Source organism: Lentzea sp. NPDC051838, assembly GCF_040681245.1.
Taxonomy (GTDB): domain Bacteria; phylum Actinomycetota; class Actinomycetes; order Mycobacteriales; family Pseudonocardiaceae; genus Lentzea.
Map to the genome: position 1 here is coordinate 455,353 of NZ_JBFAYI010000003.1, position 57,415 is coordinate 512,767.

The following is a 57,415-nucleotide window of genomic DNA, read 5'->3' on the forward strand; positions in this document are numbered from 1 at the left end:
ACGAACGTCATGTCCGGCGTACGGCTCTCACGCCACTACACGCCGCGCATGGTCGAGCGCGGCTGGGGCCGGGTGATCTTCGTCAGCAGCGAGTCGTCCGTCTTCACGCCCACCGAGATGGTCCATTACGGCATGACGAAGACCGCCCAGCTCGCCATCGCGCGCGGCATGGCACAGGCTGTCGCCGGAACCGGTGTGACCGTGAACTCGGTCCTGCCCGGCCCGACCCTCACGCCCGGCGTCGAGGAGTTCATCCGCGACCGCGTCGGCGACGGCGGCGAGGCGGAGTTCGTCCGCACCGAGCGCCCGACGTTGCTGCTGGGCCGCCTGATCCGTCCCCACGAGGTCGCGAACCTCATCACCTACGTCGCGTCGGACCTCTCGTCCGCCACGACCGGAGCCGCGTTGCGCGTCGACGGCGGCACCGCGCCCACCCTGATTCCGTAAGGACCTGTCTTGAACAACGTGAAGCTCAACAACGGCGTTTCCATGCCCCAGCTCGGTTTCGGCGTCTGGCAGGTGCCGGACGCGCAGGCCACTCCCGCCGTCGCGGAGGCGCTGAAGGCCGGGTACCGCAGCATCGACACCGCCGCGATCTACGGCAACGAGCGCGGCACCGGTGAGGCTCTCCAGGGCTTCGACCGTGAGGAACTCTTCGTCACGACGAAGCTGTGGAACGCCGACCAGGGCTACGACTCGACGCTGCGCGCGTTCGACGAGTCGTTGCGCAAGCTCAAGCTCGACACCCTCGACCTGTACCTCATCCACTGGCCGACGCCCGCCCGCGAGCGGTACGTCGACACGTGGAAGGCGTTCGTGGAGCTGCAGAAGGAGGGTCGCGTCCGCGCGATCGGCGTCTCCAACTTCCAGCCCGCGCACCTTCAGCGCGTCATCGACGAGACCGGTGTCGTGCCGGCGGTCAACCAGGTCGAGCTGCACCCGTACCTGCAGCAGACCGAGCTGCGCGCGTTCCACGCCGAGCACGGCATCGTGACCGAGGCGTGGTCGCCGCTCGGCCAGGGCGGCGAGCTGCTCAGTGACCCCGTGGTCGCGGAGATCGCCGCGAAGCACGGCAAGTCGGTGGCCCAGGTCGTGCTGCGCTGGCACCTGCAGATCGGCAACGTCGTGATCCCGAAGTCCGTCACGCCGTCGCGGATCCGGGAGAACATCGCTGTGTTCGACTTCGAGTTGAGCGCTGACGAGATCACCGCTGTGTCCACTCTGGACCGTGGTGGCCGCATCGGCCCGAACCCGGACACCTTCAACGAAGCCTGAGAAATACGAAGCCCCGGTCCGCCTCTCTCGCGGTCCGGGGCTTCGCCGGCAACGGGCCTGCCTCTTAGGCCCGCATGACTGTGGCGATCGGAATCCGCGCCGCCCTGATCGCCGGGATGAGCCCACCCAGCACACCGGCGACGAGACCCGCGATCACACCGGCGACACCGGCCTCCCACGGGAAGGTGGTGCCCTGCAACGACGGGAAGCGGCCGCCGAACATCGCCAGCGCGACCTGCAGGCCCGCCGCGCCCGCGCCGATCGCCAGCGCGGCCGTCAGAAGCCCGGTCAGCAGTGTCTCCGCCAGCACGATGCCCGCCAGCAACATTCGCGACATGCCCACCGCGCGGCGCAGCGCGAACTCCTCGACGCGCTCGCCGACCGTGGCGAGACCGACGTTCAGGATGCCCGCGACACCGATCAGCAGCACCAGGAACGCCATCCCGAGGAAGATCAACCGCATGATCTTCAGCTGGGACTGCATGCGCTCCTTGGAGTTCACCGTCTGGAAGTGCAACTGGTTCTGGTCCATGCCGGCACCGACCAGCTTGGCCTTCATCAGCTGCTGCAGGTCGTCCGAACCCGGCTGCAGGTAGATCTCGAGCTGTGTGCCACCGCCGCGGAACCTGTTGGTGTCGTTGGTCGCCGCCGCCGAGGGCATCCACGTGCGGAGCTCGTCGAGACGCATGTAGATGCGCGGCTGCGAGTTGCCGTCCTGCACCACGCCGACGATCTGCGGCGTCACGTGGTGGGTGGCGCCCTCGATCATCATCTCGCCGGGGACGCGGTACTGCTTGAGGCCCTTGGCGGCTTCCTCGTTCAGCACGATGCGCGGCGCCATGGACGGCACGGAGGCGAAGTCGAGCCAGCTGCCGGACACCGGGCGGAACGGCTTGAACTGCCGGATGTCCCCGGTCAGCGCGACCATGCTGACCTCGATCGCCTGTCCGGCGGGTTTCTTCTCCTGCTCCTTCTGCTCGGTGCAGGTGCCGCTGGCGTCGCAGATCATCTGCGGGCCGTAGTAGTCGCCGCCCCGGCCGACGTACTCGAACGGCATGCCGCCCTCGTTGATCGGACGCACGCCCGGCTCACCGATGACCGCCTGCGAGCTGATCATCGCGACCCCGTCGGAGCGACCCTTCAACATGGCCTCGACGATTCCCGGCGCGCCCTTCTCGCCGGGGATGTAGCCCATGATCGTGCCGTCCTTGCCCGCCTGGAGCTCGACGTCGGTGAGCATCGCGCGTTCGGCGATCTCCGAACCCGCCTGCACGGCGACGACCGCGAGCACACCGAGGAACAGCGACACCATCGACAGGAACGTGCGCAGCTTGCGGGCGCGGATGCCCTGTCCGCCGATGACCAGGGCGGACCGCAGCTTGCCGGAGAACATCAGTTGAACCGCCCGTCGCGCAGCTCCAGCACGCGGCCCATCTTGCGCGCGTGGTCGTGGTCGTGCGTGACCAGCACGAGGCCGCAGCCCTGCCTGGTCGTGTTGAGCAGCACCTCGACGACGAGGTTGCCGGTCTCGGTGTCGAGCGCGCCCGTCGGCTCGTCCGCGAGGATCACGCGCGGCTGCCGGACCAGCGCGCGGGCGATCGCGACGCGCTGCTGCTCACCACCGGAAAGCCTGGAGGGCTTGGACTTCGCGAGGTGCGCGATGCCGACCTGCTCCAGCGCCTCCATCACCTGCTGCTTGCGCTTGCGCCGCGACGACCAGCCCTGGCCGTTCACCAGCGCCATCGCCACGTTCTGCGCCGCGGTGAGGTGCTTGAGCAGGAAGAAGCGCTGGAACACGAACCCGAACTCCGCGCTGCGCAACGCCGCCGCCTTGCGCTCGGGCAGCTTCGTGATGTCGTTGCCGTGCAAGAAGTACTGGCCCTCATCGGCACGGTCGAAAAGTCCGATCAACGACAGCAGCGTCGACTTGCCGGAACCGGAACGGCCGAGGATCGCGACGCTCTGTCCAGGATGGACGGTGAGGTCCACACCGGACAGGATCGTGCGCGGTTCTTCTTGGCCCTTCAGGACTTTCGTGATGCCGTTGAGCTGGAGCAGCGGCATCTGAATCGCTGGCTGGGTCATCACGGTCCCGTCGGCTTCTGCTGCGGGTCGCCGCCCTGCTGCTGGCCCTCCGGCAGGTTCGGGCCGGGCACCGCGAGCTCGTCGTCCGCCGTGACACCCGACTTGATCTCGACGACCTTGCCGTCGGTGAGGCCCAGCGTCACGTCCACCGTCCTGCGCGACCCGTCGGGCTGCAGCACGTCGACCTTGCCCTTGCCCTGCTGACCCGCCACCGCCTCGACCGGGACCACCAGTGCCTGCGCGGACTTCCCGGTGGTGACCTCGATCGACGCGGTCGCGCCGTTGATCATCTGCACGTCGCCGGGCGCGGTGCACACGATGCGCAGGCCCGTCGAGGAGCTCGGCTGCTGCGGCTGGTCGGGCTGCTTCGGCTGAGTCTGTCCAGTAGCAGGCGGGTTCTTGGTGTCCGGGGTGACCGGCGGCTTCTCCGGGATGGTGCCCTGCGGCAGCGCGGCGATCGTGCCGAGAACCGTGCACGGGAACGGGCCGGGGCCGTTCTTGATCTGCACCGTCACGTCGGTGAGAGCGCCACTGATCTTGTACGCCTGCGCGCCGTCGATGTCGCCCACGATCGCGTACCCGACGTGCTTGGCCGACGCGATCGGCATGCCCGCCGTCACCGTCGCCTTGTCGTCCACGAGCCTGCCGCCGAACGTCGCACCGGCAGGGATCTCGACGTAGTTCGCCGCCCCGTCCTTCCACACCGTCGCGACGCGCGTGGGCTTCGTCGGCGTGCCGTTGGGCGTCTGCAGGTCGAAGTAGCGCACCTGGCCCGCGACCGGCGCGGTGAGGCCGAACGTCGGGTTCATCTCGACCTTGCCGGAGATGCTCAGCTTGGTCGTGAGGTCCTGCTTGGTGGGCTTCACCTTGGTCATCGTCGTGCCGCGCGGCGCCAGCTCCGGATTGGTCTGGTCCGGACCTGACGGACTGCACGCCGCCACGGCTACCGTGACCAGCGCGCACAGCGGCGCGAGAACAATTTTGCGCACGAATGTCCCCCATGTCGTTTCGACCAACCTATCGGTAAGGACACCGCAAACCGCCGCGAGGTTGCATCGGACTTTCGGCCGATGCCCCTCGACGTTTAGGCCTAGGTCAAAACGTCAGTGGTGAGCTGGGGAGTTCAACGGCTCAACGTGGCAGCGTAGGTGGAAAGCGCTTCACGGTCCGGCTGCCCGGTCTTCGCGATCAGCGACGCCACGTGCTTTTCCACCGTGCGCGGCGAGATGTGCAGACGGGTGCCGATGGCCTTGTTGCCCATCCGGTCGGCGAGCAGCACGAACACCTCGAACTCGCGCACCGTCACGCCGTGCCCGCGCAACTGCTTCGGCACCTGCTCGGTTCCGGTCCGGCGTTGCTGCACCGACGCGCCCGACTGCCGCAGCAGCCCACGGCACGCCGACGCCACGGCCGGAATCCCCGCCTGGTGGAAGTACTCCTCGGCGGCGCGCAGCCACGTCACCGGATCACCCCACGTCTCGGCTTCCGGTGCGACCAGCCGCAGCCCCAGATGCCGTGCCATCGGGTACAGCGCCGCCGCTTCCTGCGCGCTGTCGAACGCTTGGCGCGCCTCGGCATGCCGTCCGTCGCGGCCGAGCAGGACGGCGTGCGCGAGATCGGCGAACTGGCGGTTCCAGCGCATGCCCGCGGCACTCGACTTCGCCAGCACGTGGTAGTCCGACCAGCCCAGGTGCCCGTCCAGCACCGCGAGCAGCACGCGCAGGCCGTGCGAGCCGGAGAGGTGGAACGGCGTGGGGCTCTGCGACTCCGCGGCCTCGGCCAGTTCGAGCTCCTGCATCGCCAACGAGTGGTTCTCTTCGAGCAGAGCGCAGAACGCGCGCGCAAGTCCGTAGCAGAGCGGAACTTCCTGGGCGCCGCTCTTCGCCACCACCTCGAACCTGCTGACCGCGTCGTCGGTTTCCTGCCGATGCCCTTGATGCGCGGCGAGCGTTGCCTTGACCATCAACAGATAGCGGTTCAGCGCGTGGAACCGGAGCCGCGCGGTCGCTTCCAGACAGGTCTCGACCTGCTCGGCCGCCGAGTCGTAGTCGCCGGCCAGCACGAGCTGCAACGCCATGATGGCCTTCACGCTGTACGCCAACGTGATCGCACCCGCCCGGCACGCCTCGGAGTGCGCGCGTTCCAACGTCTCGGTGCTGCCGGCCGCGAGCCAGTCGTTGCCCGCCAACCGAACCAGCGCGTAGATGTGCTGGATCGGCAGCTGGTGCGCGTCCGCGAGGGCCAGTGCGCGGTCGAAACACCTGTTGGCCTCGTCGAGGTCCTGCTCGCGCACGATGACCCCGAGCAGCTGCCACGCCTCGCACGCGACGGCGGGAAGCTCCGCGCGCGCGGCCGCCTGCACCGCCTGCCGCGCCAGGCTCGCCGCCGACTCGACGCGGTCGGCGGTCGGGCCGATCAACGCCAGATAGGCCGAGGTGACGTCCAGCTGCGCGGTCAGCTCGCCGGGCGCGTCCGGTCCGAGCAGCGTGCGGGCGACGCGCACCTGCTCCACCCCGTACGAGTACCGTCCGGTCTGGTGGGCGATGCGGGCGAGTCGCGTGTGGAGCTTCGCTTTTCCCGGCCCGTCCCTGAGTTCCGCCACGTCGGGCTCGAACTCGAAGGCGCGCTCGAACTCGCCGGTCTCCGCGAGCGCCGGCAGCAGTGTGTCCAGCACCGCGGCGCGCGCGTCGTCCGTGAGCAGCTTCTGGGCGCGATCCAGCAACGTGACCGCGGACCCCGCCGCGCCCGAGGCCAGTGCCCGCTTGCCCGCCTCCGCGAACAGCAGCCCTGCCTGCGCCGGTGATCCCGCGTCGAACCGGAGCTTCGCGACGAGCGGGCACCAGTCGCCGGTCAGTCCGGGGTGCAGGTCCTCGATCGCGTCGGCCGTGCGCCGCGAGAGGTCCGCGCGTTCGGTCGGCGACAGCTGCGCCAGCAACGCGTCCGCGGTCAGAGGATGGCGGAAGGCGTACCAGTCGGGAGCGGGCTCGTCGGGCGTCACGAGCTGAGCGGCCACACCGGCGTGCAGGTGGCTGAGCAGATGGCGGTCGTCCGTGCCGGTCACCCGTTGCACCACGGACAGCGGGAAGCGGTGGCCCAGCACCGCCGCGATCGACAGCACCTCTCGGCCTTGTGGCCCGAGGCGGTCGGTCCGGTGCGCGACGCTGCGGACGAACGCGGCCGGCACCGGCAGCTTCAGCTCGCCCAGCACCTGCCAGCCGTGAGCCCCGGCCACCAGCAGGCCGCTGCTCACCATGCCGTGCAGCAGTTCCTCGATGACGAAAGGGTTTCCGGCGCTGTCCGTCCACAAGCGATCCGACAGCAGGGCCGGCACCTCGTCGCTCTCCAGGCAGGCCGCCGTCATCCGCTCGACCTCCGCGCGGCTCAGTCTGCGCAGTTCGAGCTCGGTGGCCGCGCCTCGCTGCACGATCCGGTGGATCAGCTCCAGCGCGTTGCCCGGTTCGTTGCGGCTCGTGGCGAGCAGCAGAACCGGTTGGTCCTCCAGGTTGTCCGCCAGGTACTCGACGACGGCGAGCGTCTCGGCGTCGGCGTCGTGCAGGTCTTCGAGCACGAGCAGGCACGGTGTCCGGCGCGCGACGGACGCGAGCAGCCTCAGCACCGCTTCCGCCAGCACCACCACGGATTCCGTCGTGGACCGGTGGTCGTGCCACTCCGGGATCAACGTGCCCAGCACGGGCTTGTACGGGCCGAGCGCGGCGTCGTCGGGCGGCTCGCCGCGGAAGAGCGCGAGCAGCGCCTCGGCGATCGGCCGGAACGGGACCATCGGCCCGATCGTCGTGCCACGACCCTTGAGCACCCGGATGCCCTCGCCGTACGCCTGCCCCGCCGCGTACCGGGCCAGCCGCGACTTCCCGATCCCGGCCTCCCCCGTCAGGAAGAGGGCCTCGCCCCGGCCGGTTCGTGCGCGTGCGAGTGCCCCCGCGAGGGCCGTGACCTCTCGATCGCGGCCGACCACCTCGGGGGCTCGGGTCTGCATGGCAGGACCTTAACGGCAGGGTGACGTCGGATGTATCGACTGCTCAGGCGTATTCGCGCGGACAGCCCTGGTGATCAGGAAGACATCTTTCCGCGATCAACGTGAAGGGCCGGACCCCTCGCCCGGCCCCTCTCGTCGGCCGTTATCTCACTGCACGCTGACGGTCGGGTCCGACAGCGTGGGCGTGATGGACGCGAACGCACTCACCGCGAGCGTCAGCCCGGCCAGCGCACGGGCACGCGCGCCGGCCATGGACCTCGGGGCGAGCTCCATCTCCCCGATCGCGCTCTCGACCGGCTCGGGCAGGGCGGCCGGGCGGCGCAGGGACTCGTTCATCAGACGCTCTCCTCATCTGGTTGGTGTCACGGTTCGAGCAGCAGGACCGACGGCACGGGAAACCCTTGGCGCAGCAGGCCGTGACCGATGCCGGCCAGGCCCGTGAGCAACCCGGGCGACGGAACGCCTCCCGGGGTGGCGCAGCGGGCGCCGTGTTCGTCCAGTGCTCCCAGCAGCAGGGCCGTGCGACGGGCCGCGGCAGCCGGGTGGCAGGCCGAGAGGGCTTCGATCACGCCCAGTTCACCGTGGCAGAGACTCATGTCCCGCAACGGTTCCCTGGACGCCAGCACCGAACCCAGACGATCGTCCGAGCGGGCCAGGGCCGCACCGGACACGCCCGAGCACCATCCGGCGTCGGTCGGGTCGATCACGTCTGATTCAAAGCAGGACTCTGCCGCCACATTAAAAGACTCGTCGCAAACCTTTGCCGCGTAACGCTGAAGTGCCCATCCGATTCCCGCATGACCACGGGCGAACCCATTTGCCGGGCAAATCGCCCCAGGTAGAAGGGGTGCGTAATGGTCGGCCAGACGCAAAGCTGCCGGTGTGCCGACGGCGAGCATCGCGGCGAGAGACCCGGCGACACCGTCCACCACGCTGAACGCCGTGTCCTCCAACGGCATCAACGACACGGCTCGACCGAGCAGACCGGGATCGAGGCCGAGCAACGGGGTCAGGCGTGCCAGGGCGTAGCAAATCCCGCCCAGGCCGTGGAATCCGCCGCCCGCCGCACTCGCCAGCTCGGGCGTGCTCGCGAACATCTCCAGCAGATCCGGCAACGGGCGAACGGCGTCGCGCGCGAAGTCGACGTAGCGGGCGGCACCGGTCAAAGCGCCCAGCTCCGCCAGGAAAAGCGCGACTCCTGTGTAGCCGTTGGACAAACCAGCACCGAGCGGCTGCACCGCCCAGTGCCGGTCGTCGATCAGCTCCAGTCCCAGCCAGTTCACGCGATCCCGGCTTTTCACCGCGTGCGCGAGGATCTGGTCCGCGATCCCGCACGCCGCCACCAGCAGCCGTGCCGGATCCGGGTTCACCGCGGCGACCTGGCCGGGCAACGTCCCGCCGGAGTGGTGCGACACGGGACGCGGCCTCGACGCCAGCGCCGCCGTGATCACCCACTGCTGGTCGTGCCGGTCGACCTCGCTCATCGTCGTGATCTTGCGTTCGACGACGTCCAGCCCGGGCTCCGGCAGCATCCCCGGCAGCCGGAGCCCGGACGTGGTCCACAGATCGCGCGACCCCGGCCGGCACGTGAACAGCGGCACGTCACCACGCCACAGATCGGCCACCTCGAAGGGCACCAGCCGGTCGAGCAACGGGTCGTCGACGATCAGGATGCCGAACGCCAAGTCGCGGTCCATCGCGTCGATGAGGACGCTCGGGTGCGTGGACTCGTCCAGCAACGTGGCGTACTGACGTGTCGCACGTGGTACGAACCGCACCTCGTCGTCCGCGCACGCACGGATCAGGCGCAGCAGCTCTGATCGATGCGCCACGATCGCGTCGTAGCCCGCGCGGAAGCCCGCCAGGAGCGAGTCCTGGTAGTCGGCGGGCTCGGCCGGGGTGCCGTGCAGCAACGGCCGGTTGAACGCGCCTGACGACTCCTTGGGGCGCCGGACGAGCCGCATCCTGTCGGTTCCCGCGTCGGCCCAGTCGACGACGTCCAACGGAGACGGCACGCCGTGATCTCCACCGACCCCGGAGACGTCCGCGACACCGTTGTCGCCCAGCAGGACGTGGGGGAGCAGTGCGACGCGATGAACCGACCGCGCGAGTGCTTCGGCGGCCGGATCGTCGGACATCAGAGGCGTCGGGTGGAAAAGGGTTTCCACGTCCACCAGCACGGGCTGGTCACCGCACGCGATCAGGTTCTCGTAGTGCATGTCCGTGCCGTCGACCGCGTAGAGCAGCGCGAGCAACGCCCCGAGGCGCCGGTAGAACTCGGCGACCCCGGCGACGTCCGCGCACGGCTCGTGGCTCACGAACTCCAGCCAGCCGTAGCCGTCGCGGACGAGCAGCCGCGGGCTTCGGAAGGTGATTCCAGTCCGCGTGGAAAGCCACGAGAGTTGGGCGATGAAGTGCACGTGCAGCCCGACCGGGCGTGGCCGGTAGATCAGCTTCTGCCCGGACTCGAACGTCAGCACCGCTACCGTGCGCCCCTGCTGGTGCGGATCGCCCTTGCCCGTCTCGATGGACGTGAGCGCGCCGGGATCGAGGCCCTTGAAGATCGTTCTGACGATGTCCGCGCGGTCGCGGGTGAAGCGCGACGACAGCTCGTGGTGCGTCTTGACGGCCTGTTCACAGGCCTGCGCGAGCAACCGGGCGAGCACCGGGTAGCGCGCGAACAACGCCTCCAGATCGAGGGTGCGCGTGAACGACGTGAACCGCTCGGTGCTGGTGTCGCCAGTGAGTGTTCCGCGCGCGTTGTGCAGCTCCAGCACGAGTGTGCGCGCCGCGATGGTGACCAGCCGCCGGCCGAGCTGCTCGGCGAACGCGGCGTCGAACGGGGGAGCGACCTCCAGGCGTGCCGCGTCGATCAGCGGGCGCAGCGCGTGGGCGAAAGCCGCTGTCCAGCTCTCGCCTGTGGTGGTCTCGGCTGCGGAGGTCACCGGCAGAACCTCGCACGCGTGTGAGCGGAGCACATAGGGGCCAGGCCCCCAGATTTGCGCCGAACGTGAATATGGGGGGTCCACCCCCATGTTTCGGAACTCCCGCGGCCTGAGACTCAGGCTCGAGGAGGGGAACGAGCATGAAGGAGTTCGCAGAACTACCGAGCACGCGCTGTATCACGCGGCCGCTTGATCGATCTGTGGTTCGTGATCAAAGAGAGGTGCGGGCATGAGGGACTTCGGTGAGCTGTTGCGCACCCACAGGATTCGGGTCGGCCTCACCCAGCAGCAGCTGGCCGACTTCGCGATGGTGAGCGTGCGGGCCATCCGCGACCTGGAGTGCGGCCGGACGAGGTCGCCGCGCGCCGAGACGGTGCGGCTGCTCGCGGAGGGGCTTCGGCTGGACGACGACAGCCGCGCGAACCTGCAGGAGGCAGGGGGACGGCCGTCCGGGCCGGTGTCGGTGCCACCGCCGGCGCCGTCGTCGGCGATCGTCGGGCGCGAGGCGGAGACGGCGGCGTTGCTCAGCCTCTTCGTCGACGGGCGGCGGCTGGTCACGATCACCGGGGTCAGCGGGGTGGGCAAGACGCGGCTCGCCCTGGAGGTGGCGGGAGAGCTGCACTTCCGGCTGGGCTGGTCGGTCGTGTGGCTGCCGTCGTCGCGCACCCCGGTGATCGACGACAACCAGGACACGGTCCTCGTCACGGACCACGTCCCGGACGCGTCGTTGCTGCGGAGTCATCCGAGGTTGCGGGTCGTCGTCACCGCCCTGGCACCCACGGGGATTCCCGGCGAGCACGTCTTCCCGTTGGCACCGTTGGACGTCGACGCGGCAGTGCGGCTGCTCGTCACGAACGTGCGGCGGGTGCGGCCGGGATTCCGTCAGGAGGACGCGAACCAGGCCGCGCTGACCGGGCTGGTTCGGGAGCTCGACGGGCTGCCGTCGGCGCTCGAGTTCGCGGCCGGGTGGTTCATGGTCTACTCGCCGGAACACCTGCTGGAACGCCTGCGGACCAACCCGCTCGACCCGACGTCGGCCCATCTGCGCGACTCGCTGCGGCTGTCTCTGTCCACATTGGATTCCGATGAGCGGGACGCGTTGGTGCGCATGGCCGAGGGTGACGGGGAGGATGAGCGTGTCGCGCGCGCCTTGAGCGTGCGCGGACTGATCCGCCGCGCCGGACCCCGATACGAGGTGCTCAACCTCGTGCGTGCGGCGGTGCTGGAACCGGTGTCAGGGCCACACCTGACTGGGGGTGTGGCCCTGACCTGGCAGTGCTGAACCAGAACTGAACTAGAACTGCGCGGTGAGGCAGGCGAGGCGGTCGCCCGCGGTGCCTGCCTTGCCGTGCTCGGTGCTGGAGTGCGTCGCGTGGACGATCACCGCGTTCGCCTCGCCCTTGCGGAACTCCCACTTCACCGTCGCCTTGCCGGTCGCCGCACCGGCCGCGTCGGTGGTGAAGTCGAGCCAGATCTCGTTCTTCGCGTTGGCGTACTTGGGGTCGACGCTCGGCGTGACCGGGTCCTTCTCGTTCTGGTAGTGCGGGCCCGAGTCGGCCGGCTTCGCGCCACACGGCTTGGTGTGCACGTGCGAGCCGTACTTCGTGTTCGGCAGCAGACCGGACACCTTCAGCTCGACCGTCGTCTGTCCGTTCTCGACGGACGAACCGGTGGAGAGCTTGGCGCCCAACGGAATGCGCTTCACGTCGTAGGTGATGCCCTTCGGCTGGTCACCCGACGCGGCCGGGCCCGCGACCTCGGTCTCCGCCACCGGCTTGATCTCAGGGGCCTGCGGTGCCGAGGAGGACGGGGCCTCGCTCGAACAAGCGGCCAGGCCGGCGGTGAGCAGTACGGCACCCACGAGGGCCGCCACGTTCGTGCGCATGATTCTCCTTGAGTCAACTGCGGTCCAGGTTCCCACCCCCTGCACGTTCACCATCGGGTGACCGGTTCAGATCAATTGAGACGAGGTCGCGGAAGGCATCTCGATACGCCACACAGAGGTGATATCCGCCGTGTGTCTCCACTTTGTCCGGTGAGCCGTCTGTCTCATTTGCCCGGCGATCAACGGAGTTGTCCTCCCAGCCGTGCACCGGGAAGCCCAGGTAGTCGGTGCGGCGCCACAGGTTTATCCAGTTCGGGCCCAGGAGGACGGAGAGGCCGCGATCGGGGGAAGTACCGGGTGCGCGGCGCCACGGGTCGCACGAGAACATCGCTCCCGCACGGACCTCCGGTGTGCCGAGCACGACAGGCCCGAGCAGTTCGGGGAAGATCCGCCCGAAGTACGGCCTGAGCTGCACGCCGTACGTCAGCAGCTGCACGCGCCGCAAATACCCCTCGGGCAACGCGTACAGGGCCGCAACGGCCAGCACAGCGCCCAAACTGTGCGCCGACAGCACCACGCGGTGTTCGTCGGACTCGTCGAGGAACTCGCGCGTCCGGTCCGCGATCTCCGGCACCGCCCGTTCCGCGTAGCAGGGCGGCGCGAACGGATGCGCCGTGCGCGGCAGGAAGCACATGAGATCCCACAACAGTCCGAGCGGGCGCCGGTTCGTCAGCATCCCCGCGCCGACGAACGACCCGATCAGCGCGACCCCGGCGAGCCCGGTGACCCAGTCGCCCTTGCCCAGCACCCACGTCACACCCCACCACTGAGACCACGACGGCGAGTCGAACGTCAGGTAGCAGGTCATGATCAGCGCGAGCACGCCGGAAACCGAGAGCACGCCGACCACGTTCTCCGCGCGGTGCGTGACCGCGACGACGTGCCGCACCCGCACGACGAGCACCTCGGCCTCGTTGTCCAGCACAGCGGGTTTGGTCAGCCGGGACAATAAGGTTCCGGCCTGCGCGAGCACGAGCAGCACCAGCGGGACCAGCCCGACCGCGAAGGCCGCGCTGAACCACGAGTAGAACGACGGCGCGTGCAGTCCCGTGCCGACCCAGCCGCGGAACGTCAGCACCAGCACCGTCGACAGCATCACCGACGCGGTCAGCGACAACCCCAGCAGCACACCGGGTCCGGCACCGCGCCAGGCCTGCCACTCGTCACCGTGCCGTGGCCGCGCCCGCCACGCGAGCACCCCGCCGACGACCGCAGCGCCGATCCACAAGAGCGAGAACCAGTACGTGGCAACCATGAACGCGACGAACAGCACGAGGAACACCAGCGGCCCCTTGGCGTCGGTGCGCCGCCACGACCACGCCGCCATCACCGATCCGAGCAGCGCGACGGTGACGATCGGCGGCCCCCACGACGTCAGCCAGAGCGGCCCGTCGAAGGACGGAGCGATCGAGTACAGCCCGAACCCGTGCGCCACCAGCACGACCACCGTCGAGATCATCAGCAGCCACGACCACAGGCCGCCCTTCTCGGTCGAGGGCACGTCCGGGCAGTCGGTCGACGTCACCACGACGCGGCCCATCACGACCGCCAGCAACCCGCCCGCGAGCACGGTGAGCACGAGGAAGAACGCGTGCCGCGTCAACTCCACGCTCGTCGCCAGCACCACCACGCAACACCCCGCCGCGATGTGCAGGCGGGTGAGCCGCCGGATCCGCGGGCTGCCCTCCCACATCGACGACCGGCTGAGCAGCACACCGGGCCGCCGCAGAGGTTCGCGGCGCATCGTCGTCATCTCGTACCTGCTGCGGGACAACGACGTCAGCGCCAGCAACCCCAGCAGCAGCAACACCGGCACGGCGGACGCGGCCAGAACCCTGACGTGCCGCGCGGGATCCCCGAGCAGATCCAGGAAGTCCGGCAGCCGCTTGCACGTCGCGCCGGGCAACGCGCACTGGATCGCGTAGACGTCGATCGCGACCTCGCACACCGACAGCACCAGCAGCACGGTGAGCCCGAGCCCGAACAGCCGTGTCGACGCGGCGCCGCGGCCGGCGTTCCACCACACCATGCGGTTCGTGGTGGGAATCGAGTCGTCGGGGAGTTTGCGGGACCAGTAGGCGACGTTCGCGAGCCCGAACGGGAGCAGCAACGCCCATCCGATGCGCCCCAACACGTTCGCGAGCACCGACGGCACCCCGCTGCCGGGGACCCCGGGACTGCTGCGCGCCATGCCGCCCCACGAGTACGCCTCGCGCCGCACCTCGTCGGACACCCGGCCGGCGTGGTCAGGGGGCAGCTCGGCGACCTTGTCCGGTTTCGGCCGCCAGAAGCTGCCGAACCTGTCGCCGCGGAACTGCTCGACCGCGTGGTCGGGGAGCGCCAGCGTCGCCGTCGGGGGCGTGTTGTTCACCCCGTGGATGCGCAGTTCGAGAACCCGAGGCGTCATCGCCGGCCTCCCTTTACTCCAGTTGTCGTCCTGAAAACTGCTCCAGTTAGCGGCCGAACGGGTGAAAAAGGTGTATCCAGGCGCCCTGGAAAGCCTCTACTTGGCAAGGAGGCCCCACCATGACCGCAACCGCTCACCCGAACGTCGCAAATTCCGTCGGACTGGCCGAGTTCCTCGCCACCGCGGGCACGCTGACCCTGGCGCAGCGCAAGCTCATCGTCGACCAGGCGCTGATCCTGCTGGACCAGAACTACGCGCACCTGCCGCTCAAAGTCGCGATGCACGCGGTGAATCCTGTGCAAAGACTCAGGGTCCTGAGAGCCAGACTCGAACGGCAGACCGACGCCACGGCCGAGCCCGAGTGGCAGTTCCACCGGGAGCTGTCGTCGACCTTCCACTCGGTGCGCGACCTGCACACGAACTACCTGCTGCCCGCGCCGTTCGCGGGCAAGATCGCCTTCCTGCCGTTCCAGCTGGAGCGCTGCTTCGCCGCGGACGGCACCGAGCAGTACCTCGTCGCCCGCACGGTCGCGAACTTCAACGGGCTCGCCCTCGGTGCGGAGGTCACGCACTGGAACGGCATGCCGATCGCCCGCGCGGTGGCGTTGAACGGCGCGATCTTCGCGGGCAGCAACACCGCCGCGAACCTCGCCCGCGGCCTCGAGTCGCTCACGTTGCGCCCCTTGGTGATCCAGCTCCCGCCGGACGAGGACTGGGTGGTCGTGACGTACCAGGGCGCCGCCGGCCCCGAGGAGATCCGCGTCGACTGGCAGGTGACGGACAACCTGCCGCCGATGACCGACGTCGACTCGCTCTCACCGGCCGCGGCCGCGCAGGGCGTCGACCTGGACTCCGACGAGAAGGCGCGCGCGAAGAAGCTGTTGCACGCGCCCAAGGTCATCGCCGCCGAGGCCACCGGCGAAGCGGTCGCGATGAGCGTGACCGACGTGCCGACGACGATGCCCGGTGTGTTCCGTGCGCGTCCGGTCGTGACGCCGTCCGGCACGTTCGGCCACCTGCGGATCTTCACGTTCAGCGTCGACGACCCGGAAGGGTTCCTCAAGGAGTTCGTGCGGCTCGCGGCTTTGTTGCCGCAGAACGGACTCATCGTCGACGTGCGGGACAACGGCGGCGGTCACATCTTCGCCTCCGAGTTCCTGCTGCAGACGATGACGCCGCACGCCATCTCCCCGGAACCCGTGCAGTTCCTCAGCACGCCGCTGAACCTGCGCATCTGCCGCCGGCACGCGGACGACCCGACCGGCCAGATCGACCTCGGCCCGTGGTTCCCGTCGCTCAGCACCTCGACCGAGACCGGCCAGGCGTTCTCCAACGCCGCCACCATCACCCCGGTCGACGGCGCGAACGCGGTGGGCCAGACCTACCACGGCCCGGTGCTGCTGATCACCGACGCGCGCTGCTACTCCGCGACCGACATCTTCGCCGCGGGCTGGGCCGACCACGAGCTGGGCCCGATCCTCGGCGTGGACGACAACACCGGTGCGGGCGGCGCGAACGTGTGGACGCACGGGTTGCTGATGACGCTGCTGAAGATCCCGGCGCCGGGCGACCCCGAGTCGCCGTACAAGGCGTTGCCCAACAAGGCGAACATGCGCGTGTCGATCCGGCGCACGCTGCGCGTCGGCAAGCTTTCCGGTACGCCCGTGGAGGATCTGGGTGTGCGGCCGACGGAGCAGCACAAGCTGACGCGCAAGGACCTGTTGGAGGGCAACGTCGATCTGCTCGCGCGGGCCGGCTCGTTGCTCGCCGCGTTGCCCGTGCGGCGGCTGGGAGTGGCGGTCGCGGGAACGACCGTCTCACTGGACACGGTGAACCTCGACCGGGTGGACATCTACGTCGACGGCCGCCCGGCCACCTCGCTGGACGTGACCGACGGCGCGCACACCGCGACGTTGACCACGACGGGCAGCGAGGTGCGCGTCGAAGGGTTCTCCGAAGGACGGCTGGTGGCCGCGCGCAAGGTCGCCAGTTGAACGGGCGGGCGCTTCCGGTGACTCCATGACCGGAAGCGCCCGCTCACTCACTTGGTGAAGGTGAAGGCCCGGTCCTCGGCCAGCTTCGCCAGCTGCTTCTCGGTGCCCTTCGTCCAGCTCTGGACCCAGACGACCTCACCGTTGGGACGCCAGTTGCGGGCCTCCACGATGCCGAACCGGTCGTCCTCGGCGAGGATCGTGAAGCCGCCCTTGCCGTCCCTGAAGGTGCTGGAGCACTTGGCGTGCTGCTCGCAGTACTCCTTCGGCGACCACTCGTGCATGCCCGGCGCGTTGACCTGCGTGTACGTGTTGACCTTCTGGCCCTTGTAGCTGAAGGTCACCGAGTTGCCCATGTACTGCATGTCGTCGAACACGCCCTCGGCCTCGCCACCCCAGTTGCCGGGCGCGACGTCCTTGGCGCCGTGGAAGGCACGCGGGAACGCCTTCTTCTGGTGCGCGGAGAAGCCGTCCGCCTGCTTCTGCAGCTCGGCCTTGGTCTTGTGGACCGGCGTGACGTCCTTGGGCGGCCACGGGTAGTCGGTCTGGGCAGCCGCTGCGGCGGTGCCCGCCAGACCGAGCAGTGCGAGGCCCGTCAGGGCAGCCGTCATCACGTTGCGCATGCGCATGTATCCCCCTGGTGATGTGTGCTTGCACTGTGGAAGACGCCGGCACACCGGGGAGAGTTGCAACGCTGAAGATCTTTTTTCTACAGCCACCCTCTGCGCATCGCCTGAACCCCCGCCTGGAACCGGGTCTGCGCGCCGCACCGGTCCATCAGCTGCCGCACCCGCCGCTGCACCGTCCGGGGTGCCAGACCCAGCTGCCGCGCGATCGACTCGTCCGTGAGCCCGGCCGCGAGCAGGCCCAGCAGGTTCGGGTCCACATCGGCCGCCGCCGCGTAGATGCCGCCGGGGCTGAACGGGATTCCCTTGTCCCAGTACAGCTCGAACGTCGACCGCAGCACGTCGAGCAACGCGGACGGGCGGATCAGCAGCACCTTGTCGACGACGTCGCCGTTCGCCACCGGCAGCACCGCCGCGTGCGTGTCGATCACCGCGAGCTTGAACGGCAGCGTCGGCGTGACGCGTGCCCGTTCGCCCGCCGCGACCAGCTCGATGATCTCGGTGACGCGACCCGGCAGGTCCACAGCGGACCGGTCGTAGACCACGCGCCACTGCACGTCCCGTTGCCGCGTCTCGTCCTCCAGCGCCACGTGCTCGCCCAGCGGCGTCACGTACGGCGGCTGGTCGAGCACGCAGACCTCGTCGCGGGCGCCGTTGAGCAGCGTGTTCCACAGCTCCCGCACCGCGCTGACGCCGGTCACGGTCTCGACGAACGCGTTGTCGGCCATGTCCTCGTCGCGGTTGCGCAGGTAGAGGTCCATCAGCGGGCCGACGTCCGCGCGGGCCCTGCGGTTCTGCTCCTCGCGGGCCGCGATCAGCGCCTCGACGGCGAGATCGGGCGCGACCGCCTGCCACACGTCGCCGGGAAGATGCCGGACGATGCCGAGCTGACGCATTTGCGCCAGGAGGTCCGGTGTGACGCCGATCTCGTCCGTCGTGCGGCTGCCGCCCGTTACCAGCAGCTCGTAAACGGCAGTCAGCTCCGGCGCTACGCCCAAGTGTCCGAACACGGCCATATTGTGCGCCATTCAGCGCAGTACCCCTGTCGTGAACACGTCAGTGTCGTTATTCGGACTCCACTAGACCTGTTTTCGCAGGTGTGACCCGACTTACGGTCCTCGTCACCTCCGCAGCCGGTTCAGATCCCTGACGCCCTCAACGGCACGCGAAGGCCCTGTTCGGAAGGACCGTCTCGTGAACGGATTGCGACGCACGAGCGTGTGCGCCGCGGCAGTCTCCGCCGCCGTGCTCAGCGTTATCTCACCAGCTAGCGCTGCTCCCACCCAGATCCAGTCTCAACCGGACTCGACCCAGGTGAACCGCCCCTTCGAGAAGCTGATCGTCGGCTACAAGCCGGGCACTCCCGAAGCCTCGTCCGACACCGCTGCCTCGGACGACGTGAAGAGCAAGGGCAAGTCGGTGCACCGCCGCATGGCGAGCGGCGCCGTCGTCGTCAACCTCGGTTCGAAGACCGCGAACGCCGACAACACCATCCAGGCGTTCAAGAACGACCCCGATGTCGCGTACGTCGAGCCGGACCTGCTGATGCAGCCGTTCGCCGACCCGAACGACACCGAGTACTCCCGGCAGTGGGACCTGTTCGAGGCCACCGCCGGCATGAACGTGCCCGGCGCGTGGTCGAGCTCGACCGGCTCGGGCGTGACCGTGGCCGTGATCGACACCGGTTACGTGGCGCACAGCGATCTGTCGGCCAAAGTCGTCGCGGGGTACGACTTTGTCTCGGATGCCGCTCGCGCTCGTGACGGTGGCGGCCGGGACTCGAACCCGGCCGACGAGGGCGACTGGATGAAGAAGGGCGACTGCGGCACCGACGCGTCCGGCAACCCGGTTCCCGCGGCCGACCAGGGCTCGTCCTGGCACGGCACGCACGTCGCCGGCACCATCGCGGCGTCGACGAACAACAACAAGGGCATCGCGGGCATCGCCTACGACGCCAAGATCCAGCCCCTGCGCGTGCTGGCGCAGTGCGGTGGCGCGACCTCCGACATCGCCGACGCGATCACCTGGGCCTCGGGCGGCAACGTGAGCGGCGTGCCGGCCAACGCGACGCCCGCCAAGGTCATCAACATGTCGCTGGGCGGTCAGTCGTCCTGCTCGACGACCTACCAGAACGCGATCAACGGCGCGATCAACCGCGGCACCACCGTCGTCGTGGCGGCCGGCAACTCGAACGCCAACGTCGCGAACTTCACCCCGGCCAACTGCAACGGCGTGATCACCGTCGCGGCCACCGGACGTGAAGGCAACAAGGCGTTCTACTCGAACTTCGGCACCCGCATCGACATCGCGGCACCCGGTGGCGAGACCCGTCGCGGTACCGACACCCCCGGCACCATCACCACGCCGGAGAACGGCATCTGGTCGACGCTGAACGCCGGCACCACCACCCCCGGTGCCGAGAACTACAAGCCGTACCAGGGCACGTCGATGGCCGCCCCGCACATCGCGGGTCTCGCGGCACTGCTGGTGGCGAAGAAGCCGTCGTTGACGCCGGCCCAGGTCAAGGACCTGATCAAGACGAACTCCCGTCCGCTCCCCGGCACCTGCTCCGGCGGTTGCGGCGCGGGCCTCGCCGACGCCACCAAGGCCGTCAACGCCATCGACACCACGCCGCCGCCCTCCGGTGGCCTGGAGAACACGACCGACGTCACCATCGTCGACCGGGGCACCGTCGAGTCCTCGATCAGCTCCTCGGTGACGGGCAACGCCTCCTCGGCCACCAAGGTCGGTGTGAACATCGTCCACACCTACCGCGGTGACCTGGTGATCGACCTGATCGCGCCGGACGGCACCGCCTACCGGTTGAAGAACTCGTCCTCTTCGGACAGTGCCGACAACGTGGTGGCGACCTACACGGTCAACGCCTCGTCCGAGGTCGCGGCGGGCACGTGGAAGCTGCGGGTCCAGGACGTGTACTCCGGTGACACCGGGTACATCGACTCCTGGAACCTGACCCTGCAATAGCTCCGCGGGTTCGCCGAGGGGCGGTGCCTTCCATCCTGAGGAAGGCACCGCCCTTTCACATGTGTTCGACGAGGTGCTCGCGGAACTGGCCCTGCGGAAGGCGGAGTTCCGGGCGCCGCAGGACTTCGTTTCTCGCTTGAAGGAAACGGGGATCTACCGGGCGTCGAGGTGCCTCGGGAGTGGACGTTCGTGCGCGGTGGCCGTGCGACGATCGACGAGCCGTTGTACCGCTGTCCGACCATTGCGTACGCGGCCCAGGTGCTGGCTGTCGTCGGTGCTGGGGTCGCGCGGGCCGCGCTGCGTTCGGCGCGGGCGTGGTTCTACGACCTGAGCCACGAGGTGTGGGAGACCGTGGTCGCAGGGGACGAGGCCACCGATCAGCAGAACGCTCACCTGAGGCGCAGCTGCTGTTGGGTGACGCGCTCGTTCCCCGGCAGCACGCGTTCCTGGCGCCCGCGATGTACGACGCGGCCGGTGCCGTGCTGATGGGGCTGCCACCGACCACGCCCGGTTTTCGGTGAGTCACATGCTGACGAGCTTGCAGTTGCGGTGGATGATCCGTTCGAGATAGCCCGCGACCTGCCGGATCGGTGGCAGGCCGAGCATGTGGCGTTGTGCTCGTTTGGTGGCGTTGCGGATCTCCGTGCTGTTCAGCGCTTTTTCGCACGCTTCGGCGACCGCTTCGGCCTCGAAGTCGTGCACTCGTACGCCGAGTCTGAGCTCGCTGATCCGGTGCGCGTTGTGCATCTGGTCGTGCAGCACGGGAAGCACCGCCGTGGGTGTGCCGGTGCGCATCGCCTCGCGGATCGAGTTGTAGCCGCCGTGCGACACCAGCAGGTCCGCGGCGTGCAGGAGCAACGCCTGCGGCAGCGACTCGACCAGGTGCACGTTGGGCGCTGCCAACGCTTCCAGTGGCAAGCCGCCCGTCATCACCACGGCCTCGCAGTCGACTTTCGCGAGGCCCGCGATGAGAGTTTCCAGGTGTGCCAAGGGGGAGTGGCGCAGCGCCTGGTCAGGGATCGCGTCGAAGTCGAAGAGCCGCAGGGCGGACTCGGTCGCGAACACCCCGCCGGACGTACTGGTGGAGGCGACGACCAGAGGCTTTCCCGGGTCGAGATCCGCCAGCCACTGAGGGATGCGCTCGCCCGCGCTGTGGTGCGCCGGCTGCTGGTAGGTGAAGGCGGGTGGCATCCGCTGGCGGGCGAAGGAGTAGCCCGGAGGGACGGCGTCCAACCGGCCGTACCGGTGCGCCGAGTCGAGGGATTCGTGCAGCGGCAGACGGAGTTCCGCTCGCCGTTCGTTGAGCGCGTTGAGCAGGGTGAGGCGGTCCATGTACTGGCCGACGCCGGTCGGTGCGGCCACGTGCGGGACGCCCAGCCGTTCCGCGACGAGCATTCCGGCGAACTCGATGCCGTCGCGCAGGACGAGATGCGGGCGGAAGTCGGCCGCCACGGGCAGGAGCGCCCGGACCGCGCCGCTGATGTGCGGACCCGCGGCGAACTCGACGATCATCTCGTCGGCGAACGGGTCGTAGTCCGGCGGGAGCGTGAGAACCTCGCCCTGCAACAGGTCCACGAGCTGGTCGCAGACCTCGGGCAGTGCGGCGACGGTCCTGACCGGCTCGTTCGCGAACCCGGCCAGCACGGATTCCGGGCCTGCCACCAGCACCTCGTGACGCTGCAGGGTGAGCGTCGTCACAAGGGGGAGGAGGGCCCGTGCGTGGGCAGCCGAGAACGCGACTGTGCACAGCACGCGCACGACAAACCTCCCCTGCGGCCTAGGGTCTCGTGTCCCAAGGTATGTACCGGGAACGGCGGGACGGAATGGCGACGTTCCATTCGCGGGTAACGTCGCGGACATGGCCACACTGGTGACGTTCCACGCGCATCCCGACGACGAGTGCATCGTCACGGGCGGCGTGATGCGCAAGGCGTTCGAGGAGGGACACCGGGTCGTGCTCGTCGTCGCGACCCGCGGCGAGGCCGGTGAGATCCCGGACTTCCTGGAGGAGGGCGAAGAGCTCTGGCAACGACGGGTCCTCGAGACCCACGCGGCGGCCGACCTGCTGGGCGTGGCGCGCGTGGAGTTCCTGGGATACCTGGACTCCGGGATGATGGGCGACGCGCTGAACACGCGTCCCGGCTCGTTCTGGACCGCGGACGTCGAGGAGGCGGCGCAGAAGCTCGCCGCTCTGCTGGCGGAGGAAGAAGCTTCCGCGTTGACCGTGTACGACAGCTTCGGCGGCTACGGCCACCCGGACCACATCCAGGTGCACCGGGTGGGCATGCGCGCGGCGGAGATCGCGGGAACGCCGGTGTACCAGGCGATGGTGAAGGAGTCGGAGTTCCGGGAAGCCATGCGGCGGGCCGGGATGGAGGTACCGTCCGAAATGGACGGTGCCGTGCCGGAGTCGGAGATCACAGCCGGCGTCGAGGTGTCGAAGTACCTGGGCGTGAAGCGGGCGGCGATGCGCGCGCACGCGTCGCAGATCCCCGAGGAGTCGTTCTTCCTGACGTTGGACGACGAGACGTTCGCCCTGCCGTTCGGCACCGAGTGGTTCATCCACGACGGTTCCGGACCCGCGACTCCTTTGGGCCTGTAGCAACGGAAAGCGGGGGCGATCCTGTTCGGACCGCCCCCGCTTTCGTTGCTTCAGCTAGTTCACGCGCTGCGGCGGCGGCGCAGGAACAGCAGGGTGCCGGCACCGGCGCCCACGAGACCCAGACCCGAGAGCAGCAGCCACATCGGGGACGCACCGGTCGCCGCGAGCGGCGGTTCCGGCGTGCTGCCACCCGGAGCCGGTGGCGTCACGGAAGACGAGGGCGCTTCCGTCGTGGTCTGCACCGGAGGCTTGGTGGGCTCGGAGGGCTTCGTCGACTCGCTCGGCGGCGTCGTGACGCACTTCTTGACCGTGTGCGTCTTCGAGTAGTCGTAGTTCTTGCCACCCGGCTTGGTGTCGCTCGCCTTCACCTCGATGGTGAAGGTGTGGTCGATGGTGCCATCAGCCTCGAACGTCTTCGGCTTCCACTTGCCATCGACCTTGACGCCGTAGTTCTCGCTGAACTTCTCGTCGACGAGGACCGTCTCGCCGTCCTTGATCAGCACGGTGTTCTTGTTGCCACCCGCGTACTGGGTGAGCAGCACGCTCAGCACAGCCTTGTCCTTGACGCAGTCCGCTGACGACACCGGGGTGTGCGCGCTGGCCGGAGCAGCCATCGCCAACGTGGCCAGTGCCGCGGTGGCCGTCACCGCGAGTGCGCCGAGAACTCTACTTGCCAACGGATTTCTCCTGCTCTGGTTGGTGCGAGGCGGATCGAGCACATTCAGATCCTTGATCACCCGACCGGGTGAACCGCGCCACGCTAGCAACACAGAGCGCTCAGAAGGTCACCGTATGACAACGGAGAGGTGTCACCACGGAAAGGTCCTCATGTTTTCTGTTAGGCCGACGAACCCCGCGACCAGTCGAAGCTGTTCGACACCGCGCACATCGGCGTTCAGCAGGCGGGGCGAGCAGATCATCACGGCGAGCGTCTGGGCACGGGAGAGTGCCACGTTCATTCTGTTACGTGACAAAAGAAAGTCCAGGCCACGCGGAAGGTCCACGGTGGACGACGACGTCATGGACATGATGACCGCGGGTGCCTCCTGACCCTGGAAGCGGTCCACAGTGCCCACTCGAGTTTCGTCGAATCCCGCATCGACAAGGCGTTTCCGGATGATCCTGACCTGCAGGTTGTAGGGCGCGACGACGAGCACGTCCGCACACGTAAGTTCGCGCGTCTGGCCATTGTCAGTCCACGTACGACCGACTATGCGCCGCACGGTGTCGACCACGGCGTCGGCCTCCTCGGTCGACGACGTGATGTTGTGACGGTGATCGACCTCGCGCAGGTAGATGCCCGGCTCGACGCCCTCAATGCTCCGGTTATGGGCAGTTTCGTGCGAATGGAGCAGTCCCGCGTACGAAAGCTCCGACACCGGCTTGCACACGGCCGGGTGCATCCGCCGCGTCTCGGCCAGAAAATAGCCCAAATGGTCAGGGATGACGTCCGCGTCGCCGAGCAGGTGGCCGAGCGCGGAGGCGTCACTGCCCGGCGGGTGCACGCCCTGAACGACCTGCGGCAGCTGCTGCGGATCTCCCAGCAGCACGAGGTTCTTCGCGGCGGTGGCCACGGCGACAGCATCGGCGAGCGCGAACTGCCCGGCCTCGTCGATGATCATCACGTCGAACGGCTGGGCCTTGATCACGGCGTTGGAGAACGTCCACGCGGTGCCGCCGACGAGGTGTCCTCCGGGGTGCTCCTCACGCCACCGGGCCAGCGCGCCGTTGTCCTTCGGCTGGTCCCACGGCAGTCCTTCTTCCGGCTTTCCCTTGGGGCGCTTGGCCATCGGGATGCTCGGGTCCGCACTGGACAGCACGTTCTCGACGGCTTTGTGCGACGTTGATGTCACCGCGACCGTTTTGCCTTGGTCGATCAGGTGCTTCACGAGCTTGGTCGCGAGGTACGTCTTGCCGGCGCCGGGCGGTCCCTGCACGGCGAGCGTGCCGCCGTCGAGCTGGTCGACGGCCTTGATCACGGCCTGCACGACGTCCGGGTGCTGCGGCAGCGGTCCTGGCGGCGTGCGCAGCATCAGGTCGATGCCGGGGTTGCGGGGGAGCAGCGGCAACAGATGCACGGCCTGCTCGGCGAGTTCCGCGACCGCCTCGTCCTTGGGTGACGCCGGAACCGGGCTGCCGGGCAGGACCGCGATCGGCAGTTCGGCGTGCTCCTGAGAGTTGCTTTCGGTGACGACGAGCTCGTACGGGTTGTCGTCCGACACCACCGCGTTGCGCGTGACGTTGCCGGGATACAGCAGCCTGACCTGCTCGTCCTTGCCGAACGGGTGCGGCCGCTCGGGGTCGATCCGCGCGTGCACCTGCCGCTTGTGCGTGCGAATCCGGCCGCTCGGCGGCACCCAGTCGTCGGCTTTCAACGTGATCGGCACCGCGCAGTTGGAGTCGGTCTCCAGGTCGGAGATCGGCGCGCTGGCCTGCCGGAAGAAGTCACCCCACGCGGGACTTGCCTCGCGCCGGTGATAACCGACGGTCGCCGCGAACAACGAGTGCCCCTCGGCGATCAACGGCTCGGTCAGCGCCGCCATCCTGCGCGCTCGTTCCGCGGCCTTCTCCAACGCGGCCTCGTCGCGCTCCTCTCTCACCGCGGTCTCGACACCGTTCTCGCGCTTGATCTTCTCCAGCAGATCCCGCACGCCCCGCGTCGGAATCTCGTCCTGCACCAATGGTTTCAGCGCCTGCAACGTGTACTCGCGCGTCGACATCCGGAGTGTTCGCCGAGTGAGCGCGCCGAGATCGACGCAGCGCCGCTCGAGTTCGTCCACTTCGGACTCTTTGGTCGCGGTGAGCGCTGCGCGTGCGTGCAGATCGTGCGGCGTGAAGTGATAAACCGTGCCCACCGGCGTGCGGTCGACGAACTCCGCGAACGTCCCTTCCCAGCCGGGCGTGCGGAACGTGTCGCCGTCGACCTCCAGGAAAACGTCGTCCTCCTGCGGCTCCGGCAGGTGCTGCAACGCTTCCGGCGCAACGACCTCGTAACTGGTGACGCCCGTCCGTTCCTGCTGCACCTGCAACCGCGCCTGCGCGGTCAACGCCGTGAAGCTGGCGGGGGAGAGGGTCGCGGGCCGCTCCTCGGTCGCTGCGAGCGCGTCGATGGTTTCAATGCCGGCCGAAACCAGCTTCCTGCGTTGATCGGCCCTGAGCCCGGCGACGAGCGACAGGTCACGAGCCTCCTCGCGCCCCGACGCGCAATGCCGGGCGAAGCGGCACCCGTTGCACGCGGCCCTGACATCGCCCCACGACCGCGTCGGCGCAGGTCCGGGCTTCGCGAGCCGCGTCTTGAGCCTCTCCAGCAACGGCACGAAGTCGGCGATCCGAAACGTCGCGCGCTTGCCGTCGACGAGCAGGTGCGCGCGCTCGGCCCCGATGGCCTGCGCCGCCGCGGTCAGGCTGAGGATGGCGAACGGCGTGGCTTCGTCGGCACAGGGCTCGTAACCGCCGGAAGTGAGCACCAAAGTCGGCACCGAGCAGTGGAAGACGCCGTCGAAGAAGACCGCGTGCTCGACGACCTCGGCCCCGGAGCGCATCTCGGCAGCTGTGAGGGCTGCCTGCGCCTCGACGTCGGTGGCGTCGCCGTCTCTTTCGCTTCGCCCCAGGTAGCTGCGGTGCTCGCACTCGAGCAGGTCGACGAGGTCGGACGGGCTGGCGAGCATGGACAGTGATGCTAGTGTCCGATCCCGCCGCCGCCTGACACCCGTGGAAGGCGTTTCATGCTCCCCCTGCTGATGGCGGCACTGCTCGTGGCTCCCCCTCCCGGCGTCGACTTCCAGAACGAAGGCACGCTGAACGGCTGGGACTACCACTACACCCAGAAGGACGGCGTCATCCGCGACGTCACGAACGTGAAGTACAAGGGGTCGACGGCCATCGAGGCCAAGCAGACCTACATCGGCGAGACCGGTGGCTACCACTCGGAGACCATCGACCGCGGCGCCCAGTCGGTCGACCAGGACCGGTACTACGGGCAGGCGATCATGCTTCCGGCGAACTGGCAGTACCACAACCAGAACGTCACCTTCCAGCAGTGGTCACCCGAAGATCCCGAGGGGCCGTGGCTGCTGATGTTCGTGCAGAACGACGAGATCCGGTTCGGCGGCTCCGGCGGCATCTCCGGGACAGCCGGCAAGATCAAGCGCGGCGAGTGGACCCGGATCGTGACCCGGTTCAAGCTGGCTCGTGACGTCGGCAAGTTCGAGGTGTGGATCAACGGCGTCCGCGTCGTCTCGCGCACGCAGACTGTGCTTCCCAAGACCTCCAAGACGATGCGGTGGTCGTCCGGCATCTACTGCACGGCGTGGCGCACCGGGAAGCCCGCGGGGCAGTCGACGCTGTCGATCTACCACGACCACCACCGCGTCGCGACGAGCTACGGGTTGGCGGAGCCTGCCAACTGGTAGTCGACCAGCTGCAGCAAGGCTTCCTGGTCGATGTCAGGCTTGCAGTACCGACCTGAACACGGCAGGAGCTGGTCGTACCCCGTTCCGCGGCTGTCGACCCTGTTGAGCACGGTTCCCGCCGGCAAGTACGGCGGGACCGTGCGGCTGAACGCGCCGACTCTGAAGGGACACGAGGGCGACCTGCTCGCCCTGTTCAGCGAGGTGATGCTAGGGCTGAACGACCGCAGCTGCCCGGACTGATCCCGTGGGCCGCCTTCCTGCACCCCAGGGCCGGTACGTTGTTCTGGCTGGCCGACCAGGGGGATCCGCCCGAGTGGCCCGTGGTTGCCTGGGGCGCGGACGGCAGCTGGGAGCAGTACGACGACGGGGCGGTCGCGTTCCTGGTCGCTCTGGTGCGAGGCACACTGCCGAGCAAGCTCCTCGCGCCCAGGAAGGTAGGCGTCGCACGAGAGCGTTCGCGAACTCGCAGAGCTGGCTGGTCCTCTGTGGAGACCGCATGGGACGGGGTGCAGGCGAAGCTGGGCTTCGACAGCTAGACGTTGGCCTCGACGAGCTGCAGCAAGGCCTCGTGCCGCATATTCGGGTAGTCGTGCGGCTTGAACGGCCGAGTCTGTGCCCGCACCAACGCCGCGGCGGCGGCAAGTTCGCCCGTGCGGACCTCGGTGTCGCGGTGCAGGAACGCGAAATGCGGTTCGCGGACCTCGTCGGGCCACAGCAACGTGTGCAGGACGAGCACGCCGTGCTGTGGCCTGATCGCGGCGAGGGTTTCCTTGCCGCGCAGGCCGAACTTCACGATGGCGGCGGTCTTGGTGCGTTCCAACGTCTCCCGCAGCAGCACGTACGAGCGGACCGAGAGCTCGTCCGGGTCCATGTAGTAGCTGCGGTGCAAGGCGATCGGGTCGAGGTCGCTGACCGGCGCGAACTGCTGGACGTCGATCACGCCGTCCTCGGGTGCCGGTAGTGAGCGCGGGTCGATCTGCACGATTCGGCCGTCGTCGAGTTCGTAGCCTCGGCCGATGTCGTCCGGGGTGAGCCGGAGCGAGCACTCGCCGCACACCTGCTGGTGCCGGACTCGGCCGCTGTCCTCGCGGTGCACCAGGTGCACCCTGCCGCGGTGTTCCGTGGATGCGGACACCAGCCGCACCGCCATGGTCGTCATGCCGAACCGAAGTGCTCCCCGCCACACAGTTCTCATGACAAATGGGTACGTCAAAGCCAGGCACAGTTCACTCAGGGCGTGACGAAAGGGCTCGTTCGGGTGCGCCCGACGGGTACCTCGGACACGTGCGTCGCCAGGCCTCGTTAGAGGAGGTGCGCCTGTGGGGGAATTACCAGGAAGACGGGGCGTAGTCCTTCAGGAAGCAGCCGTAGAGGTCCTCGCCCGCCTCGCCGCGCACGATCGGGTCGTACACGCGGGCGGCGCCGTCGACCAGGTCGAGCGGTGCGTGGAAGCCCTCGTCGGCCAGGCGCATCTTCAACGGGTGCGGGCGCTCGTCGGTGATCCAGCCCGTGTCGACGGCGGTCATCAGGATGCCGTCGGCCTGCAGCATCTCCTCGGCGCTGGTGCGCGTCAGCATGTTCAGCGCGGCCTTGGCCATGTTCGTGTGCGGGTGCCCGGAACCCTTGTAGGCGCGGGAGAACTGACCCTCCATTGCGGACACGTTCACCACGTACTTGCGCCTGGCAGCGCTCTTGGCCATCGAGGCGCGCAGCCGCGAGATGAGCAGGAACGGCGCGGTCGAGTTGCACAGCTGCACTTCCAGCAGCTCCACGGGATCGACCTCGTCGACGTTCTGGATCCACGAGTTCGTCGACGCCAGATCCGGCACGAGGCCGCCCGCGTCGATGTCCTTGGAGCCCGCCATCAACGCCAGCGTCGTCACCGAGTGCGCCTCGGGGACGGCCGTGCCGGGCAGGGCCAGCTGGCCGTGGCCGCCGAACGAGATCAGCTCCGGCCGGCGAGCGTCGCCGGTCAACGCCTCGTGCTCGGCGGAGGCGAGCGGCGCGTAGGCACCAGCCGACCGCCGCACGGTCTGCGCGGCGTTGTTGATGAGCACGTCCAGAGGGCCGTGCAGCGCCACCTCGTCGGCCAGCGCGAGGACCTGGGCCGGGTCGCGCAGGTCGATGCCCACGATCTTGAGCCGGTCGATCCAGTCGGCGGAGTCCGGCATCGAGGCGAACCGGCGGGCCGCGTCCTTGGGGAAGCGCGTGGTGATCGTGGTGTGCGCGCCGTCCCGCAGCAGCCGCAGCGCGATGTACATGCCGATCTTCGCGCGGCCACCGGTCAGCAGCGCGTTGCGGCCGGTCAGGTCGGTGCGGGCGTCGCGCTTGCTGTGGTTGAAGGCGGCGCAGTCAGGGCAGAGGTTGTGGTAGAAGGCGTCTACCTCGACGAACCGCTTGCGGCACGTGTAGCAGGACCGCGCGCGCAGCAGCGTGCCGGCGGTGGCGCCAGTGGCCGTCGACACCAGCGGCAGGCCCTGGGTCTCGTCGTCGATGCGGTCCGGCGAACCGGTGGCGGTCAGCGCGGTGACGGCCCGGTCGTTGGCCACGATGGCGGCCTTGCGCTCGGACTTACGGAACTTCTTCGCGGCCTTGAAGATCTTCGCGGTGGCCCGGCGGACGCGCACCGCGTCGGCGTGCTCGGCGGGCAGGTCCTCGACCTGGGCAAGCACGCGCAGGCAGACTTCCAGCTCTGCGGGGTCGATCGAGGTCATGAGCAGGCATTTTACGGGTTGAGGGGTGGTGGTCCGGTGACCGGGCCCGAACTGCTGGTGCTGTGGGACATCGACGGCACGCTGCTGGCCGGCCGCGGCTTCGGCAAGATGATGTACCGCGAGGCGTTCCGGACCGCGTTCGGCAGGGAGCTCAAAAGCCCTGTCGACCTCGGCGGACGCACCGAGCTGGACGTCATCGCCGAGATCCTCCACCGGCACGACATCGAGCACACGGAGGAGACGTCCCAGAAGCTCGCCGACGCCCTCGCCAACTCCTTCGAAAGCCGGCGAGCGGACTTCCCGGACCACAGCGACCTGCTGCCGGGTGCGCTCCAGGCTGTCCAGCACTTCGCGGACGACCCGCGGGTGCACCAGGGAGTGCTGACGGCGAACCTCAAGAGCGTCGCCAGGATCAAGCTGGAGGAGTTCGGGCTCGCACACCTCGTGGACTGGGACACGAGCGCGTTCGGCGATGACCACGTGGACCGCGCCGAGTTGGTCACGTTCGCGCGGAAGCGCGCGCAGCACATCAGTGAGTTCACATCTGACCGAGTGGTGTTGATCGGGGACACACCACACGACGTCCGGGCCGCGCAAGTGGCCGGTGTGCGGGTGGTGGCCGTCGCCACAGGACGCAACAGCAAGGAAGACCTGCGCAGAGCAGGGGCGACGACCGTCCTGGGTGACCTGACCGACACGGCCGCCCTCACCCGCGCCGTCACCGGGTGAGACGGGACTGAACGGCTCTGGTCTGGCATCGATCACGGCGTTATGGTGCGCGGCATGCCCACTGCAGGCGGCCCGACAGTCAAACGGCTGTCCCAGCCGGACGCCGACATCAAACCGAAAGCCCTCGGCCTGCCCCGAGGCCGGACGGTGATCTCGGTCTTCGGCTCCACACAAGACATCGAGACGGATCTCGCCGCGAAGTTGTTGCCGGTGCTCAGATCCGTCGTGGTCACCGCGGCGCGCCACGGCGCGGTGTTCGTCACCGAAGGCACGGACAGAGGCGTGGTCCACTTGCTGGGCATGGCTTTGCAGGCGTGCGAGCAGCGCTGGCCCGTGGTGGTCGGCGTCGCGCCCAGCAGCAAGGTGCACGACCTCACCGAAACCTCCACCAACGGCCAGGTCTCGCTGGAACCCAACCACAGCGTCGCCGTCATCGTCCCCGGTTCGGAGTGGACGGACGCCACACCGGTGCTGTTCAAGACCATCGAGGCGGTTCGGCACAAGAAGCCGGTGGTCGCTCTCGTCGTCGGAGGCGAGAACGACAAGGAGGTCGTCGACCACCTCAGCGCGGACAACGCGCTGCTGGTGCTCGCCGGCACGGGTGGCCTCGCGGACCGCATCGCGACCGGTGACCTGACCGGCGACCTCGCGGTGCTCGTGCGCAGCGGCAAGATCTTCATCGTCCACGTCGACGAGGGCGCGGGGAAGACCGTCACCGCGCTGGAACGGTTGCTGGGCAAGGAGAAGCCCGTCAAGCCGCCGAAGATCTGGCCCAAGGTCCGCTACAGGAACCAGGAACCGCGGCCTCTCGTCGACCCCGGTTTCGTCGTCGCGTACCCGATGCTCGCGGACGCCATCCACGACGCGAACAAGGTTGTCGCGCCGACGTTCCAGGAGCTCGACGCGGAAGCCGACGTCGAGCAGAACCGCTACCGGCTGATGGCGGTGCTGGCGATCGGAGGCGGGCTCACCACCACGGTGTTCGGCGCGCTGCAGACGTGGCTCAAGGACACGCCGTGGCCCGGAGTTCTGGTGGTCGCGGGCGGCGCGTTCGCGGCGGCCATCACGATCGTGGCGCGCAAGCGGGAGTCGCTCGACAAGTACCTCGCGGCTCGTTACCGCGCGGAACGGTTGCGGGCGCTGTACTTCGCGCACCTCGCGGCCCCCGCGCCGAGCACGGAGGAGGAACGCCAGGACAAGGTGGCGGACCTGGAAGCCGCGGTCAGCGACCGCAAGCACGAGGTGGTCAGGACATGACCGCGTCGACCGATGAGGAACGCCAGGACACAGGCGCGAAGCCGGAGAAGACGGGCGGTGGACGTCCGAGAGGTGCGGTCATGAGCGACAAGCAGCGCCAGGCCCAGTTCGTCGAGGCCTACCTCCGCCACCGGTTCCAGGACCGGTTGGACCACTTCGAACGCGGCCGGAAGCGGTACTCCGCGGCTCGCACGTGGACGGTCGCGATCGCCGCGGCGCTCTTCATCGCCGCGGCAGCCGCGGCAGCGGTGGGGATGGCGGACGGGCCGCGCAGAGCGTTGTGGGGCTTCGCGGCGACCACGCTCGCGGCTCTCGCGACGGCCGTTTCGCTCTACGAGGCCACGTTCGGCTTCCGGCGGCTCGCACGGGAAAACGCCACTACTTCTGTTGCGCTGCAACGGCTCGCGGTGGACGGTCCCACGCCGGACGATGTGGACGATGAAAGGCTCGTTGCATTTGTGACCGAAGTGGAGTCGGTGCTGCGGTACGGACGGTGAAGCCAATTCCTGGCAACAAACGATCAACTTTGCTGCCAGGAAAACGCTTTCGAAGGTTTGCGAAGCGGTTAACGCGCTGTGGGTGGCTGATTACGGAAAGCACTAGATCTGGTGTTTCGGTCACCCCCGAGTCATGATGACCACATCCCCCGATGCGGAAGCAGGCACGACATGACTTGGGCGCGTCCCGCGATCGCCGAGCCCGAAACCGGCACCTTCGCCGAGGCAAAGGCTCTGGAAAAGGAGCACAGCACGATTCAGAACAGCAAGGCGGCACGCACCGTGGCCTGTCACGCCACGGACGCGCTCGACTGCGCTGACCTGCTCGAAATGCTGGGCCTCAACGCTGCGGAGGGCAAGGTCCGGGCATAGCCCCTGGACTGGATCCACCACTCGGCCACCAGCAGGTTCACCACGAACGCGAGCCAGTTCGCCGTGGCGAAGATGACGAGCCCGTCCCCCTCGGGCATCAGTGAGCCGAGCAGCAGGCCCCACAACCGGCCGGTCACGGCGGCACCGGTCAAGGCGAAACCGCGGATCATCCAGATGCGGTGTTCGCCGAACTGGCGCCGCCGTGCCGTTCGAAGGCCGTACACCGCGCTGATGAACCACAGCACGGACAGCACTGTCAGCGGCGCCGATGCGGCCAGGCCGTTCAGTGACAACTGAGCGCACACAATGCCCAGCAGTGACGACGGCAGCACGCCGGCGAAGTAGACGCGCCCGAGCACTCGATGCACGCGCGGATGCCTGGCGCGCAGACGCGGCCAGAACTGCGAGACACCCGCCAGGATCGCGACCGTTCCGGTGAAGATGTGCGCGACCAGCAGGCCGTAGTGGACCGGACCGTGCAAGTCCGGCCGCGCCTGTGACATGTCCAGTGTTATGTACGCCGAAGCGGCGAAGATCGTTATCGCGACGACGACCACACCGGACACCGCCAACCAGGCGACGTAACCCCAGGAAGTTTTCATAAATGTAAGGCTGTCAACGACTTCACCCGAACGCGCTGGGGAAGGCACCCGAGCAAGCGGTGGGGTGCGCCCTACTGGGATGATGTGGCTCATGCGGACGGTGGAGATCTCCGAAGAGCCGATCAGGCTAGGGCAGTTCCTCAAGCTGGCGGCACTGGCCGAGGACGGCGCGCACGCCAAAGAGCTCATCGAGGACGGGGAAGTCCACGTCAACGGCGCTGTGGAGCTGCGACGTGGAGCACAGTTGCGCGAAGGGGACGTCGTGGTCGTCGAACGCGAAGAGGTGCGTGTTTCCGTTCGGCGGTAACACATTGCTCCATTCAGCGGTAAGTGCATGCATAAGCGCAGACGATCAGACTAGGGCCTGAAGGCCTGTTCTGAACGATTCCCGTGTGGCATACGTATCCTTAATGTCCCTTGTGGACACGCGGAATCGTCTTGCGGGCTCACGGTTTCAAGACGGTGAGACGCGCGTCACGTCCGATATTCGGGCACTGGAGAAACTTTTTTCCACAGCCTGTAACGCGGATGCCTGGCAGGGCGAATCACCGGTTGCGAGCTTCGGCCGCTGAGCCTGAAAGAAGCGTTGCCGAAGAACGAAGTTCCAGGGTCCTCGGGGTGACCTGCGCATGTGCACGTCCGGAATCGCCGCTGAGCCGGGGAGATCAGAACGATGAGTGAGCAGGTCCGCGCTGCCCGTGACGTCGATGGGCTGCGCTCCACGCTCAATCCGCTGTCCGAACACAGACAGACGCACCCACCTGTCGCCCGTTGGGAAAGCCGCTACCGCTATGCCGTGATCACCGCCGACGTGCTGACCATTGCCCTGGTCGTCGTCGCCGTCGGTGCCGTCATGAGCATGCGTCACGCCGCCTTCGGCCCGCTTTCCCTTGCCCTGCTGGACATACTCACAGTAGTTGTCGTCGTCGGTTCGCTCGCGATCAACCGCGTGTGGACGCCGACCGTGCTCGGTCAGGGGGCCGAGGAGTTCCGAAGACTGGGCCGGGGCTTGTTCGGTGCCGTCGTGGCGCTCGGTCTCGGAGCGCTCGCGGTCGACATCCCCGGCGCCCGACTGTGGGTCTTCGTCGTAGTTCCCGCGATCGCTCTGGTCGCGTTCCCCATGCGCTACGCCCTGCGCCGCCCGCTGCACCGCGGCCGCAAGGAAGGGCGCTTCCTGCTCTCCGTCCTCGCCGCCGGCAACCTGGACACGGTCGAGGACCTCATCCGCCGCACCAAGAGCGTCGCCCACCTCGGCTGGCGCGTGGACGCGATCTGCACGATCGACGGCCGCGGCCGCTCCGGCACGGACGTCGACGGCGTGCCCGTCGTCGGCCAGCTGCGCGAGCTCGCCGAGCACGTCCGGCGTGGCGGCTACCGCATCGTCGCGGTCACACCCGACGCCTACTGGACGCCCCGCCGGCTCCAGCAGCTCGCCTGGGCCCTCGAGGGTTCGGGCGCCGAAATGGTTGTTTCGCCCGGTCTGATGGAAGTCGCCGGCCCTCGCCTGCACATGAGCGCCGTCCTGGGCATGCCGCTGCTGCGCGTGAGCGAACCGGCACTGAGCGGATTCCGCCGTCTGGTCAAGGACGTCGTCGACCGCGTCGGCGCGTTCCTGCTGCTGATCCTGCTGGCACCGCTGATGTTCGCGGTCGCCGCGTTCGTGATGATCGACAGCCGCGGTCCCGTCTTCTACCGCCAGAAGCGGGTCGGCAAGGGCGGCCAGCCCTTCACGATCATCAAGTTCCGCACCATGGTCACGAACGCCGACGCGTTGCGCACCAGGCTCGCCGCGGCCAACGAGGGCCACGGGTTGCTCTTCAAGATGAAGAAGGACCCGCGCATCACCAAGGTCGGCACGTTCCTGCGCCGCTACTCGATCGACGAGCTGCCCCAGCTGTTCAACGTCCTCGCGGGCACGATGTCGCTCGTCGGACCCCGCCCGCCGCTGCCGGAGGAGACCGCGAAGTACTCCTCGGACGTGCGGCGCCGCCTGCTCGTCAAGCCGGGACTCACCGGGTTGTGGCAGGTCAGCGGGCGCAGCGACCTCTCATGGGAGGAGTCGGTGCGGCTCGACCTGCGCTACGTCGAGGACTGGTCGCTCGCTCTCGACGCCGTGATCCTGTGGAAGACCTTCCGCGCCGTCTTCGGCGGCCACGGGGCCTACTGATGGAGACCCACGAAGTGATTGGCATTGCTGTCATTGGCGCCGGGTACTGGGGACCGAACCTGGTCCGCAACGCCCAGGCCACGCCCCAGTTGAAGTTGCGCTACCTGTGCGACCTCGACGTCGACAAGGCCCGCCGCGTGCTCGGTGAGTACTCGACCGTGCGCGCCACGGCGTCGCTGGACGAGGTGCTCGCCGACCCCGAGGTGCACGCGGTCGCGATCGCGACCCCCGCCGCCACCCACCTGCCCGTCGCACTGGCGGCGCTGGAGGCCGGCAAGCACGTCCTCGTCGAGAAGCCGCTCGCCGCGAACCTGGAGGACGGCCTCAAGCTCGTCGAGGCCGCCGAGTCCCGCGGTCTCACGCTGATGCTCGACCACACCTTCGCCTACACCTCGGCCGTGCAGCACCTGCGCGGCATGATCCGCGGCGGAGACCTCGGCGAGATCCAGTACATCGACTCGGTACGCATCAACCTCGGTCTGGTGCAGCCGGACGTCGACGTGCTGTGGGATCTGGCCCCGCACGACCTGTCGATCTTCGAGGCGATCCTGCCGGACGACGTCACCCCGGTGGAGGTCGCGGCGCACGGCGCGGACCCGATCGGCGCCGGTGTCGCGTGCGTCGGCCACCTCACGGTGAAGCTCTCGAACGGCGCGATCACGCACGTCCACGTGAACTGGCTGTCGCCGACGAAGATTCGCACGATGGTCATCGGTGGTTCGCAGCGCACGGTCGTGTGGGACGACAACAATCCGGCGCAGCGACTGTCCATTTACGACCGCGGCGTCGACCGTTCCGAGGAACAGCAGAAGATCTCCTACCGCACCGGCGACATGGTCGCGCCGGCGCTGGTGGAACGCGAGGCGCTGCGCACGATGATGGCCGAGTTCGCCGCGTCCATCACGGAGAAGCGTCCGCCTCTCACCGATGGTCGCGCCGGACTGCGCGTACTGGCCGTACTGGAAGCCGCATCGGAGTCGCTGCGGACCGGCGGTGTGTTCGTTCCCGTTCACCAAGTTGAAGGCAGGGTTGGGTAAATGACGGCACAACCGATCAGTGGCCAGCGTGCGCTCGTCACGGGCGGCGCGGGCACAATCGGGTCGTCCGTGGTCGACCAGCTCGTCGAGGCTGGTGCTTCCGAAGTCATCGTGCTCGACAACTTCGTGCGTGGCCGCCGGGAGAACCTGAAGGGCGCGCTGGAGTCCGGTGTCGTCAAGATCGTCGACGGCGACATCAACGACAAGTCGCTGGTGCGCGAGCTGACCGAGGGCCAGGACCTCGTCTTCCACCTCGCCGCCATCCGCATCACCCAGTGCGCCGAGGAACCGCGGCTCGCGCTGGAGTGCCTGGTCGACGGCACGTTCACGGTCATCGAGGCCGCCGCGGCCGCCGGCGTGAAGAAGGTCATCGCGTCGTCGTCCGCGTCGGTGTACGGACTCGCGGAGTCGTTCCCCACCAACGAACGCCACCACCCGTACAACAACGACACCTTCTACGGCGCCGCGAAGGCGTTCAACGAAGGCATGCTGCGCAGCTTCAAGGCGATGCACGACCTGGACTACGTGGCGCTGCGGTACTTCAACGTGTACGGCCCGCGGATGGACGTCCACGGTCTGTACACCGAAGTTCTGATCCGCTGGATGGAACGCATCGTCGACGGCAAGTCCCCGCTGATCTTCGGTGACGGTGCGCAGACGATGGACTTCGTGCACGTGCACGACATCGCCCGCGCGAACATCCTCGCCGCCAAGGCACCGGTGACGGACGTGGTCTACAACATCGCGTCCTCCAAGGAGACCTCGCTCAAGGAGCTCGCCCTCGCGCTCCTTGCCGCGATGGACTCGGACCTGCCGCTGGAGCACGGTCCAGAGCGCAAGGTCAACGGCGTCACGCGCCGGCTGGCCGACATCAGCGCCGCGGCCACGGATCTGGGCTGGAAGCCCGAGATCGAGATGGACGGCGGCCTGCGCGACCTCGTCCAGTGGTGGCGCGCCGAGAAGCAGAACGCCTGACCGCTCACCAGCCGCGGCAGTGGCACCACCGACACCCCCAGGTCGGTCCGGCGCCACTGCCGCACCCACAGATCGAGGTACCACAGTGATTCCGGTTATGCGGCCGTTGCTCGGTGAGGAAGAGGCACTGGCGGCGGCAGAGGCCGTGCGTTCGGGTTGGGTGGCGCAGGGGCCTCGCGTCCGGCAGTTCGAGGAGGCTTTCGCGGCCTCCGTCGGCGCACAGCACGGTGTGGCGGTGTCGTCGTGCACCACGGGTTTGCATCTCGCCGTCCACCTGCTCGGCGCCGGTCCCGGTGACGAGGTCGTCGTTCCGTCGCTGTCGTTCATCGCGACCGCGAACTCCGTCCGCTACACCGGTGCCACCCCCGTCTTCGCCGATGTCGACGCGCTGACCGGCAACCTGTCCGCGGCCACGGTGGCGCCGGTGCTGACCGAGCGCACGCGCGCCGTGATGGTCGTGCACCAGGCAGGTGTGCCCGCGGACGTCGACGAGATCAAGGCGCTGTGCGAGCCGCGCGGCATCGTGGTGATCGAGGACGCCGCGTGCGCGGCCGGCTCGACCTACAAGGGCAAGCCCGTCGGCACGGACGCTGTGCTCGCGGCGTGGTCGTTCCACCCGCGCAAGCTCCTCACCACCGGTGAGGGCGGCATGGTCACCACCGACGACGCGGACTGGGCGGTGCGGCTGCGGAGGTTGCGCGAGCACGGGATGAGCGTGTCCGCTGCGGATCGGCACCACGGCGGGTCCGCGGTCATCGAGCAGTACCTGGAGACCGCGTTCAACTACCGGATGACCGACATCCAGGCCGCTGTCGGCCTGGTGCAGTTGTCCAAACTGGACACGATCATCGCGCGCCGCCGCGAGCTGGCCGCGCGCTACCACGAGCTGCTCGCCGGTGTTCCCGGCGTGACGGCGGTCCGGGACCCCGAGCACGGCACGACGAACTACCAGTCGTTCTGGGTCTGGCTGCCGGAGGACGGGCCCGACCGCACGAACGTTCTGTCGGGACTCGCCGAACGCGGCGTCTCCGCCCGCCGGGGAATCATGGCGTCGCACCTCGAACCCGCGTACGAGGGCCACCCCACCGCGCCGCTGCCGGTGACGGAAGCGTTCACCGCCAGGACGCTGATCCTCCCGCTGTTCCACGACATGACCACGTCCGAACAGGACCAGGTCGTCGAAGCACTCGCCGAGACCCTCGACCGGGTGGAGGTGACCGCGCCTTGACCCTGTTGCTGGTAGGTGCCGGAGGTCTCGCACGCGAGGTGCTCGCGGCGATCCGCGCCGCGGGACGTCCCGACCCGATCGGTCTGCTCGACGACCGGCCCGCCCTGGCCGGGTCCGAAGTGGACGGTGTACCCGTGCTCGGCGGCAGCGACCTCGTGCACGAGCACACCGGCGCGCAGGTCGTCGTGTGCGTGGCGAACGCACGCCGTCCGGCCGGACGGCGTGACGTGGTGCGCCGGCTCGGACTTCCTCCCGAGCGCTATGCCGCGGTGGTGCACCCGAACGCGTCGATCGCGCCCGGAGTGGAGATCGGTGAGGGCACGGTGCTGCTGGCCGGTGTCGTCATCACCGCCCCGCAGCGCGTCGGCGCGCACGTCGTCGCGATGCCGCACGTGTTGCTGACGCACGACGACGTCGTCGGCGACTTCGTGACCATGGCCGGCCGCGCCACGCTCGCCGGAGCCGTCGAGGTCGGCGAGTCCGCCTACCTCGGCTCCGGTTGTCTCGTCCGGGAAGGCGTGCGGATCGGTGCCGAGGCCGTGATCGGCATGGGCGCCACCGTGCTCGACGACGTTCCCGCAGGGGAGACCTGGGTCGGTCTCCCCGCCCGCAAACTCACCTCGCCCGCCGTGCGGCTCGAGGCTCTGTGATCCGGAGGCTTTTCCCGTGAACAACCCCGTTCCCCTCGTCGACCTCGCGGCCCAGCACGCACAGGTCGCGGACGAAGTCGCGGAGGGCTGGGCGGCGGTGCTCGAGCGCACCGCCTTCGTCGGCGGTCCGCAGGTCGCCGCGTTCGAGCAGGAGTTCGCCGGCTACGTCGGTGTGCCGCACTGCGTGGGCGTCGGCAACGGCACCGACGCGATCGAGCTCGCCCTGCGCGCGCTCGGCGTCGGCCCCGGCGACGAATGCGTGGTGCCCGCCAACACGTTCATCGCCACCGCGGAAGCCGTGGCGCGGACCGGTGCGACGCCGGTGCTCGTCGACTGCGTGGAGGACACCGCGCTCATCGACGTCGCCGCGATTCCGTCCGTGATCACCAGGAACACCGCCGCGATCATCCCCGTGCACCTGTACGGCCAGGCCGCGCAGATCGAGCAGATCCGCGAGCTCACCAACCTCCCGATCGTCGAGGACGCGGCGCAGTCGCAGGGCGCGCGCCGCAACGGCATCACCACGGGCGCGCTCGGCGACATCGCCGCGACGAGCTTCTACCCGGGCAAGAACCTCGGTGCCTACGGCGACGGCGGTGCCGTCCTCACCCGCAATCCCCAGCTGGCCGAGAAAGTGCGCCTGCTCGGCGCGCACGGCTCGCCGAGCAAGTACGTGCACACCGAGATCGGCTTCAACAGCAGGCTCGACACGCTGCAGGCCGTCGTCCTGTCGGCGAAGCTGCGCAGGCTCGAGGCGTGGAACGAGGCCCGCCGGGTCGCCGCCCAGCGCTACGACAAGCTGCTGCAGGAGATCCCCGGCGTCGTCACGCCGGTGGTGGCGCAGGGCAACGAACCCGTGTGGCACCTGTACGTGATCCGCGTGCCCCACCGCGACGAGGTGCTGAAGAAGCTGCACGAGCAGGGCATCGGCGCCGGCGTGCACTACCCGACGCCGGTCCACCTCACCGGCGCGTTCGGCCATCTGGCGCAGTCAGGCGCGTTCCCGGTCGCGGAGAAGCTGGGCGGCGAGATCCTGTCGCTGCCGCTGTTCCCGGAGATCACCGAGGAACAGCAGCACCGCGTGGTCGACGCACTCGGCAAGGCGGTGGGCGCATGAGCGTCTTCGTGCACCCCAAGGGCTTGTGCGAGAGCGACCAGGTGGGCGACGGCACGCGGGTGTGGGCGTTCGCGCACGTGCTGCCCGGCGCGCGGATCGGCGAGGACTGCAACATCTGCGACGGCGCGTTCGTCGAGGACGGCGCAGTGCTCGGTGACCGCGTCACGGTGAAGAACGGCACGCTGGTGTTCTCCGGTGTCGTGTGTGAGGACGAGGTCTTCCTCGGGCCGAACATGCTGTTCACCAACGACCTGCGGCCGCGCGCCGCGATCCGCAAAGGACCGGAGGCGCTGCTGCCGACCACGGTCCGGCGCGGTGCGACGCTGGGGGCGGGCGCGGTCGTGGTGTGCGGCACGGAGATCGGTGAGTACGCCTTCGTGGCCGCCGGCGCGGTCGTGACCAAGGACGTTCCCGCGCACGCGTTCGTGGCGGGAAACCCGGCCAGGCACAAGGGATGGGCGTGTGTCTGCGGGGAGAAGCTGACCGCCGAACTGTCCTGCCCGGACTGTGGCGCGGTCTACGAGGAGTCACCCTCGCGAGACGGACTGCGAGTGGTGGAGAAGGAATCGGTGGGGCGCTGAACAGAATCCGCACGATGCCGGAGGAGAACAGATGATTCGGCGAATGCTTGTGACGGCTTCGGCCGTACTGCTGATCGGTGGGAGCCTCGCGGCGCCCGCGCAGGCTGAGGAACCCGAGGTCGAGGTGACGTCGTCGGTGACGACAGCCCGGCCGGGTGAGAGCGTGACGGTGACGGTCAAGCTCACCAACATCCACGGGTTCTCCGTTCTGCAACCACGTGCGCGGTTGTTCAGCACACCGAGGGCGCTGGCGGACTACGCCACTCTCGTGAGCTGTACGGGAGCGGCGAGCTGCACCGCCGTGAACGACGGCAACGGCAACCCGATCGGGTACCAGGGCGCGCTGGCCGAGGCGTTGGGTGGCTTCCAGACCGCCACCGTGACGTTCACGCTCGCGCTCAAGACCGACGCGGTCGGTGGCGTCGAAACACTGCGGGGCGAGCTTTTCGGCTCGAACTACGCCACCCCGTTGATCGACGGCCCGCAGTTGACCGTGCACACCGAGTCCGACCTTTCCGTGAATCTGACGGGAACCCCTCGTTTCGGTCTTTTGGTCCCGCGCGTCGACTTCGCGGTCGACATCCGCAACCACGGCCCGAACAAGGTGCTGAACGGAACTGTGACGGCCACGTTGCCGCCGGGAGTCTCCGCGACTTCCTCGGACTGCACCGTGTCCGGAAACCAGGTCAGCTGCCCGGTGACGAACCTGGCACCCGGTGCGGGCAAGACGGTCACGTACGCCACGCCGCTGCGGCTGCTGAACATCGGTCTGCCGTACAAGTTCCAGGCCGCGCGCACCGCGACCGACCCGACCGACGTCAACGCCGCTAACGACAAGTCGTCGGTCGAGTGCACCGTGGTGACCGCGATCCTGGTTAGCTGCCGTTAACTGATCGCTGAAAGTCAGCACGATGTGACGCACAGAATATTCGGCGCCGCCCGGACCGTTCCTGGTCAGGGCGGCGCCGAATTGTTGTACCGATGAACGGAAATACCTGTAACGAAGCCGCGGAGCCGTCCGAAGTTGCAAGTGGAGAGTCGCTTCCGGACGCGGGGAGAGTGTCCGGCGGTCGACGGCGGTGAAGTTTCTGTGAGAACCCAAGCCTGGGGACGTTGTTAGGAGAGGCAGACAGAGATGCCCTTGTTCGGTCCCAGGAGACGCCTGAGGTCAGTGGGCGCTCGCTTGACCGTCGCGGCGGTGTTCGCCGCGACGGTCGTTGTTCCGCCACTGGTGCTGGCACCGGCCGCGCAGGCCGCGCCGTGCGACGCACCCGTGCAGAACAAGGTTGCGTGCGAGAACACCAAGCCCGGCACACCGAACTGGTCGCTGAACGCGCTCGACGACAGCATCGTCGGGTACACCACCGACATCAGCGCCCAGCCCGGTGAGCAGGTGCAGTTCAAGGTCAAGACCGACGCCCCCTCGTACCGGATCGACATCTACCGCCTCGGGTACTACGGAGGCGCGGGCGCCCGGCTCGTCGGCACGGTGAACCGCAGCACCCCGCAGAGCCAGCCGGCGAACTGCCTCACCGAGGCCGCGACCGCGCTGGTCGACTGCGGCAACTGGGCCGTGTCGGCCACCTGGAACGTGCCGTCGGACGCCGTGTCCGGCCTTTACTACGCGGTGCTGCACCGCAACGACACGGGTGGCGAGAACGAGATCGCGTTCGTCATCCGCGACGACAGCAGCCACGCGAAGATCTTCTTCCAGACCTCCGACGCGACCTGGCAGGCCTACAACCGCTACGGCGGCAACAGCCTCTACTACGGCACCGGCCCCGGCGACGCGGGCTCGGCGTACAAGGTCAGCTACAACCGGCCGATCCAGAACACCGGCGACGAGAACTTCATCTTCAACGCCGAAGTGCCGATGCTGAAGTTCCTCGAGGCCAACGGTTACGACGTCAGCTACACGACCAACGCGGACACCGCGCGGCGTGGCAACCTGATCACGAACCACCAGGTGTTCATGGCCGTCGGCCACGACGAGTACTGGTCGAGCGAGCAGCGCACCGCGGTCGAGAACGCTCGCGCGGCAGGTGTGCACCTCGCGTTCATGACCGGCAACGAGATCTTCTGGAAGCACCGCTGGGCGCCGAGCCTCGGCAGCAGCCCCGTCGACTGGCGCACCGTCGTCACCTACAAGGAGACCAAGGCCAACGCCAAGATCGACCCGAGTCCTGAGTGGACGGGCACCTGGCGCGACCCGCGGTTCAGCCCGCCGTCCAACGGCGGCCGTCCGGAGAACGCCCTGCTCGGCCAGATCTTCACGGTCAACGGCCGCCGCGACGACTCGCTGAACGTGCCCGCCGCGTACGGCAAGATGCGGCTGTGGCGGGACACCCCGCTCGCGACGATGTCGTCCGGCAGCTACGCGTTCCGCCCCGGCACCCTCGGGTACGAGTGGGACTCCGTGGAGGACAACGGCTTCCAGCCTCCCGGCGTGGCGCAGCTCTCGCGCACCACGGTGACCATGGAGGGCCAGTACATCCTCCAGAACTACGGTGACCTCTACGCGGGTGGCACCAAGACGCACGCGCTCACGCTGTACCGCGCGGCATCCGGCTCGCTCGTGTTCGCCGCCGGCACCGTGCAGTGGGCGTGGGGCCTGGAGGACGAGCACGCCTTCCAGACCGACACGCCGACCTCGGACGTCCGGATCAAGCAGGCGACCGTGAACCTGCTGGCGGACATGGGTGTCCAGCCCGCGACGCTGCAGGCAGGGCTCCAGATCGCGAGCGCGAGCACCGACACCTCGCCGCCGTCCGTCGCCATCGGCACCACCGCGTCGCCGGTCGTCGGCACGGGCTACACGTTCTCCGGCACCGTCGTCGACTCCTCCGGCAAGGTCGCGGGCGTCGAGGTGTCCGTGGACAACGGCACCACCTGGAAGGCCGCGAACTGGCAGGCCGGATCGCTGTCGTGGAACTACACGTTCGTGCCGTCCGCGACGGGCGACAAGGTGCTCAAGGTCCGCGCGGTCGACGACTCGGCGAACCTGTCCGCTGTCGTCAACCGCACCGTCACCGTCGTCGCACGGGACTGCCCGTGCACGATCTGGCCCGACAACGCCGTTCCGGCTCAGCCGTCGACGAACGACTCGGGCGCGATCGAGCTCGGCGTGAAGTTCCAGTCCAGCGTGAACGGCTACGTGCGCGGCGTCCGCTTCTACAAGGGCACGGGCAACACCGGCACGCACACCGGTTCGCTGTGGTCGACGAACGGCACGCGACTGGCCACTGGCACGTTCACCGGTGAGTCGGCCACGGGCTGGCAGACGCTGACGTTCCCGACGGCCGTGCAGATCAACGCGAACACGACGTACATCGCGTCCTACTTCGCGCCGAACGGCCACTACGCGGGCGATCCCGACTACTTCGCGAACTCGGCCACCGGTCTGGAACCGCTGTCCGCGCCGCAGGGTGTGGCGGGCAACCCGAACGGTGTCTACCGCGGTGGTTCGACGGGCTTCCCAGCGGACAGCTACCGCAGCTCGAACTACTGGGTCGACCCGATCTTCGCGCTCGACCCCGGTCCGGACACCAGGGCGCCGGGAGCGACCGCGACCACGCCGCTGGACGGGCAGGGCAGCGTCGCGCTGACGCCGGCCGTCAGCATCACCTACGACGAGCCGATCACGCCCAGCTCCGCGCAGATCACCGTGAACGGCCCCAACGGTGGCGTGTCCGGCTCGATCGCGGTGGCCTCCGACGGGTTGAAGGCGACCTTCACCCCGAACCAGCCGCTGGCGGCGGGCACCACGTTCGACGTGTCCGCGCGGGCCAGCGACCTGTCCGGCAACATGCCGAACCCGACCACCTGGTCGTTCACGACCGGTAACCCGCGGCCCGCCGCGTGTCCGTGCACGGTGTGGGACGACTTCTACGCCCCGGCCGTCAACGCGGTGAACGACACCGCCGCCGTCGAGCTGGGCACGAAGGTGCGCTTCGACGGCCGCGGCCAGGTGCTGGGTGTCCGCTTCTACAAGGGATTCGGCAACTCCGGCACGCACACCGGTTCGCTGTGGTCGGCGTCCGGCCAGCGTCTCGCGACCGGCACGTTCGTCGGTGAGTCGACGAGCGGCTGGCAGACGCTGACGTTCAGCTCGCCCGTCGAGGTGCAGGCGAACACGACCTACGTCGTGTCGTACTACGCCCCGAACGGCCGGTACTCCGCGACCGGCAGCGCCTTCAGCTCCAGCCACGACTACGGATCGCTGCATGCGCTTCGGTCCGGTGTGGACGGTGGCAACGGCGTCTACCGGTACGGCTCCGGCGGTGGTTTCCCGACCAACACCTACAACGGCACCAACTACTTCGTGGACGTGATCTGGCGCAACGGTGCGAACGGCGACAGCACGCCGCCGACCGTGACCAACCGGACTCCCGCCCCCGGTGCCACCGGTGTCGCGGCGAACACCACGGTCAGCACGACGTTCAACGAGCCGATCGACCTGTCCTCCGTGCAGTTCGCGTTGTCGGATCCCGGCCTCGCGAAGATCGGTGGAACGGTCGCGCTGTCCGGTGACGGCAAGACGGTGACGTGGACGTCCGACGGGCCACTCGCCCCCGGCACGACGTACGCGGCCGACATGCGGGCCTCGGACGTCAACGGCAACGCGATGACGACCCCGTCGACGTGGTCGTTCACGACGAACACGACGGCCACCTGTCCGTGCTCGCTGTTCAGCCCGGCGACGGTGCCCACGGTGACGTCGGCGAACGACAACAACGCCTACGAACTCGGCATCCGGTTCAGCAGCTCGGTGAACGGGCAGGTGACCGGGGTCAGGTTCTACAAGGGCACGGGCAACACCGGCACGCACACCGGTTCGCTGTGGGCGGCCAACGGGACTCAGCTGGCGACCGGCACGTTCGTCAACGAGACCGCCACCGGATGGCAGACGCTGGTCTTCAGCTCACCTGTCACCATTACGGCGGGACAGACGTACGTGGCGTCGTACACGACGACCGTCGGCAGGTACGCGGCGGACAGCGGGTACTTCCAGCGGACGGCGGTGAACAGCGCGCCGCTCTCGGCCGCCGCGTCGCCCAACGGAGTGTTCCGCTCCGGTAGCGGGTTCCCCGGAGACACCTTCGGTGGAGCGAACTACTGGGTGGACGTGGTGTTCGCCCCCGGGAGTTGATGAATGCGACCTCTGGTCGTGCTGTTCTCAGGAGTGACGTGGGACGGCGTTCGGGGTTCCGAGCGCCATCTCACCGAAGCCCTGTCGGAGTACACCGACATCTTGTGGGTGGATCCGCCGGTGTCGCCGATGACTCCCCAGCGATATCGGGGAATCGGCAGCACGGGTAGATCTTGGCAGCCCTCGGTGCGCGAAGCCGCGCCGGGGGTCACCCGTCTCACCCCCATCGCGCTGCCGGGCTGGACCAGGCCCGGCATCCGCGCGACGACCTGGCCGCTGGTCAGGTTCCAGGTCCGGAGAACGCTTTCCCGCCGCCCTCACGCCGTCATCGCCTGTTCGTTCGACGACGTGCTGGGGCGGTGGGGGAGCGCCCGCAACGTTCTCTACGGCACCGACGACTGGGTTTCCGGTGCCTCGCTGATGGGCCAGCCGACGGACCGCCTGCGTGCCGAAGAGCGCGCCACGCTGGCGAGAACGGACGTCGTGCTGGCGGTGACACCGGAGCTCGCCGCACGCTGGCAGGAGTTCGGCGCCGATCCCGTCGTGGTGCCCAACGGGTGCGACACGGCCGCCTACCACGGAATCGAAGACGTGCCACCGGCAACGCTTCCGGAGGGTTTTCCCGCCGAGGTGGCCGGTGTGGTGGGGCAGCTGACCGACCGCATCGACATCAGCTACCTGGAAGCCGTGGCGGACACGGGAATCGGGTTGCTGCTGGTGGGTCCGCGCGATCCTCGCTGGGAACCTTCCCGCTGGCCCGCGCTGGAGGCTTGCCCGAACGTCCACCACGTGGGCCCGGTGCCGTTCGCGGAACTGCCGCAGTGGTTGCGGTGCATGGACGTCGGGCTCACCCCGTACGCGGACACGGCGTTCAACCGCGCGTCGTTCCCGCTCAAGACCCTGGAATATCTCGCGGCCGGCCGCCCGGTGGTCGGCACCGCGCTGCCCGCGACCGTCCGGCTCGCCTCCGAGTCGGAAGATGTCGTTGCGGTGCAGGAACTCTCCGGTTTCGCGGACGCCGTTGTGCGCGCGGCCAAAGACAAGTCAGACGGTCGCGCGCGCAGGCAGGCGTTCGCGGAGAAGCATTCGTGGTCCGCCCGCGCGGCGGTCGTGGCGCAAGTGATCGGTCTGAGGTGACCATGCGGGTTGTCGTCTATCCCCACGCGATGGAGCTCGGCGGCTCCCAGATGAACGCGATCCAGCTCGCGGCCGCGGTGCGGGACCGCGGGCACGAGGTGGTCGTCGTGTCGGAACCGGGTGAGCTCGTGTCGCTGGTGCGCGACTACGGCCTGGAGCACGTCGAGATCCCGTTGGAGCGCAGCCGCCCGTCCCGCCGCGTCGTCGGCGTGCTGGACAGGGTGGTGAAGGAACGCGGCATCGACGTCGTGCACGGCTACGAGTGGCCGCCCGCGTTCGAGGCCTTCTACGGCCCCGGGCTGCGCGGTGCCGCCGCGCCGATCGCGACGGTGATGTCCATGTCGGTGGTGCCGTTCTTCCCGCGCACGATCCCGCTCATCGTCGGTACCGAGGAGATTCGAGCGGAGGCGGTCGCCGCGGGGCACCACCGCGTCACGCTCCTGGAGCCTCCCGTCGACACCGACGCGGACCACCCGGACGTCTCCGGCGCCGAGTTCCGCAAGGAGTACGACCTGCACGACGGCCTGCTGATCGTCATGGTCACCAGGCTCGTGCCGGACCTGAAGCGCCCAGGCCTGCTGGCGGCGTGTGACGCCGTGGCCGAGCTCGACGGCGTGCAGCTCGCGATCGTCGGCGATGGGCCGTGCCGGGACGAGATCGCCGAACGAGCCGCTGCGGCCAACGCGCGCGCGGGCCGTCGTGCGGTGGTGATGACGGGTGCGTTGAGCGATCCTCGGCCCGCGTACGCGGCGGCGGACATCTCGATCGGCATGGGCGGGTCGGCGCTGCGCGCGTTGTCGTTCGGCAAGCCGCTCGTCGTGGTGGGGGAGGACGGGTTCAGCGAGCTGCTGACGCCCGAGACCCTGCCGCGGTTCCTGTCGGCCGGCTGGTTCGGCATCGGCGGCGACGGGGTGCCCGCGCTGCGGGAAGCCTTGCGCAGGCTTTCCGAGTCCTCCTCGTTGCGGGCTGAGCTCGGCGAGTTCGGCCGCAAGCTGGTCGTGGACAGGTTCAGTCTCCGGCGTGCCGCCGAGCTGCAGGAGAGCGAGTACGAGGCCGCGATGGCGTTCCGCACGTCCGGTGGGGTGCGGGCACTCGACGTGGTGCGCTCGGCGAGCGGCCTCGCCACGTACAAGGTGAAGCGCAAGATCTCCCGGCTGCGCGGCCGACTGGTGGTGGACGACGCGAACGCCCGGCGCTGAAGCCAGGCGCGGTCTGGTCAGCCCAGCTGCTTGACCAGGCCGCGCATCGGCCACACGACGGCCAGGTACACGCCGCCACCCAGCACGCCCCCGAGGAGCAGCTGGGTGAGCGACGGTTCCGTGTACCACCGGACCGTCAGCACCACCGCGGTCAGCAGCGCGGCGCCCACGAGCGGCCTCACCACGGCCGCGCCCAGCACCCGTGCCCGGACTCCGGTGCGGCACACCGCGTAGGTGAAGGCCGGCAGCACCAGCAGCACCGCCACGAGCGCGTGTGCCGCCGCCACACCCCGGATGCCGTCGAGCAGGGCACCCGCCGGCAACAGCGTGATCAGCGCCGTCAGCCAGATGCCCTGCAACCACAGCGTGCGGCCTGGCAGGCCGAGCGCGACGAGGAAGTCGTAGCCGAGCTCGGTGGCCACCCGGACGATCCCGAGCACCACGAGGAACTGCAGCGCGGCGGCGGATCCCGCCCACTTCGCGCCGTACAGCGTCGTCACCGTCGGCAGGGCGAGCAGACCGAGCAGTCCGCACACCGGTAGCGCACCGGCGAACAGGAGCGCGGTGAACCTGGCCAGCAGGGCCTCACGTGCCACCGGGTCGTCCTGCACCCGCGCGAACGCGGCGAGCGAGACCCTGCGGATCACCACGGAGAACATGTTCACCGGCCAGCTGGCCAGGTTGAACGCCTGCAGGTAGAGGCCGAGCGCGACCGCGCCGAGCAGGTGGCCGGTGATCACGTAGTCGACGTTGAGCATCGCGAACACGAGCAGGCTGGCACCGGCCAGCGGCAGCCCGAACGCGACCAGCTCCCGCGCCTGCTTGCGGTCGAACCCCGGCTTGGGCCACATCGACACCAGCCGGAACAGCAGCACGGCCGACAAGGCGTTGCCGACCAACCGGCCCCATGCGAGGCTCCACGCACCGTAGTCGGCCAGCGCCAAAGCTACGGTCACACCGGTCGTGAGGGCGAGATTGGACATGTCGACGGTGAGACGGGTGCCCTGGCGGAACTCGCGGTTCACGAACTGCGCCGCGGCGGCGGTGGCGCCGTCGATCAGCACGGACGCGCAGAGCAGCCGGACGACGCCGGTCGCGCCGGGTGCGCCGAGGGCCTCCGAGAAGGCCGGCGCGCCGACCCAGCAGAGGGCGTACAGGACGCAGCTGGACAGGAACGAGATGGTCGTGACGGTCGGCGCGATCTCCCTCGGGTCACCGGGCCAGCGCACCAGGGCGAGGCTCACGCCCAGTTCGTTGATGGCCAAAAGTGCACCCAGAGCGACCAGTGCGACAGCGAACGCGCCGAAGTCCTCCGGCACGAGCATGCGCGCCAGAAGGATTCCTGTGAGGAAGGTTCCAATTCGCCCGAAGACGGTGTTGAGGAAGCTCAGGCCGAGCGCTCGGCGGATCTTTCCGGACGGGGTGGACTTCTGCTGGTCGTCCGCGTTTTTGGTGCTGCTCAACGGATCTTCGCCGCTCATCTGGCCTCCTCCCGCGCGGAGCGATCAATTTTCTTTATGGCTGGCGAAATTCTTGTCAAAGGTTTGGATTTCACGCGGCCGTGGGGTAGGAAGTGCCGTGTTGCCGCGAAGTAGCGGGGGGACCGACGAAAGTGACATTGCCTGGACTTCCGCATGTCCGGCGCGAGGATCACGCAAAGGAAATCTGTATGAGAACTGCCCGTGATAAGGCCGTGACCAGCACTGTTCTGCTTGCCGCAGCAGCGCTGGTACTGACTGTGACCGGGTGTCAGGCCGGTAAGGCTGCGGAGGAGGGCAAACCCACCACTGCCTCCAGCTCGGAGACCACGGCGTCCTCGACGCCCGCTTCGAGCAGCAGCGCCGCACCGTCCAGCTCGAACTCCTCGACGGCGAAGCCGCTCCCGACCACGACCAGCCCGAAGCCGCCGTCCACCCCGACCCCGCCCGTCGCCGGTGGCTGGCCGGGCCCGAACAACACGGGCTGGGCGCCCACCGGCGTGAAGCTCGCCGCGCTCGGGTGCAACGGTGGTGAGTACCTGATCGACAAGGACGGGACCGTCATCGACGGCAAGCAGATCCCGTGCTCGATCCGCGTCACCGCGGACAACGTGAAGATCACCCGCAGCAAGATCACCGCGACCGGCCAGTGGGGCGTGTACCTGGTGGACAAGAACGCCGGGCTCACCCTGCAGGACGTCGAGATCGTGGGCAGCGACAACTGCGAGTACGGCGTCGGCTTCGAGGACGTGACCTCGATCCGCATCAACGTCAGCGGGTGCTCGGACGGCGTCAAGATGGAGAAGGGCTCGTCGCTGATCGACTCCTGGATCCACGACCTGAGCCGGGGCGACGGTGACCACAACGACGGCATCCAGATCACCGGTGGCTCGAACATCACCATCCGGCACAACCGGATCGAGAACCCGAAGAACCAGACCTCGGCGATCCTGGTCGGCGGCGAGTTCGGCTCCCCGTCGAACATCCTGATCGAGAACAACCTGCTCAACGGCGGCAACTACACCGTCTACCTCGACCCCAAGGGCACGAACCGGGTCATCCGCAACAACGTGTTCACCCGCAACTACGTCTACGGCCCGGCACGGCTGGACGGACAGGTGGACTGGACGAACAACACCTACGAGGACGGCGCGACCGTCAAGGGCTGAGCCCAGGACGGTCACTCGCGCGGCCACGGCAGCCCTCGTCTCCACACCGGAGGGAGGGCTGCCGCCGCACGTTGCATGCGCAGCAGCGCGCCACTGCAACCCAGGAGGATGAACATCAGCCCGCTCGCGATCTTGAACGCGAAGGTGTCGTAGGTGGCGCTGGAGACGCCGAGCATCGTGATGCAGGCGAGCATGGTCTGCGCCAGGTCGCGGACGTACGGCTCGGCGCTCAGGCTGCGGGCCGACGCGGCGGCGTACATGCCGGCGAGGAACAGGAACAGAAACGCCAGCATCCCGATGACGCCGTTCTCCACCAACGATCCCAGGTACTGGTTGTCGATCGGGCCGAACCTCGTAGGCAGGTAGGTGCCGAAGCCGCGGCCGAGCCAGAAGTGCTTCGCGATCGTCGCGCTCGTGCTCGCGTAGTCGTCGGTGCGGCCCTGGATGCTCGGGTCGTTGGAGATGTTGCTGAACAGGCTCAGCAGCGTGCCGACGAGGCCGGGCACGAACGCCCGCAGCACCACCAGGAACCCCAGCATCGCGACCAGCGTCTGCATCACCTGCTTGGCGGGCCAGGTCGGCAGCAGCACGATCGCCGCGACCAGCATGCCCAGGATCGCCGAGCGCGACAGCGACACGACGCCGCCCATCGCCAGCACGGTCAGGCAGAACCACCAGCGCCGGCTGGGCTGTTTGCGCAGCTTCGCGCGGAACGCGTAGTGCGCGGCGAGCGGCACCGCGAACGAGCACACGACACCGAACTCGATGGGGTGGCCCGCGGTTCCCGACGGCCGCCGGAAGATCGACCGCTGCAGCACCGCCTCACCGGTGCCGACCTCGCGCAGTCCCGGCACCACCATGTACCGGGTGAGGTCGAAGCCGGTGAAGAACTGCAGCATGCCGATCGTCGCCATGATCGCGCACGCGATGACGACGAACTGCAGCACGCGGTCCAGCCGGTCCAGGGTCCGCACGCCGTCGACGATCAGCAGCCCGGACGCCATCAGGGCGACGATCGTGACGAAGCTCAGGTCCGCCGACTTCAGCTCGTCGTAGGGCATGTGCTGGTACGTCGCCCACCCGTAGGTGGCGATCTGGGACGCGGCGAACACGAAGATCGCGGTGCGGACCGCGTTGCGGCCCTTGGCCATGCCGAGGCCGTCCACCATGTGCGCGCACAGCCAGATCAAGCCGAGACCGAAGCCCAGCAGCAACGAGGGACGCACGTCGAGCGGCAGACCGGAGAACACCAGCCGTGCCGGGATGAGCACCAGCACGGCGATGTAGACGACGGCCAGCGTGGCGCCGTCGGCACGCGTGAGCGTCCGCCGCTGGCCTGCCGCCTTCAGGTCAGCTTGGCCGCGCAATGCGCACCGTCGGGTTCGCCTCGCTGGCCATCTTGTTGTAGCGCGGCCCGTCGCCGGGCGGCGGGTCCTTCGGCCACTGGGGCTCCGAGTCGTCGGGCTTCTTGTCCTTGCCCGCCTTGGGCTTCCGGCGCTGCATGAAGCTCTCGATCATGAACGCGGAGGTCAGGCTCGCCGCGAGGCCCAGTGCCAGCGCGGCACCCGCGGCCCGCAGCTTGCCGCCGACGAGCAGGGTGGCCTCGGTGGGCGCGACGACGGTCTCCACGTTGATGAACGTCGCCTCGGGCGCGCCGAGCTTCTTCTGGCGCTCGATGAGCTCGGAGCTCAGCCGCGCGAACGCGTTCTCGACGGTCTTCTTCGAGGCTTCCGGCGTCGGGGCGGTGCAGACCACCTGCACGAACGGCCCGCGCAACCCTCCGTCACCGGCCTGGCACTCGATGTGCTTGTCGTTGCCCGTCAGCTGCGCGTAGACCGCAGGGTCCAGCAGCACCTGGGTGAGCAGCTGCGCGGTGGTGGTGAGGCTCGCGTCGAACGCCAGCAGCGGGTTGATGATGCCCGCCGGCTTGGTGGGGTCGTTGGTGACGGTGGCGCCCGCCTTCGGCACGGTCAGCAGGTCGGTTCCCGTCGACTCGTACTGCGGCGGCACGGAAGCGAACACGATCCCCGCTGTGCCGAGCGACAGCACCAGTACAGGCAAAGCGACGTACCACCGCCGGAGGAGGACCTTGATGGTCTTCCAGAAATCCATGCTCATCCTCATTGGGTCGCGGTCGGTCGCGCTGTACGAACGGATAATCGCGTGGTCCGGGATTTCGTTACGCAGAGCTAAGGTGTGGCTCATGCGACTCGGATTCGCCTGCGCTTGGGACCCTCGGCCGGAACTGACTTGGTCGCACACTCCCTGGAACCTCAGGAACGCACTACGTGAGCGTATCGAGGTTGTGGACATCGGGTTGCACTACCCGACCGCGGTGCGGACGACTCTCAAGGCCTTGAACGCCCGCCGCGTCGACGGCAAGTGGGTGTCCATGTGGAAGCACTCGCGGCTCGCCCGCCGCTACGGCGCGGCGAGTCTGGAGCGCGGGCTGCGGGAGAACCCCTGCGACGTCGTGCTGCAGGTCCAGGACCTCGCGCCGCTCGACGCGCCGTTCCTGATCCTGCAGGACCTGAGCTACGACGTCCTGTTCGATCACATGGACGCCTCCGGTGGGCTCGTGCACTTCCCGTCGCTGACGCGGTCGGACCTCGAACGGCTGCGCGACCGGCAGCGCGGGCTCTACGCGAGCGCCGCCGGAGTGATCGCGATGAGCCGGTGGTTCGCCGACCACCTGGTGAGCGTCTCCGGTGTGCCGAAGGAACGGGTGCACGTCGTCAACCCCGGCGCGTCGGCGGCGTGGAGCGGAGCCGAGGTGCCCGCCGAGGTCGTGCGGCGTCGCCTCGAAGGCCCGCGCAGGCGGCTTCTCCTGGTGGGCAAGGACTTCTTCACCAAGAGCGGTCCGCAGGTCGTGGCGGCGCTCGCGCGGCTTCGGGCCGATGTGGACCCGGAGATCACCCTGACGGTCGTGGGCCCGCTGACGTGGCCGCTGCCCGGCGAGGTACCGCCCGGCGTGACGTTCCTCGGCAGGCAGCCCATCGATCGGATGGCGGCGATCTACGACGAGCACGACGTGTTCGTGATGCCGTCGCGTTTCGAGGGGTTCGGCATCGCGCTCGTCGAGGCACTGGCCCGCGGGCTGCCCTGCGTGGCCCGCAACGCCTTCGCCATGCCCGAGATCGTGGAACACGGGCGTAACGGAGCCTTGGTGCAGACCGATGAGTCAGCAGAGCTGGCCGGTGTCATCGCCAGCCTGCTGGTGGACGATTCCGTGTTCGAGCGAACGGCTGCCGAGGCGGCTTCCGTTCGCGGGCACTACTCGTGGGAACGCGCAGCTGACGAGGTCATCGCGGTCGCGCACGAGGCGGTCCACCCCTAGCCGACCCAGCGGAGGAGACGTACCCGATGTATCTGGCCTCCGCGCGGCAGACCCCCGTCGACCCCTCGGGCAAGACGAGCGTCGGAGGAAAAGTACCGGGCACGGTGTTCGCGCTCGGCACGGTGAGCCTCCTCACAGACGTCTCGTCCGAAATGGTCACGGCATTCATGCCGGTCTACGTGCTTTACGTCCTGCAGCTCGGATTTGTCCAATTCGGATTGCTCGACGGTTTGTACAGCGGGGCAACGGTATTGCTCCGGCTGGTCGGCGGCCACCTCGGTGACCGGCTCGGCCGGTACAAGGTCGTCGCTCTCGCGGGATACGGATTGTCCGCAATCACCAAACTGTTGTTCCCGTTCGCGGGCGCGTCCACCGCCGCGCTCGGCGCGATGGTGTCGCTGGACCGCGCGGGCAAGGGTCTGCGGACGGCGCCGCGGGACGCGCTGATCTCGCTGGCCACCCCGTCGGACACCCTCGGGCGGGCGTTCGGGCTGCACCGGGCGATGGACACGTTCGGCGCGATGCTCGGGCCGTTGGTGACCTTCCTGATCCTGCTCCAGCTCGGTGCCGACCCCAGCATCGTGTTCGGCGTGAGCTTCTGCTTCGCGCTGCTGGGTGTGATCGTGCTGATGAGCTTCGTGTCCGGCCCGGCGCCGGCCGCCGCGGTCGCCCCGCGTCCCAAGATCTCGATTCGCGATGGTCTGAACCTGTTGCGCGGCAGACGTTTCCGCGGCGCGACGGTCGCGGCCGCCGCGCTCGGCCTGACCACCATCAGCGACGCGTTCGTGTTCGTCGTCCTGCAACGCACCGCGGACGTGAAGGCGAGCCTGCTGCCGCTGCTGCCGCTGGGCACCGCGCTCGCGTTCCTGCTCGCCGCGCTGCCGCTCGGGCGGGTGGCGGACAAGGTCGGCCGTTGGCGGATGTTCGCGCTCGGCCACGTCGCGTTGCTCGGTGTGTACGCGCTGCTGGTCACCGGCGGCCGAGGCATCGGGATCGTGTGCGCGGTGCTGGCGTTGCACGGGCTCTTCTACGCGGCCACGGACGGTGTGCTGATGGCACACGGAGCGGAGCTGGTGCCGGAGTCGTTGCGCGCCAGTGGTCTCGCGATCCTGCAGACCGGTCAGGCGGCCGCGCGGCTGGTCTCGTCCGTCCTGTTCGGCGTGCTGCTGACGTTCCTGGAGATGCGGACCGCCGTGCTCGTCGCGGCGGTGGCGCTCGTGGCCGCGTTCGGCGTGGCGTTCGTTCTCACCAGCCGGAAGAAGGAGAGCGACGCGTGAGTGTGCTCGCCCGTCACAGGATCCTGCTCGGCGTCGTGGCGATCGTGCTCGTGCTGCTCGGCGGCGGCGGGTTCGTCGCGTGGACCGCGGCGAAGAACAACCGCGTCCAGGCGGCCAGTTCGCCACCGGCGCGGGACGGTCTGCTGTTCGTCGACCTCGAGGGCTACCAGGGGCAGGTCGACCAGGTGTCGCTCGCGGACCCCACCGGCCCGCGCACGCCGACCTCGCTCAAGTGCCAGCGCGTCTACGCGGCGGCGGGCACGACGGTGTGCCTGCGGCTGGCGGGGCTGGGACCGCAGTACGAGGCGGCTGTGCTCGACGCCGGCGGCGAGGTCGTCAGGACGGTCGCACTGCCGGGCACGCCCAGCCGCGCGCGGGTGTCGGCGTCCGGCAAGGTGATCTCGTGGACGACCTTCGTGACCGGTGACTCGTACTCGGTGCCGGGCGGGTTCTCCACGCGCACCGGCGTGCTGAACCTGGCCACCGGAGAGCTCATCGAGTCGTTGGAGCACTTCACCTCCACGGTGTCCGGCCAGGTGATGACAGCGCCGGACATCAACTACTGGGGTGTCACCGTCGCGTCCGACGACCGGACGTTCTACGCCACCCTGGCCACGGCCGGACGCACCTGGCTGATGAAGGGCGATCTGGCCGCGCGCACGATGACCGACATCAGGCAGACCGCGGAATGCCCGTCGCTGTCACCCGATGGCACCAAGGTGGCGTACAAGAAGCGCACCGCGCGTACTGGTCCGTGGGCGCTGGCGGTCGCTGATCTGGCCGGTGGCAAGGAGATCGTCATCGACGGCACGGTTGGCATCGACGACCAGGCGGTGTGGCTGGACGACCGGACGCTCGCCTACGCCGCGACTCGAGGCGACGAGAAGCGGTCGTCGATCTACCGGGTGCCCGCGGACGGATCGGCTGCGCCCGAGCTGTTGATCGCGGCGGCGGCGTCGCCGGTGCCGGTGCGCTGAGTCAGGAACGGCGCACCGTTCGGTGCCTGCGTGGTGAGTCAGGAGCGGAACCAGGCGCGGCGGACGGTTGTGCCTTCTCGCAGGGAATCCTTGAGCGACACACCGTTCAGGCCGCGTTCGGCGAGGCCCTCGCAGAGCAGCCGGGTCACCTCGCCGCGGTCGAACGTCGGCTCAGGCCCGTCGTCGACACCGTCACCAGGCCCCGCGAACCCGTCGTGCATCAGCAGCACTGATCCACTGTGGACTTCCCCCAGCGCCCGCGCCGCGATGTCCCGCGCGGGCCGATCCTCCCAGTCGAACCCGGCGGCGTTCCACACCACCGACTCCAGGCCGGTGGACCGAATGGCCGCATAGGTGCTCGGCCGCTGTGCGCCATATGGCGGACGGAACCAGCTGACCTCGCGGCCGGTCAGGTCCTCCAGCTCCCGCTTGCCGTCGAGCGTCCGCCTGCGCACCGCCGAGGCCCGCAGCGAAGTGAGACGGACGTGGTCGACGCCGTGCAACGCGATCTCGTGGCCGGCGTCCGCGACCTCGCGCAGCAGCGACCGGTGCTTGCGGG

General features: G+C 68.7%; 50 protein-coding genes (2 of these 50 running past the window's edge). 29 read left to right on the forward strand and 21 right to left on the reverse strand.

Annotated features, from left to right (window positions below; all coding sequences use genetic code 11):
- Both AB0M24_RS10570 and AB0M24_RS10575 read left to right on the forward strand, forming a co-directional pair.
- Positions 1 to 447, forward strand: the 3' portion of a protein-coding gene (locus tag AB0M24_RS10570) for an SDR family oxidoreductase (protein WP_363763948.1). The gene continues 312 nt to the left of window position 1, outside the view; the window shows 447 of its 759 coding nt (coding positions 313-759); its start codon lies beyond the left edge, outside the window; the stop codon is at positions 445 to 447.
- A 42-nt stretch (positions 448 to 489) separates the two neighbouring features.
- Positions 490 to 1,275 carry an aldo/keto reductase gene (locus AB0M24_RS10575; RefSeq protein ID WP_363764318.1) on the forward strand — a complete coding sequence of 262 codons (786 nt, stop codon included), beginning with the start codon at positions 490 to 492 and terminating at the stop codon, positions 1,273 to 1,275.
- 64 nt (positions 1,276 to 1,339) lie between these two features.
- On the opposite strand, the gene AB0M24_RS10580 is transcribed toward AB0M24_RS10575, so the two are convergent.
- The 6 genes from AB0M24_RS10580 to AB0M24_RS10605 form a co-directional block, all read right to left on the reverse strand.
- Positions 1,340 to 2,668, reverse strand: a complete 1,329-nt coding sequence (locus AB0M24_RS10580) for an ABC transporter permease (RefSeq protein WP_363763951.1) — start codon at positions 2,666 to 2,668, stop codon at positions 1,340 to 1,342.
- Positions 2,668 to 3,360, reverse strand: a complete 693-nt coding sequence (locus AB0M24_RS10585; RefSeq protein WP_363763954.1) for an ABC transporter ATP-binding protein — start codon at positions 3,358 to 3,360, stop codon at positions 2,668 to 2,670. Before AB0M24_RS10585 ends, AB0M24_RS10580 begins: the two co-directional genes overlap by 1 nt.
- Positions 3,360 to 4,349: an efflux RND transporter periplasmic adaptor subunit gene (locus AB0M24_RS10590; protein WP_363763957.1), complete on the reverse strand. Its 990-nt coding sequence runs from the start codon at positions 4,347 to 4,349 to the stop codon at positions 3,360 to 3,362. Before AB0M24_RS10590 ends, AB0M24_RS10585 begins: the two co-directional genes overlap by 1 nt.
- A gap of 134 nt (positions 4,350 to 4,483) precedes the next feature.
- Positions 4,484 to 7,354, reverse strand: coding sequence for an AAA family ATPase (locus tag AB0M24_RS10595; protein WP_363763960.1), 2,871 nt, complete (start codon positions 7,352 to 7,354; stop codon positions 4,484 to 4,486).
- A 147-nt stretch (positions 7,355 to 7,501) separates the two neighbouring features.
- Positions 7,502 to 7,690 (reverse strand): hypothetical protein, encoded by a 189-nt coding sequence (locus AB0M24_RS10600; protein ID WP_363763963.1) that lies wholly within the window; start codon positions 7,688 to 7,690, stop codon positions 7,502 to 7,504.
- A 26-nt stretch (positions 7,691 to 7,716) separates the two neighbouring features.
- Complete coding sequence (locus tag AB0M24_RS10605) at positions 7,717 to 10,299, reverse strand: type 2 lanthipeptide synthetase LanM family protein (RefSeq protein ID WP_363763966.1); 2,583 nt, start codon at positions 10,297 to 10,299, stop codon at positions 7,717 to 7,719.
- Between the two features lie 229 nt (positions 10,300 to 10,528).
- Here AB0M24_RS10605 and AB0M24_RS10610 point away from each other — a divergent pair, with 229 nt between their 5' ends.
- A complete protein-coding gene (locus AB0M24_RS10610; RefSeq protein WP_363763969.1) occupies positions 10,529 to 11,581 on the forward strand; it encodes a helix-turn-helix domain-containing protein in 1,053 nt (350 codons plus the stop codon).
- 12 nt (positions 11,582 to 11,593) lie between these two features.
- Here the strand turns inward: AB0M24_RS10610 and AB0M24_RS10615 are convergent, their stop codons facing one another.
- A complete protein-coding gene (locus AB0M24_RS10615) occupies positions 11,594 to 12,184 on the reverse strand; it encodes a superoxide dismutase family protein (RefSeq protein WP_363763972.1) in 591 nt (196 codons plus the stop codon).
- Between the two features lie 13 nt (positions 12,185 to 12,197).
- Positions 12,198 to 14,591, reverse strand: a complete 2,394-nt coding sequence (locus AB0M24_RS10620; RefSeq protein ID WP_363763975.1) for a hypothetical protein — start codon at positions 14,589 to 14,591, stop codon at positions 12,198 to 12,200.
- Positions 14,592 to 14,710: 119 nt separating this feature from the next.
- Between AB0M24_RS10620 and AB0M24_RS10625 the strand changes: the two genes are divergently transcribed.
- Positions 14,711 to 16,585: a S41 family peptidase gene (locus AB0M24_RS10625; protein ID WP_363763978.1), complete on the forward strand. Its 1,875-nt coding sequence runs from the start codon at positions 14,711 to 14,713 to the stop codon at positions 16,583 to 16,585.
- 47 nt (positions 16,586 to 16,632) lie between these two features.
- Here the strand turns inward: AB0M24_RS10625 and AB0M24_RS10630 are convergent, their stop codons facing one another.
- Together AB0M24_RS10630 and AB0M24_RS10635 are read right to left on the reverse strand one after the other, a co-directional pair.
- Positions 16,633 to 17,211, reverse strand: coding sequence for a hypothetical protein (locus AB0M24_RS10630; protein ID WP_363763980.1), 579 nt, complete (start codon positions 17,209 to 17,211; stop codon positions 16,633 to 16,635).
- Between the two features lie 80 nt (positions 17,212 to 17,291).
- On the reverse strand, positions 17,292 to 18,218 hold the full coding sequence (locus tag AB0M24_RS10635; RefSeq protein WP_363763983.1) for a LuxR C-terminal-related transcriptional regulator: 927 nt from the start codon (positions 18,216 to 18,218) through the stop codon (positions 17,292 to 17,294).
- Between the two features lie 184 nt (positions 18,219 to 18,402).
- On the opposite strand from AB0M24_RS10635, the gene AB0M24_RS10640 reads away from it, so the two are divergent.
- A complete protein-coding gene (locus AB0M24_RS10640; protein ID WP_363763986.1) occupies positions 18,403 to 20,193 on the forward strand; it encodes a S8 family serine peptidase in 1,791 nt (596 codons plus the stop codon).
- Between the two features lie 168 nt (positions 20,194 to 20,361).
- Complete coding sequence (locus tag AB0M24_RS10645) at positions 20,362 to 20,679, forward strand: hypothetical protein (protein ID WP_363763989.1); 318 nt, start codon at positions 20,362 to 20,364, stop codon at positions 20,677 to 20,679.
- Between the two features lie 36 nt (positions 20,680 to 20,715).
- On the opposite strand, the gene AB0M24_RS10650 is transcribed toward AB0M24_RS10645, so the two are convergent.
- Entirely contained in the window at positions 20,716 to 21,951 is a 1,236-nt protein-coding gene (locus tag AB0M24_RS10650) for a nucleotide disphospho-sugar-binding domain-containing protein (RefSeq protein WP_363763992.1), read from the reverse strand.
- A gap of 100 nt (positions 21,952 to 22,051) precedes the next feature.
- Between AB0M24_RS10650 and AB0M24_RS10655 the strand changes: the two genes are divergently transcribed.
- On the forward strand, positions 22,052 to 22,795 hold the full coding sequence (locus AB0M24_RS10655; protein WP_363763994.1) for a PIG-L family deacetylase: 744 nt from the start codon (positions 22,052 to 22,054) through the stop codon (positions 22,793 to 22,795).
- Positions 22,796 to 22,854: 59 nt separating this feature from the next.
- Here the strand turns inward: AB0M24_RS10655 and AB0M24_RS10660 are convergent, their stop codons facing one another.
- Together AB0M24_RS10660 and AB0M24_RS10665 are read right to left on the reverse strand one after the other, a co-directional pair.
- On the reverse strand, positions 22,855 to 23,472 hold the full coding sequence (locus AB0M24_RS10660; protein ID WP_363763997.1) for an LPXTG cell wall anchor domain-containing protein: 618 nt from the start codon (positions 23,470 to 23,472) through the stop codon (positions 22,855 to 22,857).
- A gap of 132 nt (positions 23,473 to 23,604) precedes the next feature.
- On the reverse strand, positions 23,605 to 26,463 hold the full coding sequence (locus AB0M24_RS10665) for an AAA domain-containing protein (RefSeq protein WP_363764000.1): 2,859 nt from the start codon (positions 26,461 to 26,463) through the stop codon (positions 23,605 to 23,607).
- Positions 26,464 to 26,520: 57 nt separating this feature from the next.
- Between AB0M24_RS10665 and AB0M24_RS10670 the strand changes: the two genes are divergently transcribed.
- Genes AB0M24_RS10670 through AB0M24_RS10680 form a run of 3 tightly spaced genes read left to right on the forward strand, consistent with a single transcriptional unit; the run spans position 26,521 to position 27,743 of the window.
- On the forward strand, positions 26,521 to 27,207 hold the full coding sequence (locus AB0M24_RS10670) for a heparin lyase I family protein (RefSeq protein ID WP_363764003.1): 687 nt from the start codon (positions 26,521 to 26,523) through the stop codon (positions 27,205 to 27,207).
- A 30-nt stretch (positions 27,208 to 27,237) separates the two neighbouring features.
- A complete protein-coding gene (locus AB0M24_RS10675) occupies positions 27,238 to 27,447 on the forward strand; it encodes a hypothetical protein (RefSeq protein ID WP_363764006.1) in 210 nt (69 codons plus the stop codon).
- Positions 27,448 to 27,485: 38 nt separating this feature from the next.
- Complete coding sequence (locus tag AB0M24_RS10680; protein ID WP_363764008.1) at positions 27,486 to 27,743, forward strand: hypothetical protein; 258 nt, start codon at positions 27,486 to 27,488, stop codon at positions 27,741 to 27,743.
- Here the strand turns inward: AB0M24_RS10680 and AB0M24_RS10685 are convergent.
- A complete protein-coding gene (locus AB0M24_RS10685; RefSeq protein WP_363764011.1) occupies positions 27,740 to 28,402 on the reverse strand; it encodes a Ku protein in 663 nt (220 codons plus the stop codon). The two genes, AB0M24_RS10680 and AB0M24_RS10685, sit on opposite strands and share 4 nt — an antisense overlap.
- Before the next feature lie 133 nt (positions 28,403 to 28,535).
- Complete coding sequence (locus AB0M24_RS10690) at positions 28,536 to 29,921, reverse strand: SDR family NAD(P)-dependent oxidoreductase (protein ID WP_363764014.1); 1,386 nt, start codon at positions 29,919 to 29,921, stop codon at positions 28,536 to 28,538.
- A 36-nt stretch (positions 29,922 to 29,957) separates the two neighbouring features.
- Between AB0M24_RS10690 and AB0M24_RS10695 the strand changes: the two genes are divergently transcribed.
- From AB0M24_RS10695 to AB0M24_RS10705, 3 genes are read left to right on the forward strand one after another with little or no spacing between them, the layout of a single operon-like run.
- The gene (locus tag AB0M24_RS10695; protein WP_363764017.1) at positions 29,958 to 30,650 is read left to right on the forward strand and encodes a haloacid dehalogenase-like hydrolase; all 693 of its coding nucleotides are present in this window, start codon (positions 29,958 to 29,960) and stop codon (positions 30,648 to 30,650) included.
- A gap of 54 nt (positions 30,651 to 30,704) precedes the next feature.
- Entirely contained in the window at positions 30,705 to 31,907 is a 1,203-nt protein-coding gene (locus tag AB0M24_RS10700; RefSeq protein WP_363764019.1) for a hypothetical protein, read from the forward strand.
- The gene (locus AB0M24_RS10705) at positions 31,904 to 32,404 is read left to right on the forward strand and encodes an SLATT domain-containing protein (protein WP_363764022.1); all 501 of its coding nucleotides are present in this window, start codon (positions 31,904 to 31,906) and stop codon (positions 32,402 to 32,404) included. The genes AB0M24_RS10700 and AB0M24_RS10705 overlap by 4 nt, the downstream gene beginning before the upstream one ends.
- A 290-nt stretch (positions 32,405 to 32,694) precedes the next feature.
- On the opposite strand, the gene AB0M24_RS10710 is transcribed toward AB0M24_RS10705, so the two are convergent.
- A complete protein-coding gene (locus AB0M24_RS10710; protein ID WP_363764025.1) occupies positions 32,695 to 33,378 on the reverse strand; it encodes a DUF2306 domain-containing protein in 684 nt (227 codons plus the stop codon).
- Positions 33,379 to 33,469: 91 nt separating this feature from the next.
- On the opposite strand from AB0M24_RS10710, the gene AB0M24_RS10715 reads away from it, so the two are divergent.
- The 12 genes from AB0M24_RS10715 to AB0M24_RS10770 all read left to right on the forward strand — a co-directional run bounded on the left by AB0M24_RS10715 (position 33,470) and on the right by AB0M24_RS10770 (position 48,618).
- Positions 33,470 to 33,685 carry an RNA-binding S4 domain-containing protein gene (locus AB0M24_RS10715; protein WP_363764028.1) on the forward strand — a complete coding sequence of 72 codons (216 nt, stop codon included), beginning with the start codon at positions 33,470 to 33,472 and terminating at the stop codon, positions 33,683 to 33,685.
- Between the two features lie 366 nt (positions 33,686 to 34,051).
- Positions 34,052 to 35,545, forward strand: coding sequence for a sugar transferase (locus AB0M24_RS10720; protein ID WP_363764031.1), 1,494 nt, complete (start codon positions 34,052 to 34,054; stop codon positions 35,543 to 35,545).
- A 14-nt stretch (positions 35,546 to 35,559) separates the two neighbouring features.
- Positions 35,560 to 36,582: a Gfo/Idh/MocA family oxidoreductase gene (locus AB0M24_RS10725; RefSeq protein ID WP_363764034.1), complete on the forward strand. Its 1,023-nt coding sequence runs from the start codon at positions 35,560 to 35,562 to the stop codon at positions 36,580 to 36,582.
- Positions 36,583 to 37,557 carry an NAD-dependent epimerase/dehydratase family protein gene (locus AB0M24_RS10730; RefSeq protein ID WP_363764037.1) on the forward strand — a complete coding sequence of 325 codons (975 nt, stop codon included), beginning with the start codon at positions 36,583 to 36,585 and terminating at the stop codon, positions 37,555 to 37,557. It begins immediately after the preceding gene.
- A 19-nt stretch (positions 37,558 to 37,576) separates the two neighbouring features.
- Positions 37,577 to 38,785, forward strand: a complete 1,209-nt coding sequence (locus AB0M24_RS10735; protein WP_363764040.1) for a DegT/DnrJ/EryC1/StrS family aminotransferase — start codon at positions 37,577 to 37,579, stop codon at positions 38,783 to 38,785.
- On the forward strand, positions 38,782 to 39,435 hold the full coding sequence (locus AB0M24_RS10740; RefSeq protein ID WP_363764043.1) for an acetyltransferase: 654 nt from the start codon (positions 38,782 to 38,784) through the stop codon (positions 39,433 to 39,435). The genes AB0M24_RS10735 and AB0M24_RS10740 overlap by 4 nt, the downstream gene beginning before the upstream one ends.
- 16 nt (positions 39,436 to 39,451) lie before the next feature.
- Positions 39,452 to 40,552, forward strand: coding sequence for a DegT/DnrJ/EryC1/StrS family aminotransferase (locus tag AB0M24_RS10745; protein ID WP_363764046.1), 1,101 nt, complete (start codon positions 39,452 to 39,454; stop codon positions 40,550 to 40,552).
- The gene (locus tag AB0M24_RS10750) at positions 40,549 to 41,133 is read left to right on the forward strand and encodes an acyltransferase (protein ID WP_363764049.1); all 585 of its coding nucleotides are present in this window, start codon (positions 40,549 to 40,551) and stop codon (positions 41,131 to 41,133) included. The genes AB0M24_RS10745 and AB0M24_RS10750 overlap by 4 nt, the downstream gene beginning before the upstream one ends.
- Positions 41,134 to 41,164: 31 nt before the next feature.
- Positions 41,165 to 42,022, forward strand: coding sequence for a hypothetical protein (locus tag AB0M24_RS10755; RefSeq protein ID WP_363764052.1), 858 nt, complete (start codon positions 41,165 to 41,167; stop codon positions 42,020 to 42,022).
- Positions 42,023 to 42,304: 282 nt separating this feature from the next.
- On the forward strand, positions 42,305 to 46,282 hold the full coding sequence (locus tag AB0M24_RS10760) for a DUF4082 domain-containing protein (protein ID WP_363764055.1): 3,978 nt from the start codon (positions 42,305 to 42,307) through the stop codon (positions 46,280 to 46,282).
- A gap of 3 nt (positions 46,283 to 46,285) precedes the next feature.
- Positions 46,286 to 47,419 carry a glycosyltransferase gene (locus tag AB0M24_RS10765; RefSeq protein WP_363764057.1) on the forward strand — a complete coding sequence of 378 codons (1,134 nt, stop codon included), beginning with the start codon at positions 46,286 to 46,288 and terminating at the stop codon, positions 47,417 to 47,419.
- A gap of 2 nt (positions 47,420 to 47,421) precedes the next feature.
- The gene (locus tag AB0M24_RS10770; RefSeq protein ID WP_363764060.1) at positions 47,422 to 48,618 is read left to right on the forward strand and encodes a glycosyltransferase family 4 protein; all 1,197 of its coding nucleotides are present in this window, start codon (positions 47,422 to 47,424) and stop codon (positions 48,616 to 48,618) included.
- 17 nt (positions 48,619 to 48,635) lie between these two features.
- Here AB0M24_RS10770 and AB0M24_RS10775 read toward each other — a convergent pair whose 3' ends face one another.
- Entirely contained in the window at positions 48,636 to 50,099 is a 1,464-nt protein-coding gene (locus tag AB0M24_RS10775; protein ID WP_363764062.1) for an oligosaccharide flippase family protein, read from the reverse strand.
- Positions 50,100 to 50,367: 268 nt separating this feature from the next.
- Positions 50,368 to 50,592, reverse strand: a complete 225-nt coding sequence (locus AB0M24_RS10780; RefSeq protein ID WP_363764065.1) for a hypothetical protein — start codon at positions 50,590 to 50,592, stop codon at positions 50,368 to 50,370.
- A gap of 4 nt (positions 50,593 to 50,596) precedes the next feature.
- Here AB0M24_RS10780 and AB0M24_RS10785 point away from each other — a divergent pair, with 4 nt between their 5' ends.
- Positions 50,597 to 51,265 (forward strand): right-handed parallel beta-helix repeat-containing protein, encoded by a 669-nt coding sequence (locus AB0M24_RS10785; protein ID WP_363764068.1) that lies wholly within the window; start codon positions 50,597 to 50,599, stop codon positions 51,263 to 51,265.
- 11 nt (positions 51,266 to 51,276) lie between these two features.
- Here AB0M24_RS10785 and AB0M24_RS10790 read toward each other — a convergent pair whose 3' ends face one another.
- Together AB0M24_RS10790 and AB0M24_RS10795 are read right to left on the reverse strand one after the other, a co-directional pair.
- Positions 51,277 to 52,632 carry an O-antigen ligase family protein gene (locus AB0M24_RS10790; protein WP_363764071.1) on the reverse strand — a complete coding sequence of 452 codons (1,356 nt, stop codon included), beginning with the start codon at positions 52,630 to 52,632 and terminating at the stop codon, positions 51,277 to 51,279.
- Complete coding sequence (locus tag AB0M24_RS10795; protein ID WP_363764074.1) at positions 52,616 to 53,377, reverse strand: hypothetical protein; 762 nt, start codon at positions 53,375 to 53,377, stop codon at positions 52,616 to 52,618. Before AB0M24_RS10795 ends, AB0M24_RS10790 begins: the two co-directional genes overlap by 17 nt.
- 91 nt (positions 53,378 to 53,468) lie before the next feature.
- Between AB0M24_RS10795 and AB0M24_RS10800 the strand changes: the two genes are divergently transcribed.
- From AB0M24_RS10800 to AB0M24_RS10810, 3 genes are read left to right on the forward strand one after another with little or no spacing between them, the layout of a single operon-like run.
- Positions 53,469 to 54,602: a glycosyltransferase family 4 protein gene (locus AB0M24_RS10800; RefSeq protein WP_363764076.1), complete on the forward strand. Its 1,134-nt coding sequence runs from the start codon at positions 53,469 to 53,471 to the stop codon at positions 54,600 to 54,602.
- Positions 54,603 to 54,628: 26 nt separating this feature from the next.
- Entirely contained in the window at positions 54,629 to 55,879 is a 1,251-nt protein-coding gene (locus tag AB0M24_RS10805; RefSeq protein WP_363764079.1) for an MFS transporter, read from the forward strand.
- Positions 55,876 to 56,856: a hypothetical protein gene (locus AB0M24_RS10810; RefSeq protein WP_363764082.1), complete on the forward strand. Its 981-nt coding sequence runs from the start codon at positions 55,876 to 55,878 to the stop codon at positions 56,854 to 56,856. The genes AB0M24_RS10805 and AB0M24_RS10810 overlap by 4 nt, the downstream gene beginning before the upstream one ends.
- Before the next feature lie 38 nt (positions 56,857 to 56,894).
- Here the strand turns inward: AB0M24_RS10810 and AB0M24_RS10815 are convergent, their stop codons facing one another.
- A protein-coding gene (locus AB0M24_RS10815; RefSeq protein ID WP_363764085.1) for a polysaccharide deacetylase family protein crosses the window boundary here: on the reverse strand, positions 56,895 to 57,415 show its 3' portion. The gene runs 184 nt beyond the window's last position; 521 of the gene's 705 nt are visible here — the last part of the coding sequence; its start codon lies off the right edge, out of view; the stop codon is at positions 56,895 to 56,897.

Bases quoted from the DNA above. Each gene is read 5' to 3' on its own strand.
- AB0M24_RS10615 (WP_363763972.1), bottom strand. From the start codon at position 12,184: ATGCGCACGAACGTGGCGGCCCTCGTGGGTGCCGTACTGCTCACCGCC.
- AB0M24_RS10795 (WP_363764074.1), bottom strand. From the start codon at position 53,377: ATGGATTTCTGGAAGACCATCAAGGTCCTCCTCCGGCGGTGGTACGTC.
- AB0M24_RS10755 (WP_363764052.1), top strand. From the start codon at position 41,165: ATGATTCGGCGAATGCTTGTGACGGCTTCGGCCGTACTGCTGATCGGT.
- AB0M24_RS10595 (WP_363763960.1), bottom strand. From the start codon at position 7,354: ATGCAGACCCGAGCCCCCGAGGTGGTCGGCCGCGATCGAGAGGTCACG.
- AB0M24_RS10600 (WP_363763963.1), bottom strand. From the start codon at position 7,690: ATGAACGAGTCCCTGCGCCGCCCGGCCGCCCTGCCCGAGCCGGTCGAG.
- AB0M24_RS10730 (WP_363764037.1), top strand. From the start codon at position 36,583: ATGACGGCACAACCGATCAGTGGCCAGCGTGCGCTCGTCACGGGCGGC.
- AB0M24_RS10800 (WP_363764076.1), top strand. From the start codon at position 53,469: ATGCGACTCGGATTCGCCTGCGCTTGGGACCCTCGGCCGGAACTGACT.
- AB0M24_RS10665 (WP_363764000.1), bottom strand. From the start codon at position 26,463: ATGCTCGCCAGCCCGTCCGACCTCGTCGACCTGCTCGAGTGCGAGCAC.
- AB0M24_RS10700 (WP_363764019.1), top strand. From the start codon at position 30,705: ATGCCCACTGCAGGCGGCCCGACAGTCAAACGGCTGTCCCAGCCGGAC.
- AB0M24_RS10775 (WP_363764062.1), bottom strand. From the start codon at position 50,099: ATGAGCGGCGAAGATCCGTTGAGCAGCACCAAAAACGCGGACGACCAG.
- AB0M24_RS10750 (WP_363764049.1), top strand. From the start codon at position 40,549: ATGAGCGTCTTCGTGCACCCCAAGGGCTTGTGCGAGAGCGACCAGGTG.
- AB0M24_RS10575 (WP_363764318.1), top strand. From the start codon at position 490: ATGCCCCAGCTCGGTTTCGGCGTCTGGCAGGTGCCGGACGCGCAGGCC.
- AB0M24_RS10620 (WP_363763975.1), bottom strand. From the start codon at position 14,591: ATGACGCCTCGGGTTCTCGAACTGCGCATCCACGGGGTGAACAACACG.
- AB0M24_RS10690 (WP_363764014.1), bottom strand. From the start codon at position 29,921: ATGACCTCGATCGACCCCGCAGAGCTGGAAGTCTGCCTGCGCGTGCTT.
- AB0M24_RS10710 (WP_363764025.1), bottom strand. From the start codon at position 33,378: ATGAAAACTTCCTGGGGTTACGTCGCCTGGTTGGCGGTGTCCGGTGTG.
- AB0M24_RS10805 (WP_363764079.1), top strand. From the start codon at position 54,629: ATGTATCTGGCCTCCGCGCGGCAGACCCCCGTCGACCCCTCGGGCAAG.
- AB0M24_RS10585 (WP_363763954.1), bottom strand. From the start codon at position 3,360: ATGACCCAGCCAGCGATTCAGATGCCGCTGCTCCAGCTCAACGGCATC.
- AB0M24_RS10675 (WP_363764006.1), top strand. From the start codon at position 27,238: ATGTCAGGCTTGCAGTACCGACCTGAACACGGCAGGAGCTGGTCGTAC.
- AB0M24_RS10720 (WP_363764031.1), top strand. From the start codon at position 34,052: ATGAGTGAGCAGGTCCGCGCTGCCCGTGACGTCGATGGGCTGCGCTCC.
- AB0M24_RS10655 (WP_363763994.1), top strand. From the start codon at position 22,052: ATGGCCACACTGGTGACGTTCCACGCGCATCCCGACGACGAGTGCATC.
- AB0M24_RS10765 (WP_363764057.1), top strand. From the start codon at position 46,286: ATGCGACCTCTGGTCGTGCTGTTCTCAGGAGTGACGTGGGACGGCGTT.
- AB0M24_RS10715 (WP_363764028.1), top strand. From the start codon at position 33,470: ATGCGGACGGTGGAGATCTCCGAAGAGCCGATCAGGCTAGGGCAGTTC.
- AB0M24_RS10630 (WP_363763980.1), bottom strand. From the start codon at position 17,211: ATGCGCATGCGCAACGTGATGACGGCTGCCCTGACGGGCCTCGCACTG.
- AB0M24_RS10770 (WP_363764060.1), top strand. From the start codon at position 47,422: ATGCGGGTTGTCGTCTATCCCCACGCGATGGAGCTCGGCGGCTCCCAG.
- AB0M24_RS10670 (WP_363764003.1), top strand. From the start codon at position 26,521: ATGCTCCCCCTGCTGATGGCGGCACTGCTCGTGGCTCCCCCTCCCGGC.
- AB0M24_RS10705 (WP_363764022.1), top strand. From the start codon at position 31,904: ATGACCGCGTCGACCGATGAGGAACGCCAGGACACAGGCGCGAAGCCG.
- AB0M24_RS10610 (WP_363763969.1), top strand. From the start codon at position 10,529: ATGAGGGACTTCGGTGAGCTGTTGCGCACCCACAGGATTCGGGTCGGC.
- AB0M24_RS10625 (WP_363763978.1), top strand. From the start codon at position 14,711: ATGACCGCAACCGCTCACCCGAACGTCGCAAATTCCGTCGGACTGGCC.
- AB0M24_RS10685 (WP_363764011.1), bottom strand. From the start codon at position 28,402: ATGAGAACTGTGTGGCGGGGAGCACTTCGGTTCGGCATGACGACCATG.
- AB0M24_RS10580 (WP_363763951.1), bottom strand. From the start codon at position 2,668: ATGTTCTCCGGCAAGCTGCGGTCCGCCCTGGTCATCGGCGGACAGGGC.